Annotated in this window: 50 protein-coding genes, 1 tRNA gene, 1 pseudogene and 1 other annotated feature (1 of these 53 only partly in view); of the genes and pseudogenes, 40 read left to right on the top strand and 12 right to left on the bottom strand. The window is 62.1% G+C overall.

Going from position 1 to position 57,063, the window contains the following annotated elements; all coding sequences use genetic code 11:
- From I6E42_RS04145 to I6E42_RS04205, 12 genes are all read left to right on the top strand, one after another.
- On the top strand, positions 1-270 hold a 270-nt coding region (locus I6E42_RS04145; RefSeq protein ID WP_235370669.1), incomplete at its 5' end, for a biotin/lipoyl-containing protein.
- 14 nt (positions 271-284) lie between these two features.
- Entirely contained in the window at positions 285-944 is a 660-nt protein-coding gene (locus tag I6E42_RS12895; protein WP_412761283.1) for an OadG family protein, read from the top strand.
- A 16-nt stretch (positions 945-960) separates the two neighbouring features.
- On the top strand, positions 961-2,157 hold the full coding sequence (locus tag I6E42_RS04160) for a sodium ion-translocating decarboxylase subunit beta (protein ID WP_235370670.1): 1,197 nt from the start codon (positions 961-963) through the stop codon (positions 2,155-2,157).
- Between the two features lie 193 nt (positions 2,158-2,350).
- Positions 2,351-2,427 (top strand) — tRNA-Arg (locus I6E42_RS04165).
- Between the two features lie 78 nt (positions 2,428-2,505).
- Positions 2,506-3,357 (top strand): radical SAM/SPASM domain-containing protein, encoded by an 852-nt coding sequence (locus I6E42_RS04170; protein ID WP_235370671.1) that lies wholly within the window; start codon positions 2,506-2,508, stop codon positions 3,355-3,357.
- Between the two features lie 154 nt (positions 3,358-3,511).
- Positions 3,512-4,651 carry a galactose ABC transporter substrate-binding protein gene (locus tag I6E42_RS04175; RefSeq protein WP_235370672.1) on the top strand — a complete coding sequence of 380 codons (1,140 nt, stop codon included), beginning with the start codon at positions 3,512-3,514 and terminating at the stop codon, positions 4,649-4,651.
- A gap of 162 nt (positions 4,652-4,813) precedes the next feature.
- Positions 4,814-6,313 carry a sugar ABC transporter ATP-binding protein gene (locus tag I6E42_RS04180; RefSeq protein ID WP_235370673.1) on the top strand — a complete coding sequence of 500 codons (1,500 nt, stop codon included), beginning with the start codon at positions 4,814-4,816 and terminating at the stop codon, positions 6,311-6,313.
- A gap of 15 nt (positions 6,314-6,328) precedes the next feature.
- Positions 6,329-7,387: a galactose/methyl galactoside ABC transporter permease MglC gene (locus I6E42_RS04185; protein ID WP_235370674.1), complete on the top strand. Its 1,059-nt coding sequence runs from the start codon at positions 6,329-6,331 to the stop codon at positions 7,385-7,387.
- A gap of 111 nt (positions 7,388-7,498) precedes the next feature.
- Positions 7,499-9,106 (top strand): helix-turn-helix domain-containing protein, encoded by a 1,608-nt coding sequence (locus I6E42_RS04190; protein WP_235370675.1) that lies wholly within the window; start codon positions 7,499-7,501, stop codon positions 9,104-9,106.
- A 128-nt stretch (positions 9,107-9,234) separates the two neighbouring features.
- Entirely contained in the window at positions 9,235-10,998 is a 1,764-nt protein-coding gene (locus I6E42_RS04195) for a sensor histidine kinase (protein ID WP_235370817.1), read from the top strand.
- Positions 10,995-11,951 (top strand): sugar ABC transporter substrate-binding protein, encoded by a 957-nt coding sequence (locus tag I6E42_RS04200; RefSeq protein ID WP_235370676.1) that lies wholly within the window; start codon positions 10,995-10,997, stop codon positions 11,949-11,951. The genes I6E42_RS04195 and I6E42_RS04200 overlap by 4 nt, the downstream gene beginning before the upstream one ends.
- Positions 11,908-12,975 carry a galactose ABC transporter substrate-binding protein gene (locus I6E42_RS04205; protein WP_235370677.1) on the top strand — a complete coding sequence of 356 codons (1,068 nt, stop codon included), beginning with the start codon at positions 11,908-11,910 and terminating at the stop codon, positions 12,973-12,975. The genes I6E42_RS04200 and I6E42_RS04205 overlap by 44 nt, the downstream gene beginning before the upstream one ends.
- A 193-nt stretch (positions 12,976-13,168) precedes the next feature.
- Here I6E42_RS04205 and I6E42_RS04210 read toward each other — a convergent pair whose 3' ends face one another.
- Entirely contained in the window at positions 13,169-14,218 is a 1,050-nt protein-coding gene (locus I6E42_RS04210; protein ID WP_235370678.1) for an aldose epimerase family protein, read from the bottom strand.
- A 161-nt stretch (positions 14,219-14,379) separates the two neighbouring features.
- Here I6E42_RS04210 and I6E42_RS04215 point away from each other — a divergent pair, with 161 nt between their 5' ends.
- The 18 genes and pseudogenes from I6E42_RS04215 (at position 14,380) to I6E42_RS04300 (ending at position 36,244) form a co-directional block, all read left to right on the top strand.
- A complete protein-coding gene (locus I6E42_RS04215) occupies positions 14,380-15,423 on the top strand; it encodes a LacI family DNA-binding transcriptional regulator (protein ID WP_235370679.1) in 1,044 nt (347 codons plus the stop codon).
- 122 nt (positions 15,424-15,545) lie between these two features.
- Positions 15,546-16,847: a galactokinase gene (locus tag I6E42_RS04220; RefSeq protein WP_235370680.1), complete on the top strand. Its 1,302-nt coding sequence runs from the start codon at positions 15,546-15,548 to the stop codon at positions 16,845-16,847.
- A 29-nt stretch (positions 16,848-16,876) separates the two neighbouring features.
- Positions 16,877-17,866, top strand: a complete 990-nt coding sequence (gene galE, locus I6E42_RS04225; protein WP_235370681.1) for a UDP-glucose 4-epimerase GalE — start codon at positions 16,877-16,879, stop codon at positions 17,864-17,866.
- 24 nt (positions 17,867-17,890) lie between these two features.
- A complete protein-coding gene (gene galT / locus I6E42_RS04230) occupies positions 17,891-19,381 on the top strand; it encodes a UDP-glucose--hexose-1-phosphate uridylyltransferase (protein ID WP_235370682.1) in 1,491 nt (496 codons plus the stop codon).
- Positions 19,382-19,914: 533 nt separating this feature from the next.
- Entirely contained in the window at positions 19,915-20,934 is a 1,020-nt protein-coding gene (gene aroF, locus I6E42_RS04235) for a 3-deoxy-7-phosphoheptulonate synthase (protein WP_235370683.1), read from the top strand.
- Positions 20,935-20,972: 38 nt separating this feature from the next.
- Positions 20,973-22,031 (top strand): 3-dehydroquinate synthase, encoded by a 1,059-nt coding sequence (gene aroB, locus I6E42_RS04240; RefSeq protein ID WP_235370684.1) that lies wholly within the window; start codon positions 20,973-20,975, stop codon positions 22,029-22,031.
- Positions 22,028-23,281, top strand: a complete 1,254-nt coding sequence (locus tag I6E42_RS04245) for a 3-phosphoshikimate 1-carboxyvinyltransferase (protein ID WP_235370685.1) — start codon at positions 22,028-22,030, stop codon at positions 23,279-23,281. The genes aroB and I6E42_RS04245 overlap by 4 nt, the downstream gene beginning before the upstream one ends.
- Positions 23,262-24,359 carry a chorismate synthase gene (gene aroC / locus I6E42_RS04250; RefSeq protein WP_235370686.1) on the top strand — a complete coding sequence of 366 codons (1,098 nt, stop codon included), beginning with the start codon at positions 23,262-23,264 and terminating at the stop codon, positions 24,357-24,359. The genes I6E42_RS04245 and aroC overlap by 20 nt, the downstream gene beginning before the upstream one ends.
- 117 nt (positions 24,360-24,476) lie before the next feature.
- Entirely contained in the window at positions 24,477-25,628 is a 1,152-nt protein-coding gene (locus I6E42_RS04255) for a bifunctional chorismate mutase/prephenate dehydratase (protein ID WP_235370687.1), read from the top strand.
- A gap of 1 nt (position 25,629) precedes the next feature.
- Positions 25,630-26,862 (top strand): shikimate kinase, encoded by a 1,233-nt coding sequence (locus I6E42_RS04260; RefSeq protein ID WP_235370688.1) that lies wholly within the window; start codon positions 25,630-25,632, stop codon positions 26,860-26,862.
- A pseudogene (gene aroQ / locus I6E42_RS04265) lies at positions 26,859-27,272 on the top strand (type II 3-dehydroquinate dehydratase); the annotation flags it as partial. The gene I6E42_RS04260 and the pseudogene aroQ, both read left to right, overlap by 4 nt.
- Before the next feature lie 317 nt (positions 27,273-27,589).
- On the top strand, positions 27,590-28,900 hold the full coding sequence (locus I6E42_RS04270) for an MATE family efflux transporter (protein ID WP_235370689.1): 1,311 nt from the start codon (positions 27,590-27,592) through the stop codon (positions 28,898-28,900).
- Positions 28,901-29,242: 342 nt separating this feature from the next.
- The gene (locus I6E42_RS04275; RefSeq protein ID WP_235370690.1) at positions 29,243-31,612 is read left to right on the top strand and encodes an endonuclease MutS2; all 2,370 of its coding nucleotides are present in this window, start codon (positions 29,243-29,245) and stop codon (positions 31,610-31,612) included.
- Between the two features lie 285 nt (positions 31,613-31,897).
- Positions 31,898-32,161, top strand: a complete 264-nt coding sequence (locus tag I6E42_RS04280; RefSeq protein WP_023347782.1) for an HPr family phosphocarrier protein — start codon at positions 31,898-31,900, stop codon at positions 32,159-32,161.
- Between the two features lie 77 nt (positions 32,162-32,238).
- The gene (uvrC, locus tag I6E42_RS04285) at positions 32,239-34,059 is read left to right on the top strand and encodes an excinuclease ABC subunit UvrC (RefSeq protein ID WP_235370691.1); all 1,821 of its coding nucleotides are present in this window, start codon (positions 32,239-32,241) and stop codon (positions 34,057-34,059) included.
- A gap of 563 nt (positions 34,060-34,622) precedes the next feature.
- Entirely contained in the window at positions 34,623-35,216 is a 594-nt protein-coding gene (rsmD, locus tag I6E42_RS04290) for a 16S rRNA (guanine(966)-N(2))-methyltransferase RsmD (protein ID WP_328284078.1), read from the top strand.
- Complete coding sequence (gene coaD / locus I6E42_RS04295) at positions 35,213-35,710, top strand: pantetheine-phosphate adenylyltransferase (RefSeq protein WP_235370693.1); 498 nt, start codon at positions 35,213-35,215, stop codon at positions 35,708-35,710. The genes rsmD and coaD overlap by 4 nt, the downstream gene beginning before the upstream one ends.
- A gap of 3 nt (positions 35,711-35,713) precedes the next feature.
- The gene (locus I6E42_RS04300; RefSeq protein ID WP_235370694.1) at positions 35,714-36,244 is read left to right on the top strand and encodes a hypothetical protein; all 531 of its coding nucleotides are present in this window, start codon (positions 35,714-35,716) and stop codon (positions 36,242-36,244) included.
- A gap of 63 nt (positions 36,245-36,307) precedes the next feature.
- On the opposite strand, the gene I6E42_RS04305 is transcribed toward I6E42_RS04300, so the two are convergent.
- From I6E42_RS04305 to cysK, 3 genes are all read right to left on the bottom strand, one after another.
- A complete protein-coding gene (locus I6E42_RS04305; protein WP_235370695.1) occupies positions 36,308-37,627 on the bottom strand; it encodes an Ig-like domain-containing protein in 1,320 nt (439 codons plus the stop codon).
- Positions 37,628-37,697: 70 nt separating this feature from the next.
- Complete coding sequence (locus I6E42_RS04310) at positions 37,698-38,186, bottom strand: GNAT family N-acetyltransferase (protein WP_412761284.1); 489 nt, start codon at positions 38,184-38,186, stop codon at positions 37,698-37,700.
- A 5-nt stretch (positions 38,187-38,191) separates the two neighbouring features.
- Entirely contained in the window at positions 38,192-39,124 is a 933-nt protein-coding gene (cysK, locus tag I6E42_RS04315) for a cysteine synthase A (RefSeq protein WP_235370696.1), read from the bottom strand.
- 147 nt (positions 39,125-39,271) lie between these two features.
- Here cysK and I6E42_RS04320 point away from each other — a divergent pair, with 147 nt between their 5' ends.
- On the top strand, positions 39,272-40,123 hold the full coding sequence (locus tag I6E42_RS04320; protein WP_235370697.1) for a patatin-like phospholipase family protein: 852 nt from the start codon (positions 39,272-39,274) through the stop codon (positions 40,121-40,123).
- On the opposite strand, the gene I6E42_RS04325 is transcribed toward I6E42_RS04320, so the two are convergent.
- Positions 40,101-40,367 carry a hypothetical protein gene (locus I6E42_RS04325; protein ID WP_235370698.1) on the bottom strand — a complete coding sequence of 89 codons (267 nt, stop codon included), beginning with the start codon at positions 40,365-40,367 and terminating at the stop codon, positions 40,101-40,103. The two genes, I6E42_RS04320 and I6E42_RS04325, sit on opposite strands and share 23 nt — an antisense overlap.
- Before the next feature lie 104 nt (positions 40,368-40,471).
- Between I6E42_RS04325 and I6E42_RS04330 the strand changes: the two genes are divergently transcribed.
- Both I6E42_RS04330 and I6E42_RS04335 read left to right on the top strand, forming a co-directional pair.
- Positions 40,472-40,885: a DUF3842 family protein gene (locus tag I6E42_RS04330; protein WP_235370699.1), complete on the top strand. Its 414-nt coding sequence runs from the start codon at positions 40,472-40,474 to the stop codon at positions 40,883-40,885.
- A 3-nt stretch (positions 40,886-40,888) separates the two neighbouring features.
- Entirely contained in the window at positions 40,889-42,019 is a 1,131-nt protein-coding gene (locus I6E42_RS04335) for an aldo/keto reductase (RefSeq protein WP_235370700.1), read from the top strand.
- 102 nt (positions 42,020-42,121) lie between these two features.
- Here I6E42_RS04335 and I6E42_RS04340 read toward each other — a convergent pair whose 3' ends face one another.
- The 4 genes from I6E42_RS04340 to leuA form a co-directional block, all read right to left on the bottom strand.
- Positions 42,122-43,162: a uridine kinase family protein gene (locus I6E42_RS04340; protein WP_235370701.1), complete on the bottom strand. Its 1,041-nt coding sequence runs from the start codon at positions 43,160-43,162 to the stop codon at positions 42,122-42,124.
- Positions 43,163-43,165: 3 nt separating this feature from the next.
- Positions 43,166-43,708 carry an ECF transporter S component gene (locus tag I6E42_RS04345; protein ID WP_235370702.1) on the bottom strand — a complete coding sequence of 181 codons (543 nt, stop codon included), beginning with the start codon at positions 43,706-43,708 and terminating at the stop codon, positions 43,166-43,168.
- Positions 43,709-44,053: 345 nt separating this feature from the next.
- Positions 44,054-46,438 (bottom strand): phosphoketolase family protein, encoded by a 2,385-nt coding sequence (locus I6E42_RS04350; RefSeq protein WP_235370819.1) that lies wholly within the window; start codon positions 46,436-46,438, stop codon positions 44,054-44,056.
- A gap of 321 nt (positions 46,439-46,759) precedes the next feature.
- A complete protein-coding gene (gene leuA, locus I6E42_RS04355) occupies positions 46,760-48,448 on the bottom strand; it encodes a 2-isopropylmalate synthase (RefSeq protein ID WP_235370703.1) in 1,689 nt (562 codons plus the stop codon).
- Between the two features lie 89 nt (positions 48,449-48,537).
- Positions 48,538-48,777, bottom strand: a binding site (T-box leader).
- A gap of 140 nt (positions 48,778-48,917) precedes the next feature.
- Here leuA and I6E42_RS04360 point away from each other — a divergent pair.
- The 5 genes from I6E42_RS04360 to I6E42_RS04375 all read left to right on the top strand — a co-directional run bounded on the left by I6E42_RS04360 (position 48,918) and on the right by I6E42_RS04375 (position 52,772).
- Positions 48,918-49,466, top strand: coding sequence for a hypothetical protein (locus tag I6E42_RS04360; RefSeq protein WP_235370704.1), 549 nt, complete (start codon positions 48,918-48,920; stop codon positions 49,464-49,466).
- A 40-nt stretch (positions 49,467-49,506) separates the two neighbouring features.
- Positions 49,507-49,692 (top strand): spore coat protein, encoded by a 186-nt coding sequence (locus I6E42_RS04365; protein WP_235370705.1) that lies wholly within the window; start codon positions 49,507-49,509, stop codon positions 49,690-49,692.
- A 13-nt stretch (positions 49,693-49,705) separates the two neighbouring features.
- Positions 49,706-49,963 (top strand): spore coat protein, encoded by a 258-nt coding sequence (locus I6E42_RS04370; protein ID WP_235370706.1) that lies wholly within the window; start codon positions 49,706-49,708, stop codon positions 49,961-49,963.
- 394 nt (positions 49,964-50,357) lie between these two features.
- Positions 50,358-50,486 carry a hypothetical protein gene (locus tag I6E42_RS12705; protein WP_268841878.1) on the top strand — a complete coding sequence of 43 codons (129 nt, stop codon included), beginning with the start codon at positions 50,358-50,360 and terminating at the stop codon, positions 50,484-50,486.
- Between the two features lie 309 nt (positions 50,487-50,795).
- The gene (locus I6E42_RS04375) at positions 50,796-52,772 is read left to right on the top strand and encodes a pyruvate carboxylase subunit B (protein WP_235370707.1); all 1,977 of its coding nucleotides are present in this window, start codon (positions 50,796-50,798) and stop codon (positions 52,770-52,772) included.
- Between the two features lie 151 nt (positions 52,773-52,923).
- On the opposite strand, the gene ptsP is transcribed toward I6E42_RS04375, so the two are convergent.
- Genes ptsP through I6E42_RS04390 form a run of 3 tightly spaced genes read right to left on the bottom strand, consistent with a single transcriptional unit; the run spans position 52,924 to position 55,764 of the window.
- Positions 52,924-54,519: a phosphoenolpyruvate--protein phosphotransferase gene (gene ptsP, locus I6E42_RS04380; RefSeq protein ID WP_235370708.1), complete on the bottom strand. Its 1,596-nt coding sequence runs from the start codon at positions 54,517-54,519 to the stop codon at positions 52,924-52,926.
- Between the two features lie 22 nt (positions 54,520-54,541).
- Positions 54,542-54,799: an HPr family phosphocarrier protein gene (locus tag I6E42_RS04385; RefSeq protein ID WP_235370709.1), complete on the bottom strand. Its 258-nt coding sequence runs from the start codon at positions 54,797-54,799 to the stop codon at positions 54,542-54,544.
- 5 nt (positions 54,800-54,804) lie between these two features.
- Entirely contained in the window at positions 54,805-55,764 is a 960-nt protein-coding gene (locus I6E42_RS04390) for a carbohydrate kinase family protein (RefSeq protein WP_235370710.1), read from the bottom strand.
- 388 nt (positions 55,765-56,152) lie between these two features.
- Between I6E42_RS04390 and I6E42_RS04395 the strand changes: the two genes are divergently transcribed.
- The gene (locus I6E42_RS04395) at positions 56,153-57,022 is read left to right on the top strand and encodes a sigma-E processing peptidase SpoIIGA (RefSeq protein WP_235370711.1); all 870 of its coding nucleotides are present in this window, start codon (positions 56,153-56,155) and stop codon (positions 57,020-57,022) included.
- 22 nt (positions 57,023-57,044) lie between these two features.
- On the top strand, positions 57,045-57,063 hold the start of the coding sequence (gene sigE, locus I6E42_RS04400) for an RNA polymerase sporulation sigma factor SigE (RefSeq protein WP_235370712.1). 704 nt of this gene lie beyond the right edge of the window; only the first 19 of its 723 coding nucleotides appear in the window; it begins with the start codon at positions 57,045-57,047; the stop codon falls past the right edge of the window.

Here is a 57,063-nt window from a genome sequence, read left to right on the forward strand (position 1 = left end):
CCTGCTGTTGCTCCCGCTCCCGCCCCCGCCGCCGCTCCCGCCGCTGTGGCTGCCGGTGAGACCGCTGTTAACAGCCCCATGCCCGGCAACGTATTTAAGGTAGAGTGCAAGGTTGGCCAGCAGGTCAACGCCGGCGATGTGCTGGTGGTCCTGGAGGCCATGAAGATGGAGATCGAAGTCTCCGCTCCCGTGGCAGGCACCGTTAAGGCCATTTCTGCTACTGTGGGTGGTACTGTCAATACCGACGATCTGCTGGTCACCCTGGGCTAAGGGGGTTATGACCAATGCCGAGTATTGAAAAAGCAATCCTGAATCCCTTTGAACCCCTGGGCGTGAGCGAGGCCCTGCTGGTGGCTGTCTGCGGCATGCTGGTCGTCTTCATGATGCTGGCTGCCCTGTGGGCCGTCATCGTGGTCATCTCCAAGGTGGTTGCCACTTTGGAGGGGAAGAAGAAGCCCGCCGCCGCGCCTGCCGCCAAAAAGGCTGCTCCTGCGGCTACTCCCGCTGCCGCTCCCGCCGCTCCCGCTGTGGACGAGGGAGAGATGGTGGCTGTGATGATGGCTGCCATCGCCGAGGAGTCCGGCATGCCCGTCAGTTCCTTCCGCATCACCAATGTGAGTTCCGCCCCCGCCGCTCCGGCTCCTGTGGCTGCGGCACCCGTGGCCGCTCCTGCCCCTGCCGCCGCCCCCGCTCCCGCTCCTGCCGCCGCTCCCGCTGCTGTAGCTGCCGGTGAGACTGCCGTGAACAGCCCCATGCCCGGCAACGTGTTCAAGGTGGAGTGCAAGCCCGGCCAGGCCGTCAAGGCCGGCGACGTGCTGGTGGTGCTGGAGGCCATGAAGATGGAGATCGAGGTCTCCGCACCCGTGGACGGCACTGTCAAGGCCGTGGCCGCCACTGTGGGCAGCACTGTCAATACCGACGACCTGCTGGTCACACTGGGCTGATAGGAGGGCGAGAGATATGACTTTCTTTACAGATGTTTTAACCGCTATTTTGGGTAGTTCCGGTTTTGCCAACCTGGACATTAAGACCATCATCATGCTGTTCATTGCCTGTGTCCTGCTGTATATGGGCATTGGCAAGAAGTTCGAGCCCCTGCTGCTGGTCCCCATCGCTTTTGGTATGCTGCTGGCCAATCTGCCTGTTACCGGACTGTTCAACGCGCCGGTATATGATGCCGCTACTCACAGCGGTACCGTAGGCTTCATGTGGGTGCTGTACCAGGGCGTCCAGTACGCCATCTACCCCTCCATCATCTTTATGGGTATCGGGGCGATGACTGACTTTGGTCCCCTGCTCGCCAACCCCATGTCCCTGCTGTTGGGCGCCGCCGCCCAGTTGGGCATTTTCGCAGCCTTCCTGATGGCTCTGTGTATCGGGCCCATCACCAGCGCTATCCCCTTCCTGCCCACCATTGAGTTTACTCCTGCGGATGCCGCTGCCATCGGTGTAATTGGCGGCGCTGACGGACCGACCGCTATTTTGACAGCCTCTAAGCTGTCGGTAGAGCTTCTGCCCGCCATCGCCATTGCGGCATACTCCTACATGGCTCTGATCCCCATGATTCAGCCTCCGCTGATGAAGGCGCTGACCTCCAAGGAGGCCCGCAAGGTGAAGATGAGCCAGCTGCGCACCGTCTCCAAGACGGAGAAGATCATCTTCCCCATCGCCGTGGCGATCTTTGTCATCCTGCTGATTCCTGATACCGCTCCTCTGATCGGTATGCTCATGCTGGGCAACCTGTTCCGTGAGTGCGGCGTCACCGAGCGTCTGTCTGACACCGCTCAGAACGCTCTGATCAACATTGTGACCATTCCTCTGGGCCTGTCCGTGGGCTTCAAGGCCACTGCGGAGCAGTTCCTCACTGGTCAGACGCTGTTCATCATCGTCCTGGGCCTGACCGCCTTCATGCTGTCCACTGCCGGCGGCCTGATTTTCGGCAATGTGATGTATGTGCTGACCAAGGGCAAGGTCAATCCTCTGATCGGCTCCGCCGGCGTGTCCGCCGTGCCTATGGCTGCCCGTGTGGCCCAGACCGTCGGCCAGAAGGAGAACCCCTCCAACTTCCTGCTCATGCACGCCATGGGTCCCAACGTGGCCGGCGTGATCGGCTCCGCTTGTGCGGCGGGCTTCATGATCAAGGTGTTCGGCGGCTGATCTCCGTCTCTGTCTCTGAAAATAAGGCGTGCCGGCCTTGGGCCGGTACGCCTTATTGCCGCCTTGACCGGGCAGAAGTCCCCCTGTCGGTCGGCACCAAAAAAATTCAAAAAATTTGAAATTACCTCTTGCTTTTTCCGAAAGAGCATGCTATACTAATCAAGCTGTTAAGAGGAACGCCTCTTTTCGGTATGCGGCTGTAGCTCAGTTGGATAGAGTGACTGGCTACGAACCAGTAGGTCGGGGGTTCGAATCCCTTCAGCCGTACCAGCTCGTCGCAAGCGAAACAACGCTTGCGACGAGCTTTTTTATTGCACGAATATTTCGATGAGTAGGCAGGCGGCAAGAATGCGTACTTTAAAAAAGGTATATCTTGAGATCACCAACCTCTGCAATCTGGACTGTTCTTTTTGTGTGGGAACCAAGCGGCCCGGCGGTTTTATGACGCCGGACCAGTTCCGCACTCTGACGGAGAAGATCCGGCCCCATACGGAATATCTCTATCTCCACCTGATGGGGGAGCCGCTGCTCCATCCGCAGTTGGAGGAACTGCTGGACTGCGCCGCGCAGCTGGGCTTCCGGGTGATGATCACCACCAACGGGACCCTGTTGTCCCGGCGAAAAGAGCTGCTCTGTGCCAGTCCGGCAGTCCACCGGATCAGCATCTCCGTCCACTCCTTTGAGGGCAACCGGGGGGGCTGTCTGGAGGAGTATCTGGACCAGTGTGTTTCCTTTGCCCGGGAGGTAGCCGGGGCGGGGAAGCGGTGCGTCCTCCGGCTGTGGAATCTGGACGGGGAGCAGACCAGGGGGGAGAACCGGCAGAACCAGATAATCCTGGAACGCTTGGCTTTGGAGTTTCCCCAGCCCTGGCTCGTCAGGCCACAGGGCACCACCTTGGCGGACCGGATCTATCTGGAGTGGGGGGAACGGTTCGATTGGCCTGACCTGAGCGCGGCTGACGGGGGAGACCAAGGCTTCTGCATGGGGTTGCGGGACCAGGTGGGCGTCCTGGTGGATGGAACGGTGGTACCCTGCTGCCTGGATCATGAGGGGGACATCCCCCTGGGGAACCTGTACCGTCAGAATCTGGAGGAGATCCTGAACGGTCCCCGGGCCCGGGCCATTTACGAGGGTTTCTCCTGCCGGAAGGCGGTGGAACCTCTGTGCCGTCGGTGCGGCTATGCCCGGCGCTTCCGGTAACCGGGGAAGATTTGGAAACATATTCCATAGTTTTTTCCGGGTAGTCCGAAGAATTTTCTATCGTTTTTTCCGGTTTGAACGGCTACAATGATAATCGCCGGGGCCAAGCCCCGGTGAGAAGCAAAGGAAAGCATTTGAATTAGGAGGAACGATAATGAAGAAGAAACTTGCTCTTGCTCTGGCGGCCGTTATGATGATCGGCCTGTTCGCCGGCTGCGGCGGCAACAAGACCGCCTCTTCCAGCAACGCTGCCGGGTCCCAGGCCAGCAGCGGCTCCGCCGCTCAGGCTGAGGAGCTGAATGTGGGCGTGTTCTACTACGACTTCTCTGACGTGTACATCTCCAGTGTCCGTGCCAGCATGGACGAGCAGCTGACCGCCATGGGCGTGAAGTTCACCAACTACGACGCCGCCGGCAGCCAGCCCTCCCAGACCGAGCAGGTCAACACCGCCATCACCGGCGGCACTAACCTGCTGATCGTCAACATCGTGGAGACCGCCACCTCCGACCCCGCCAAGGACATTGTGGACGCCGCCAAGGCCGCCGGCATCCCCGTGATCTTCTTTAACCGCGAGGTCGCTGACAACGACGTCATCAACAGCTATGACAAGTGCGCTTTCGTGGGCACCAACGCCCCCGACGCCGGCCACATGCAGGGCGAGATGATCGGCAACTACCTGATGGAGCACTATGACGAAGTGGATCTGAACGGCGACGGCGTCATCTCCTACGTCATGTTCAAGGGCCAGGAGGGCAACGCCGAGGCCGAGGCCCGCACCCAGTACGGCGTTGAGGACGCCGACGCCATCCTGACTGCCGCCGGCAAGCCCGCCCTGTCCTACTACGACGCTTCCGCCTCCACCAAGTACCTGGTGGATACCGCCGGCAAGTGGTCCGCTCAGGCCGCCAACGACTACATGGTTTCCCTGCTGGGCTCCTACAACGAGGACAACGGCAACATGGTCGAGCTGATCATCTGCAACAACGACGGCATGGCCGAGGGCGCCATTTCCGCCCTCCAGAACGTGGGCTACAACAACGGTGAAGGCACCACCATCATCCCCGTCTTCGGCGTGGACGCCACCGACTCCGCCAAGGCTCTGATCAAGGCTGGCAACATGACCGGCTCCATTAAGCAGGACGCCGTGGGTATGGCTACCACCATCATGACTCTGGTCCAGAACGCGAAGGACGGCGCTGAGCTGATGGCCAACACCGGCAGCTTCACCGTGGACGCCGACGTGGCCAAGATCCGTGTGCCTTACGCCATGTATGACGCAAACACTCAGGACTGAGCCTGACAGACAAAGCTGAAAAGGCCCCCTGACATACGAAACAACAGTCAAGCGGGGCTGCCCTGTGGCAGCTCCGCTTGACCCTATGTGAAACCTCCGCTTTTGTTTTGCCCGCCGGGCAGCATGAAAGCGGTGGTTTCACCGAGCGAGAGGAGGAAGTATATGGAACAGCCGGCTCTGTTGGAAATGCGCGGCATCAGCAAGGAATTCCCCGGCGTGAAGGCCCTGGACAACGTAAACCTGACGGTCCGGGCCGGCACCGTCCACGCCCTGATGGGAGAAAACGGCGCGGGCAAGTCCACTTTGATGAAGTGCCTCTTCGGCATCTATAACAAGGATGGCGGCACCATCACTCTGGACGGCCAAGAGATCAATTTCAAAAGCTCCAAGGAGGCCCTGGAAAACGGTGTGGCCATGGTGCATCAGGAACTGAATCAGGCCCTGACCCGTACGGTCAAGGACAATCTGTGGCTGGGCCGCTACCCCAAGGTGGGCGGTTTCATCGTCAGTGAGCGGATCATGGACCAGAAGACCCGTGAGATCTTCGAAACGCTGGAGGTCAACGTCAACCCCAAGGCCATCATGTCCACCCTGCCTGTCTCCCAGCGGCAGATGGTGGAGATCGCAAAGGCCGTCAGCTACGACGCCAAGATCGTGGTATTTGACGAGCCCACCTCCTCCCTCACCGAGGCGGAGGTGGAGCACCTGTTCCGCATCATCAACATGCTGAAGGCCAAGGGCTGCGGCATCATCTACATATCCCATAAAATGGAGGAGATCCTCCGCATCAGCGACGACGTGACCATCATGCGGGACGGCCAGTGGGTGGCTACCCGGCCGGCCAGCGAGCTGACCATGGAGGAGATCATCAAGCTGATGGTGGGCCGGGAGCTGACCAACCGCTTCCCCGAGAAAACCAACGAGCCTGGGGATGTCATCCTGGACGTTCAGCACATGAGGGGAAAATATACCCGCCTGCAGGAGGCAACCTTCCAGCTCCGCAAGGGCGAGGTACTGGGCATCGCCGGCCTGGATGGTTCCGGCCGTACCGAGGTGCTGGAGAACCTCTTTGGCGTCATGACCCGGGGCGGCGGTACCATCACCCTCCATGGCAGGGAGATCCAGAACCGCACCCCCCAGGAGTCCATCAAGAACGGTTTCGCCCTCCTGACGGAGGAGCGCCGGGCCACCGGTATTTTCGGGATCCGGGACATCCGGGAGAACACGGTGATCTCCAACCTGAAGGATTACCTGATTGGCGGGATCTGTCTCAACGACATAAAGATGAAAGAGGACACCGACTGGGCGATCCAGGCCATGCACATCAAGACGCCCAGCCAGAAGACCCAGATCCGCTCCCTGTCCGGCGGCAACCAGCAGAAGGTCATCATCGGCCGCTGGCTGCTCACCAAGCCGGAGGTCCTGCTGTTGGACGAGCCCACCCGCGGCATCGACGTGGGCGCCAAATATGAGATCTATCAGCTGATCAACGACCTGGCCAAGGAGGGCAAGGGCGTGATCATGGTCTCCTCCGAAATGCCGGAGCTGCTGGGCGTGTGTGACCGGATCCTGGTCATGTCCGGCGGCCAAGTGGCCGGTGAGGTAGACGCCAAAAATACCAGCCAGGAGGAGATCCTCACCCTGGCGGCCAAGTATGTGTAAAGAGGAGGAACTTCCATGAGTAATGAATCCAAGGCCCTTGCCGCCAAGTCCAAAAGTCTGGACGCCAAGCAGGTGGGCAATGTTCTGCTGAACAACGCGCTGATCATCATCATGCTGCTGGTGGCTGCCTATGTGGCGGTTACCCAGCCTTCCTTCCTGAGCCCCCGGTCCCTGGTGAACCTGCTGTCCCTGACGGCGGCTTACCTGCCTGTGGCCCTGGGCATCGGCGGCTGTATCGTCCTTACCGGCACTGACCTGAGCGCCGGCCGCGCCGTGGGCATCACCGCCTGCGTCTCCGCCTCCCTGCTCCAGGCCAGCGACGCCGCCAACAAGATGTGGCCCAATATCGGCACTCTCCCCATCCCCGTGGTCATTCTGATCTCTGTGGGCCTGGGCGCCCTCATCGGCGCCTTCAACGGCTTCTTTGTGGCCAAGTTCAAGCTGCATCCCTTTATCGTCACCCTGGCCACCCAGCTGATCCTGTACACCACTCTGCTGCTCTACGTCCAGCAGGGCAACAACAAGGGCATGGCCATCTCCTCCCTGGCCCCCGACTACCGTAACTTCGTGGTGGGCAATCCCCCGCTGCTCAACTTCGGTAAGATCCAGATCCCCAACTATGTGATCTACGCCCTGCTCCTCACCGCTTTGATGTGGTTCATCTGGAACAAGACCACCTTCGGCAAGAACATGTTCGCTCTGGGCGCCAATGAGGAGGCGGCCCGGGTGTCCGGCGTCAACGTGCTCAAGACCACCATCATGGTCTTCGCTCTGGCCGGCGCCATGTACGGTTGGGCCGGCTTTGTGGAGTCCGCCCGTATTGCCTCCAACACTGCCAACACCGGCGTCAACTATGAGTTGGACGCCATCGCGGCCTGCGTCATCGGCGGCGTGTCCTTCGTCGGCGGCATCGGTAAGATCAGCGGAATCGTCATCGGCGTGCTGATGCTCCGCCTGATCTTCGTGGCGCTGCCTCTGGTGGGCATGGACCAGAACCTCCAGTACCTGATCAAGGGCGGCATCATCCTCTTTGCCTGCGCCCTGGATATGCGCAAGTACCTGGTCAAGAAGTAAGAGAATATAAGGAACTGTCTTGGGCGTCCGCCCGCCGTCTGGCGGGCGGACGCCTTTTCCTATTCAAGCGGGCTAAAATATGTTATACTGAAAGGCAAAGGAGGGATCACCTTGGAACCGTACCGGGTTTTGCTGGCCGATGACGAGGAGGAGATCCGGGTGGGCATCAGCCGGAAGATCGACTGGGCCGGCCTGGGTTTTGTCCTGGTGGGCGAGGCGGAGAATGGGGCGGAGGCGCTGGAACTGGCGGAGCAGCTGCGCCCCGATGTGGTGCTCACCGACATCAAGATGCCCTTTATGGATGGCCTGGAGCTGTGCCGCAGGCTGAAGCAGTCTCTCCCCGCGGCCAAGCTGGTGGTCTTCTCCGGCTTTGATGATTTTGAGTATGCCCGCCAGGCCATCGGGATGAATGTCTTCGAGTATATTCTCAAGCCCATTAACGCCCCTGAGCTGAATCAGGTGCTGAACAAGCTGAAGGTACAGCTGGACCAGCAGCGGATGGAGCGCCGGGACATGGAGACCTTGCGCCGCCGGTATGAGGAGAGTCTGCCCATCCTGCGGGAGATGTTTTATACCCGGCTGCTGGACGGGCGCATCCGGCCGGACCAGATCCGGGACCGGGCGGCGCGCTATGAGATCCAACTGCCGGAAGGGCACTGGGTGGCGGCTCTGGTCCAGGTAGACGCACCCAAGGGCGGGGAGGAGGCGGAACGGGACGAGCTGCTGCTGCTGTCCGTCCGGGCCTTCATCCAGGAAAACTTTGACCTGCCGGGCTGCGGCCTCCGGGTGATCCTCTACAATGACGCGGTGGCTTTGCTGGCTAACCTTCCGGAGCGGGAGGCGATCTACCCTCTGCTGGAGGAACTGGAACGGCTGTGTGTCTTGTCCCACAGCTACCTGGGTATGACGCTGACCGTGGGCATTGGCCTACCCTGTGACGGACCGGCCGGCCTGCATGATTCGGTGGAAGGCGCCGGGTCGGCCCTGGATTACCGGGTGCTCATGGGGGGAGACCGGGTCATTTACATCGGCGATCTGGAACCTGACCGCTCCGCCCGCCTCTCTTTTGAGGAAGAAGACCAGCGGGACCTGGCCACGGCGGTAAAGTTGGGCAGCCGGGAGCAGGTGGAGCAGGTGGTCCGGAGTCTGACGGGGCGGGTCCGGGAGACACGCTTGGCTTTGCCCCAGTGCCACCTCTTCTTTCAGGAGGTGGTGACCAGCCTGGTCAAGCTGGCCCGTGCCGGCGGAGCGGAGCTGGAGGAGGTCTTCGGCCCCGGCTTTACAGGGGTGGTGACGCTGACGGATTTCTCCTCTCTGGAGGAGCTGGAGGGGTGGCTGACGGAGGGCTGCCTGAAGCTGCGGGAGGTCTTGGGCCGCCAGCGTACCGATTCCGCCTGGAAGACGGTGGAAAAAGCCAAGGACTTTATCAATGAAAACTACCGAAACAGCGAATTGAGCGTGGAATCCCTCTGCTCTCACCTCCACCTGTCGCCCACCTATTTCTCCACGCTGTTCAAGCGGGAGACTGGAATGAGCTTTACCGCCTATGTGACCGAGGTGCGGATGGACCAGGCGGCCCGTCTGCTCCGGGACACGGGGGAGAAGACCTACCTCATTGCGGAGCAGACAGGGTATACGGATCCCAATTATTTCAGCTATGTGTTTAAGCGCCGTTTCGGCGTGACCCCGTCCAAGTTCCGGGCGGGACAGAGCCGCTAAGGCCTGGAACGTCCATGACCGGTTCCGCCTATCCGGAGAGCGGTGGGGCGGAAGCGCAGAAGGGAGGGACAGAAGTGCGGATATTTTTCAAAGGTTTTGTGGGTAAGGTGGCCGACCGTTACCGGAAGATGAGTATTCAGATGGTGATCTCCCTTTCCTTCACAGCCGTTGCGGTGGTGGGAATGGTTTTCATGGGGATGAGCATGTATCTGCGCTTTTCCACCACCACCCACAGCATGGCGGAGGACAACAGCCAGCGGGTCCTGGCCCAAGTGAACGCCAATCTGGAGAGCTATCTCCACCGGATGATGCGGGTCTCTGACACCATGTACTACCGGGTCATCAAGCATACCGACCTGGCGGAGGGCGGCTTTCAGGAGGGCATGGACCTGCTTTATGAGGAGAACCGGGACAGCCTGGTGTCCATCGCGGTGTTTGACCGTTCCGGCGGCCTGGTGTCGGCGGTGCCCCTGTCCAACATGAAATCCTCCGCCGTCCCCTCGGCCAGCGGTTGGTTCCAGTCGGCCATGGCGAAAATGGAGAACCTGCATTTTTCCACGCCCCATATTCAGAACCTCTTTGAAGATCCGGATTACCGCTACCGCTGGGTGGTCTCCCTCAGCCGGTATGTCCAGCTCACCCGGGACGGCGTGACGGAGAGCGGCGTGCTTCTGGTGGATATGAGCTTTGCCGGCATTGAGCAGGTCTGCCAGGGGGTGGAACTGACCAACGGAGGCTACCTCTACCTGATGGACAGCGACGGGGAACTGATCTACCATCCCCGGCAGCAGCTGATCTACGCCGGGTTGCTGGAAGAAAACAATCTGGCGGCGGCGGGCTACCGGGACGGGACCCGCCGGGAAACGTTTCAGGGACAGGCCCGCCAAATCACGGTAAAGACCGTGGGGTACACCGGCTGGAAGCTGGTGGGTGTGGTGCCCGCTCAACAGATGGGCGCGGATACATGGCAGACCCTCCTCTTTGGATTGGCGCTGCTGCTGTTCTCTGTCTTTTTGATGGCCTTTCTGAATTTCCGCATCTCCGCCCATATCACCGATCCGATCCTCAGGCTGGAGCAGGCTGTGAAGGAACTGGAGGCGGGAACAGAGAACGTGGAAATCGAGGAGGGGGGCTGCTATGAGGTCCAGCGCCTGGGCCACTCCATCCGCTCCATGGTGTCCACCATGCACCACCTGATGGACGACATTATCCAGCAGGAGAGCCAGAAACGGCGCTCTGAGCTGGAGGTCCTCCAATCCCAGATCAATCCGCACTTCTTGTACAACACCCTGGACTCGGTGATCTGGATGACCGAGGCGGGACGCTATGAGGAGGCCATTCAGATGGTCACCTCCCTGGCCCGCTTGTTCCGCATCTCCCTGAGCCGGGGCAAGCGCATCATTCCCTTGGCCGACGAACTGGAGCACGCCCGCCATTACATGACCATTCAGCAGATTCGCTTCAAAAACAAATTCACCTCGCAAATATCGGCGGGGCCGGGCACAGAGGGGCTGTACACGCTGAAGCTGATCGTCCAGCCCATTCTGGAGAACGCCATTTACCACGGCATGGCCTCCGCCGAGGAGGACGGCTTCATCACGGTGGCCGCCCGGAGGGACGGGGAGGACCTGGTCATCGAGGTGGCGGACAACGGCATGGGGATGCGGCCTGAGGTAGCGGCTTCGCTGCTGGACGAGGACCGGCCCGACGTCCGGACCACCGGCTCCGGCATCGGCGTGCGCAATGTTCACCGGCGCATCCAACTGACCTTCGGAAAGCAATATGGGCTGATGATCTTCAGCGAGCCGGATGAGGGAACCACGGTTCAAATCCGTCTGCCCGCCCTTGACCGGGAGGGCCTGGCCGCCTATGAGAGGGAGGTCATGGAATGAGTAAACGAAGCAGAAACGCCTGGATACAGCTGGCGGTCCTGGCCCTCCTGGGCGGCGCGGTGATCCTGACGCTGGTTTTGCCGCAGCTGTCCGACCACCGGACGCCGGACCCTCCGCTGGAGCTGTCGGTGATCATCCGGGAATCGGACAGTTCCCTCTGGGGAAACGCCCGCCTGGGCATGGAGCAGGCGGCGGCGGAGCTGCGGGCGGAGACCCGCTTTTTGGTGCTGTCTGCGGACAATGACGGGCAGGAGCAGGAGGATCTGCTGCGCCGGGAGTACGAAGGTGGGGCGGGCGCCCTGGTGGTCGTCCCGGCCGAGCCTGAGAAGCTGGCACAGGACCTGCGGGAGCTGACGGGGAAATGCCCGGTGGTGGCGCTGGAATCGGCGCTGGAGGGGGTGGAGGACACGGTCTTCCCCGATAACCGGGCTTTGGGTCAGGCGTTGGCCCGGGCTCTGTTAGAGGACTGGACGGGGGGCGCGGTACTCCTGCTGGATACGGCCCCCGGCAGCTTCGGCGTGCGGGACCGGCTGGAAGGCGCCCGGGAGGTTCTGGAGGAGGCCGGGGTCCCGGTCCAGCGCCGGGCCGCCCGGGCGGGCGGCTTGCCTGTAGTGCTGGATGGGCTGGCAAGAGAGGCTGGGACAGACTGGATCATGGCCTTTGAACCGGCTGCCACCCAGGGGGCGGCGGCGGCCAAGGAGAGCCGTGGACTGGAGCAGCCCCTGTACGGGGTCGGAGTGACCACTGACGTGGCGGCTTGGCTGGAGCGGGGGACCGTGACCGCTGTGGCGGTCTGGAGTGATTACGCCGCCGGCTATCTGGCCGTGGAGAGCGCCGTGAAAGCCGCCCGGGGCGAGAAGAACAAATCGGAGCCGCTGCCCTTTTCTGTGGTGCGGGGGGAGGAGATCTATGATCCGGACAATGAAAAACTGCTGTTCCCGGTGGCGTCTTAAGCACCGGTGTGCGGCGCTGGGTCTGGCGGTCCTGATGCTGACGGCGCTGGGGGGCTGCGGCGCCAGAGCGCGGGACAAGAATACCACTCTCCGGGTAGGGGTGGCGCTCTACACCCAGGACGATACCTTTATCTCCACCATTGTTCAACATTTGGAACGGATGGCGCAGGAGGCGGAGAGCGGGGGAACGCTGAAGATCAACCTGTCCACTGCCGACGGGCGGAGCAACCAGACCGCCCAGCTGGAACAGGTGGACCGGTTTCTGGACAAGGGCTGCGATGTGCTGTGCGTCAACATCGTGGACCGGACGGCGGCGGCGGTGATCGTGGACAAGGCGGAGGCGGCGGGAGTGCCCCTGATCTTCTTCAACCGCCAGCCGGTGGCGGAGGATATTCAGCGCTGGGAGGAGGTCTACTATGTAGGGGCCAGCGCGCCCGAGGGAGGCACGCTTCAGGGACAGATCGTTCTGGACGCCTGGCTGTCTGACCGGGAAACCATGGACCGGAATGGAGACGGCGTGCTTCAGTATGTGATGCTGGAAGGGGAACCCGGGCACCAGGATACTCTGCTTCGGACCGAATACTCCATCAAGACGCTGACCGACGCGGGGGTGGAGGTGGAGAAGCTGGCCAGCGACACCGCCAACTGGAACCGGGGACAGGCCTCCGCGAAAATGGCCCAGTGGCTGGCGGAGTTCGGCGGCCAGATCGAGGTGGTGTTCGCCAACAATGACGATATGGCCCTGGGCGCCATCGATACCTTCCGGGAGGCGGGGGTGGAGCAGCCTATGGTGGTGGGCGTGGACGCCACGGCGCCGGCCCTGGAGGCCATCAAGTCCGGGGAGCTGTCGGGCACCGTCCTGAACGACGCCAAAGGCATCGCCCGGGCCATGCTGGACCTGGTGCTGGAACTCACCGCGGGCAACGACCCGGCGGACACCATGGACATTGTGGACGGCCACTATATCTGGCTGCCCTATCAGCGGGTGACCCAGGAAAACTGGGAGGAGTTCCGGGAGCCGTAGCAGGAGAGAAGCCGTGCCACCGAAGTCTGTGCTTTGAGCCGGCATGTAAAAACGAAAAACGGGCGGCAGACCGGAGGAACTACCGGTATACCGGTAAATCTGGACTGGTGGGCCGTATATCCACGCTCCATGGATGAAGAAGGCGCATAGAGACAAAGGTCCCCGGCTCGTCCTGAGCCGGGGACTATTTTGCTTATTCGGCAATGGAAAAACGGTAGCAGGTGGTGTGGTCGTACCGGCCGCCTGCCCGGAGAATGCAGGAGGGGAAGCCGGGCTGGTTGGGGGAGTCGGGGAAGAACTGTGTCTCCAGACAGAAGGCGTGGCGCGGGCCGTAGACAGCGTCCCCTTTGCCTTTCCGGCCAGGTTCCAGGAAATTGGCGGTGTAGAACTGGACACCGGGGAGGGTGGTCTCTGTCTCCATGACAATCCCGGTGGCGGCGCAGCGGGCCCAGGCGGCGGGACGCAGCTGTCCTATAGGGCCGTCGATCACAAAGTTATGGTCGTAGCCGTGGCCCAGCTCCAGCTGAGGGAACGGCTCGTCGAGATGCGCGCCAATGGGGGTGGGACGGGTCAGGTCCATGGGAGTGCCGCTCACTGGCTCCAGAACGCCCAGCGGGATACTGGTCCCGTCCGCGGGAGTGTACTGGGAGGCGTGCAGGGCAATCTCCTGGTCCAGCACGGGGCCGGAGCCCTGTCCCGCCAGGTTGAAGTAGCTGTGGTTGGTGAGATTGCAGGGGGTGTCCCGGTCTGTCTCTGCCTCATACCGGATGGACAGGGCGCTGCCCTCCAGACGGTACGTGACCCGGACCCGCAGGGTACCTGGGTAGCCCTCCTGGCCGTCCGGGCTGACCAGCGAGAGGACAGCCCGGTCCGCTGTCAGCTCCTCCACGGCCCAAACCTGATAGGAGAAGCCAACCAGCCCGCCGTGGAGATGGTTGGGGCCGTTGTTGACCGCCAGCGTATATTCCCGCCCGTTGAGGGTGAAGCGCCCACCCGCGATGCGGTTGGCAAACCGGCCCACCACGGCGCCCAGGTAGCCGTCCTGGGTCCGGTACTCCTCCAGGGTGTCGTAACCCAGTATCACGTCCACCGGCCGGCCGTCCTTGTCCGGCACCACCAGAGAACGGAGGGTGGCCCCGAAGGTGAGGAGACGGCAGGTGAGGATGCCGTTGGACAGGGTGAGCTGCTCCACCTGTTCCCCGGAGGGGGTGGTCCCGAAGGGACAGCGGATGGATTCATTCATGGGAGGTCCTCCTTTTTGGCAATGCGCCGGGGCAGTTCTGACTATGTTGCTTCCACTATACCAGACCGGGAAAGAAAAGGCAAAGAAAACCGGTTCTGCCCCTTGTCAAAAATTCCGCTGTGTGCTATTCTTTTTTTAGTAAAAATTATGGAGGAAGGACCATGGCGACTTTGAAGGAACTGGCCGACCGGACCGGCTATTCCCCTGCCACCATCTCCCGCATCCTCAGCGGGGACCCCGCCCTGTCGGTGACACCGGAGGCCCGGCGGAAGGTGCTGGAGGAGGCGGGGCGGCTGAACTACACGGCCACCCGCAGTCGGCGGGGCAGGACCCCAAAGGGGGTGCTCCGGGTGGGGGTGGCGGAGATGCTCACGCCGGTCCAGCAGCTGGAGGACCCCTACTACCTCTATCTCAGCGGTTTTGTCCGGCAGGGCTGTCTGGACAAGAAGTACACCTGCCTGACCTTGGAGAGCCGGGGCGAGGTGTTTCTTCCCCCGGAGGGGGAGGGTCTGGACGGCATTGTAGCCATCGGGCTGTTCACTCCTGCCCAGATCGAATCCCTGTCCGCCCTTACGCCCAACGTGGTCTTTCTGGATTCCTCCCCCTTTGAGAGCCGTTTCGATTCAGTGGTTCTGGGATATGAACTGGGGATCTCGCTGGCGTTGGAGCATCTGACCCAGTTGGGGCACCGGCGCATTGGGTTCATCGGTCCGGCTTACAAGCTGGATGACCGCCGCCAGCGGGCACCCGAGGTCCGCCGCCAGCTGTTCCTGCGCCTTATGGACGGACATGGGCTGCTGGACCGGGGCCTGATGGTGGACTGCCCCATGGAGGCGGAGGCCGCCGCCCAGGCGGTGGAAGCTTTTCTGGGGTCCGGCTCTCTGCCGCCCACGGCCTTCCTATGCGCCAATGAGGAGGTGGCCATCGGCGCCCTGCGGGCGCTACGGGAGGCGGGATTGTCCGTGCCCGGCGACTTGTCGGTGGTTTCCTTCAATGACACGCCACGGTCCGCCCTGGTGGACCCGCCCCTCACCTCTGTCTCCACCCATGTGGAGGAGATGGCCCGGACTGCCCTGCGCCTGTTGGGGGAGCGGGCCTGTCCCCAGGGGAGGGAGCCGGTGCGGACCCTGCCCCTGAAGGTGGTGGTCCCGCCCGCTCTGGTGGTCCGACGGAGCAGCGGCCCGGCGGAAGAACAGTCAAAATAGACAGTGCGGGATACGGGTTTCTGTGCATTGCGACAAAGTTTTGGTTCCGAGAAAAATGGGATTGAATTTTTACTAAAAATTCAATATACTGTGACCAAGAAATGAAAATGAGGTGACGCGATATGAGCTCCTGCGAATTGCTGCTGCGGACCTTGCGTGCCGGGGAACACGACCGGACGCTGGCCGGACTGTACGCCTTGGACGGTACACAGTCCAGTCTGGAGGCCGCCCGGGCGCGGGCTGTCCATGTGGTGGAACGCTTTCAGGAATCCTTTGCGCCGGAGGAGACGGTCCAGGCGGCCCTGTTTACCGGCCCCGGCCGCACGGAGATCGGCGGCAACCACACCGACCACCAGCACGGCCATGTGCTGTGCGGCAGCGTGGACCTGGACATGCTGGCCTGTGCCTCGGCCAATGGCCTGCGGATGATCCGCATCGTCTCCGAGGGCTATCCCGCGCTGAAGGTGGATCTGGACCGGCTTTTCCCCCAGGACGGAGAGAAAAATACCTCTGCCGCCCTGGTGCGGGGGGTGGCCGCCAAGATTCAGGAATTGGGTTATCCCGTCTCCGGGTTTGACGCCTATGTGACCTCCACCGTCCTGTCCGGTTCCGGCCTGTCCTCCTCCGCCGCTTACGAAGTGCTGGTGGGGAACATCCTGAACTATTTTTGCTGCGGCGGTGCGCTGGACCCCGTCCAGATCGCCAAGATCGGCCAGTACGCCGAAAACGTGTTTTTCGGCAAGCCCTGCGGCCTGATGGACCAGATGGGCTCCTCCGTGGGCGGGGCCGTGGCCATCGATTTTGCCGACCCCGCGGCCCCGGTGGTGAAGAAGGTGGACTTTGATTTCTCAAAGTCGGGCCACGCCCTGTGTATCGTGGATACCGGCTCCTGCCACGCCGACCTCACCGACGATTACGCTGACATTCCCGGGGAAATGGGTGCGGTAGCCGCCCACTTTGGGAAGAAACACCTGCGGGAGGTACCTGAGGAGGAGTTCCGTGCCAGTCTGCCCTCCCTGCGGGTGCGGTGCGGCGACCGGGCGGTGCTCCGGGCCATGCACTATTACGACGATGACCGCCGGGCGATCCAGGAGGCGCAGGCCCTGGAGGCGGGGGACTTTGCACAGTTCCTGGCCCTGGTCAACGCCTCCGGCGTCTCCTCCGCCCTCCACCTCCAGAACACCTGGGCCATCGCCGATCCCAGACAGCAGGCCATCCCTGTGGCCCTGGCGGTGGGCCAGGAGCTGCTGGAGGGGACCGGGGCCATCCGGGTCCACGGCGGCGGCTTTGCCGGCACCATCCAGGCCTTTGTCCCCAATGAGAAGTTGGACCACTTCAAGACCGGCATAGAGGCCCTGCTGGGCCCTGGCAAGTGCCATATCCTCCACATCCGTCCTCAGGGCGGCTGCGTGGTCATCGCGTAATCGAGTATTTGGAAAGGAAGGGTATTATTATGGCGATTCTTGTGTTGGGCGGAGCCGGTTACATCGGCTCCCACACTGTGTATGAACTGATCGGTGCCGGCCGGGACGTGGTAGTGGCCGACAACCTGCTCACCGGCTTCCAGGAGGCCGTCCACCCCAAGGCCCGGTTCTACCGGGCGGACATCCGGGACCGGCAGGCCATGGACCAGCTGTTTGAGCGGGAGCAGATCGAGGGCGTCATCCACTTTGCCGCCTCCTCCCAGGTGGGGGAGTCCATGTCTGACCCGCTGAAGTATTATGACAACAACCTGGGCGGCACCACCGTCCTCCTCCAGTCCATGGTGGCCCACGGGGTGGACAAGATCGTGTTCTCCTCCACCGCCGCCACCTACGGGGAGCCCGAGCGGGTGCCCATCCTGGAGACGGACAAGACCGTCCCCACCAACTGCTACGGCGAGACCAAGCTGGCCATGGAGAAGATGATGGCCTGGACCAGCCGGGCCCACGGCCTGCGCTATGTGGCCCTGCGGTACTTCAACGCCTGTGGCGCCCATCCCTCCGGCCTGATCGGCGAGGCCCATGATCCCGAGACCCATCTGATCCCCGTCATCCTCCAGGTGCCCAACGGCAAGCGGGCGAAGATCTCCATCTTCGGCGACGACTACCCAACCAAGGACGGCACCTGCGTCCGGGACTACATCCATGTCTCCGACCTGGCCCAGGCCCATATCCTGGCCCTGGACTACCTGCTGGCCGGCGGGGAGAACAACGTGTTCAACCTGGGCAACGGCGTAGGCTTTACGGTGAAGGAGGTCATTGACGTGGCCCGGTCTGTCACCGGCCACCCCATTCCCGCCGAGACCTGCCCCCGCCGGGCCGGGGATCCCGCCCAGCTGGTGGCTTCCTCCGACAAGGCCAGGACCGTCCTGGGCTGGCAGCCCAAGTACGCCGACCTGGAGACCATCGTCTCCTCCGCCTGGGCCTGGCACAAGAGCCACCCCAACGGCTACCACGCCTGAGAAGGACAATGAGGTGATTGAAACATGATCGACGCCGCTGTTTCCAAGCTGGCCACCTACGCCCTGCGCACCGGGCTGATCGAAGAAAATGAGTACACCTGGGCGGTCAACACCATCCTGGACGTTTTGAAGCTGGACGGCTATACCGACCCCGGCCAGGAGTGGGGGGACATTGAACTGGCTCCCGTCTTGGAAGAGTTGCTGGACGATGCCCACGCCCGGGGCGTGCTGGCGGAGAACTCCGTGGTCTACCGGGACCTGTTTGATACCGAGCTCATGGGCCGGCTGACGCCCCGTCCGGCTCAGGTGATCGGAAAATTCCAGGCCCTGTACCGGGAGGATCCCCAAAAGGCCACAGACTGGTATTACAAATTTTCCCAGGACACCAACTATATCCGCCGGGACCGAATCGCCAAGGACATGCAGTGGAAGGCGGAGACGGAGTACGGGGAGCTGGACATCACCATCAACCTGTCCAAGCCGGAAAAGGACCCCAAGGCCATTGCCGCTGCCCGGAACCTGCCCGCCTCCAGCTATCCCCGGTGCCAGCTGTGCGCCGAGAACGAGGGCTACGCCGGCCGGGTGAACCACCCCGCCCGTCAGAACCACCGCATCGTCCCCATCACCATCAACGGCTCCCCCTGGTTTTTGCAGTATTCCCCCTATGTGTACTACAACGAGCACTGCATCTGCCTGAACAGCGTCCATACCCCTATGAAGATCGACCGGGCCTGCTTCGGTAAGCTGCTGGACTTTGTCCGCCAGTTCCCCCATTATTTTGTGGGCTCCAATGCCGACCTGCCCATCGTGGGCGGTTCCATCCTGGCACACGACCACTTCCAGGGCGGACGGTACACCTTCGCCATGGAGAAGGCCCCCGTGGAGACCCCCTTCACCTTCCCCGGATTTGAGGACGTGGAGGCGGGGATCGTCAAGTGGCCCATGTCGGTGGTGCGGATCGCCGGACAGGACCCGGAGCGGATGATCGAGCTGGCCGACCGCATCCTGAACGCCTGGCGGGGCTACACCGACGAGGCTGCCGTCATCTATGCCGAGACCGACGGAACCCCTCATAACACCATCACCCCCATCGCCCGCCGGAGAGGGGAGAAGTATGAGCTGGACTTGGTGCTGCGCAATAATCTGACCACGGAGGAGCACCCCCTGGGCCTGTACCATCCCCACGCTGAGCTCCACCACATCAAGAAGGAGAACATCGGCCTCATTGAGGTCATGGGTCTGGCTGTCCTCCCCGCCCGGCTGAAGGAGGAGCTGGCGGCGGTGGCCGGCGCCCTGGTGTCCGGGGCCGACCTGCGCGCCCATGAACTGACAGAGAAGCACGCCGACTGGGCCGAGGGCTTCCGGGGCAAATACCACATCACCCGGGAAAACGCCCTGGAGGTGGTCCAGAAGGAGACGGGCCTGGTCTTTGCCAAGGTGCTGGAGCACGCCGGCGTCTACAAACGGGACCCGGAGGGCAAAGAGGCGTTTCTGCGGTTTCTGCATACGGTCTGAATTTTTCGGTCCCCGCTCGGTGAGCGGGGACCGGTTTCTTTGTCCGGATGCCGGAAACCGAAGGGACGGCGGCCCCGGAACTTGCGGGCTTCTGCGGGGAAAAATGCCGGTGTGCCGCGGGAGCGGCAGAAAAATTTTCCCCGTCAAAAAGAATGAAAAACTTTGCTTTAAAGCGTTAAATTTTAAGATAAATGCAATAAAAACAAACAAAAGGTTATGATAACAGAGGAAAACAGCCGGAAAAAATAGTTGACATGCGAAAAACATAGTGCTATGATTGCCCTAGATTTTGAAGCGCGAAGGAGTCCCTGACCATGCTGAATCTGTTTGCGGCTTACTTTTTTAGCTACTTTTACTTTTTTAGCTTTAGTGCTGACAAGGTAAAAGTGCTTTTTGCTGCAAATAATGGCGTGACCACCTTTGCGTGACAGAAAAGGGATCATTTCAGGGCCTGCGGTGAAAAACACTTCACCGCAGGCCTTTTTTCAAGCCTGTGGGTACCGTGAGGCCAACTTGGAAAGGAAGAGAATCATATGGTCATCATTGTAAAACCAGAGGCGAAGGAAGAACAGATCCAGGATCTGATGCACTGGATCGAGGCCCAGGGCCTTCGGACCCATGTCTCCACCGGAGATTACACCACCATCATCGGCGTCATTGGCGACACCAGCCGGCTGGACGACGACCTGATCAACGGTCTGGGAATCGTCCAGGGCATCAAGCACGTCTCCGAACCTTATAAGAGTGCCAACCGGAAGTTCCACCCCATGGATTCCATCATCGAGGTGGGAGAACAGAAGCTGAAGGTGGGACATGGCAATTTCGCCCTCATTGCCGGGCCCTGCTCTGTGGAGAGCGAGGAGCAGATCATCTCCGTGGCCAAAAGCGTCAAGGCCGCCGGAGCCACCATGCTCCGGGGCGGCGCTTTCAAGCCCCGCACGTCCCCTTACGACTTCCAGGGGCTGAAGGCAGACGGCATCGAGCTGCTGTTGGAGGCCAAGCGGGAGACCGGCCTGCCCATCGTCACCGAGATCATGAACGCCAACCACCTGCCCCTGTTCGAGGAGGTGGACGTGATCCAGGTGGGAGCCCGGAACATGCAGAATTTCGAACTATTGAAGGAGCTGGGCCACATCAAAAAGCCCATTCTCATCAAGCGGGGCCTGGCCAATACCATCAAGGAACTGCTGATGAGCGCCGAGTACGTCATGTCCGGGGGCAATGAGAACATCATCCTCTGTGAGCGCGGCGTGCGCACCTTCGAAACGGCCACCCGGAACACCCTGGACCTGTCCGCCGTTTCCGTCCTCCATGAGCTGACCCACCTGCCCGTCATCGTGGACCCCAGCCACGCCACCGGCGTGGCCCGGTATGTCAAGCCCATGGCCATGGCTGCCGCTGCCTGCGGAGCCGACGGCCTCATTATCGAGGTCCACAACGACCCGCCCCACGCCAAATGCGACGGGGCCCAGTCCCTCCGCCCGGAACAGTTCGAGGATGTAGCCAGGGCTGTCCGCGCCATCCGTTCCACCGTTCAGGAATTGGAAGGCTGATTTCATAATTTACCGCTTTCAACAAGAGGATCAGAACCATGACAACCATCACAGTAAAAGCCTCCCGGGCTTACGAAGTGAAGATCGCCCCCGGCCTGCTGGCCCGGGCCGGAGAACTGTCCGCTCCCCTCATCCAGGGCAGAGACGCGGTCATCGTCTCTGACAGCAACGTCTGGCCCCTCTACGGTCAGACGGTCCGCGACAGCTTGGAACAGGCGGGCTTTCGGGTGGATGCCTTCGTGTTCCCAGCGGGGGAGAGTTCCAAGACCCCCCAGACCCTGGTGGAGCTGCTCACCTTCCTGGCCCGGAAGGGGCTGACCCGCTCCGACGCCCTGTTTGCCCTGGGGGGCGGAGTCACCGGGGATATGGCGGGACTGGCCGCCTCCCTGTACCTGCGGGGCGTGCCCTGTGTCCAGCTGCCTACCTCGCTACTGGCCATGGTAGATTCCTCTGTGGGAGGTAAGACCGCCGTGGACCTGCCGGAGGGAAAGAATCTGGTGGGTACCTTTACCCAGCCGCATCTGGTCCTGTGCGACACCGATGCCCTCAAAACCTTGTCCCCCGCCGTGGAGGCGGAGGGCTGGGCGGAGATCATCAAGTACGGCATGATCCGCAGCCGGAGGCTGCTGGATGTTCTGAGCGCCAACCCCGCCGGCAGCGAGATCGAGTGGGTCATCGCCCACTGTCTGGAGATCAAGCGGGACGTGGTGGCCTCCGACGAGCGGGACAACGCCGTCCGTCAGGTGCTGAACTTCGGCCACACCATTGGCCACGCGATCGAGCGCTGCGGAGGCTATTCCATTTATCATGGGGAGGGGGTGGCCATGGGCATGGCCATCATGACCCGGGCCTGTGTCCGTATGGGCCTGTGTCCGGAGGAGTGCCGGACGGTGCTGGAAGATCTGCTGGACCGGTACCACCTGCCCAAGACCTGCGGGATGAAGCGGGAGGACCTGCTGGCGGCCGCCCGGGCGGACAAGAAGCGACGGGGCGAGACCATCACCCTGATCCAGCCCGAAGCACTGGGCAGCTGCATCCTGAACAAAACCGATTTTTCCCGGCTGGACCGGGTACTGGAAGTGGGGATGGACCTATGAGTACCGTGATCATTCGCCCCAAAACCCTGGCGGGGACGGTGGCCCCGCCCCCCAGCAAAAGCCAGGCTCACCGCCTGATCATTTCCGCCGCCCTGGCCCGGGGGACCAGCACCATTCGGAACGTGGCCTTCTCCCAGGACATCGAGGCCACCCTCCGGTGTATGGAGGCCCTGGGGGCCTCATGGGAGCAGCCGGAGGAGGGCGTGATCCGGGTCACCGGGATCGGGGGAACAGTCCCCCGTGGTCCTGCCGGAGAGGAGCTTCCCGCCTTTGATTGCGGGGAGTCCGGTTCCACCCTCCGGTTCCTCATCCCCATCGCCCTGGCGGCGGCGGGGGGCGGACGGTTTACCGGCCGGGGACGGCTGATGGAACGGCCTCAAAAGCCCTACCTTGATCTGTTTGCGGAGAAGGGGATCTTTTACCGGCAAAAGGACGGCGTTCTCACCGTCCGGGGCCGGCTGGAGCCGGGGGAGTACCGCCTTCCGGGTAACGTGTCCAGCCAGTTTTTCACCGGCCTGCTCTTTGCATTGCCCCTGCTGGACGGCACGTCCACCATTGCCCCTACCACGGAGGTGGAGAGCTGGGATTACATCCTGATGACCATGGACGCGCTGATGGGGGCCGGGGTGGCGGTAATAGAGCCCCGGGAAAACCGGAATTGCTTTTCCATCACTCCGTCCGCCTATGCTCCCTTTGATCGGACAGTTGAGGCCGACTGGTCCCAGGCGGGCTTCTGGTACGGGGCGCGGGTCCTGGGAAATCCGGTGGAAGTGACCGGGCTGAATGAAGAGTCCGCCCAGGGGGACCGTGTGGTAGCCGCTTACAGCGCCCGGCTGGCCCAGCCGGGAGACGTGGACATCGACGTGTCCCAGTGTCCCGACCTGGTGCCTCCGCTGGCCGTCATGGCGGCGGTGCGGCAGGGTACCACCCGGATCCTCAACGCCGCCCGGCTGCGCATCAAGGAGAGCGACCGGCTGGCTTCCGTCACCGCCACCCTCAACGCCCTGGGGGCACAGGTGGAGGAGCACCCGGATAGCCTGACCATCCACGGCTTGGAACGTTTGGCTGGCGGCGCGGACATTGACTGTTGCAATGACCACCGGATCGCCATGATGGCAGCCATTGCCGCCACCCGCTGTGAACAGCCGGTCACCCTGCTGGGCGCCCACTGTGTAAAAAAATCCTATCCCAACTTTTGGGAACATTACCGTATGTTAGGAGGGGACCTGGATGTCCTCGTATCTGGGTAAAAATCTCCATGTCGCAATTTTCGGCCAGTCCCACTCGGAAGCCATCGGCGTCACGGTGGACGGCCTTCCCGCCGGAGAGGCGGTGGACTTGGAGGAGCTGGACCGCTTCCTTCAGCGCCGGGCCCCCGGCAGGACCGATACCTCCACGCCCAGGAAAGAGGCGGACAAGCCCCGTATCCTCTGCGGGCTGGCGGATGGCGTGACCTGCGGCGCGCCTTTGGCCGCTGTCATTGAGAACACCAACACCCGCTCCCGGGACTATGACAAGCTCAAGGATGTGCCCCGGCCCGGCCACGCCGACTACACCGCACAGGTGCGGTACGGCGGCTTCCAGGACGTGCGGGGGGGAGGCCATTTCTCCGGACGGCTCACCGCTCCCCTGTGTGTGGCCGGAGGGATCGCCCTCCAGATCCTGGCCCGGCGGGGCATCCAGGTGGCCGCCCACATCCTGAGGGTGGGAGAGGTGACTGACCGGCCCTTTGATCCCATGGGTGAGCAGGGAGAAACACTGGACCGGGTGCGCCGCGCCCCCTTCCCGGTTTTGGACCAGCAGGCGGGAGAACGGATGCGCAAGACCATCCTGGAGGCCCGGGAACAGCGGGACTCTGTGGGCGGTGTGGTGGAGTGTATGATCACCGGCCTGCCCGCCGGAGTGGGAGACCCCATGTTCGGCGGCATGGAGAGCAGAATGGCCTCGGTTCTTTTCGGCATCCCCGCCGTCAAAGGCGTGGAGTTCGGCTCCGGCTTCGGCGCGGCCCGGATGCGGGGCTCGGAGCACAACGACCCCTTCGGTATCGAGGGGGGACAGGTGGTGGCCCGGAGCAACCACGCCGGCGGAATCCTGGGCGGCATCACCAGCGGAATGCCCATCCTGTTCCGCTGTGCCTTTAAGCCCACCCCCTCCATCTCTAAGGAGCAGGACAGCGTGTCCCTGTCCCGGATGGAGCCGGAGAAGCTGGTGGTGGAGGGGCGTCACGACCCCTGCATCGTCCCCCGGGCGGTCCCGGTGGTGGAGGCCGCCGCCGCGCTGGTGGTGCTGGACGCCCTGCTGGACGGCCCGGCGAAAGTGGAATGGTAGATCACCGCGGCCATCGGCCGCCCCTTGGAACAGAATTTCCCGGGGGCGGCGGAACCCGGAACTTTAACAATACAAATCGGAAAAGCAGCCTGCCAATGTTTTAGGAGGAGATCAAATATGAGTCAGAGTCTGGAAGAGATTCGCGGACAGATCGATCAGATCGACCGCCAGATGGTGGACCTGTTCAAGGCCCGGATGGAGGCGGCCGCCCAGGTGGCGGAGTACAAGATGGAGAACGGGCTTCCGGTGCTGGACGCCGGACGGGAGCGGGCCCTGCTGGGCAAGATCGGGGACCAGGCCGGAGAGGAACTGGCCGATTACGCCCAGTCCATGTACCGGACCATTTTAGCCGCCAGCCGTTCCTACCAAAACGGGAAGATGGGCCGGGGCTCCCAGGTCTACGACGGGATCAAGAAAGCCATGGACACCACCCCCAAGCTGTTTCCCCAGCGGCCCACCGTGGCCTGCCAGGGCATCGAAGGGGCTTACTCCCAGATCGCCTGCGACCGGCTGTTCAAGTCCCCCAACATCGTCTATGTCCAGACCTTTGACCATGTGTTCAAAGCCGTGGAGAGCGGCATGTGCCAGTATGGCCTGCTGCCCATTGAAAACAGTACCGCCGGCTCCGTCAAGGCGGTATATGATCTGATGATCCGGCACAATTTTTATATTGTCCGCTCCGCCCGGCTGAAGATTAGCCACAACCTGCTGGCCAAGCACGGCACCCGGCTGGAGGATGTGCGGGAGGTCTTCTCCCATGAGCAGGCCATCAGCCAGTGTGCGGGCTACCTGGCGGGGCTGAAGGATGTGAAGGTCAACATCGTGGAGAACACCGCCGTGGCCTCCCGGCTGGTGTCCCAGTCCGAACGCAAGGATGTGGCAGCCCTGTCCTCCCGGTTCTGCGCCGAGCTGTACGGCCTCCAGACCCTCCAAGAGAACGTGCAGGACCAGGACAACAACTACACCCGGTTCATCTGCATCTCCAAGAAGCCGGAGATCTACCCCGGAGCCGACCGCACCTCCCTGATGATGACCCTGCCCCACAAGCCTGGCTCCCTCTATCACGTGCTGGCCAAGTTCTACGCCCTGAATATCAACCTCCAGAAGCTGGAGAGCCGTCCCCTGCCCGGTCGGGAATTTGAGTTTATGTTCTACTTTGACATCGAGGCCTCGGTATACGCCCCCGAGATGGAGCAGCTGTTCCGGGACCTGGAGGTGGACAGCGAGCGGATGCGGTATCTGGGGACCTACAATGAGGTGATCTGCTGACATGGCTGGAAAGAGATTCTACGGACTGATCGGCGAGAAGCTGGGCCACAGCTTTTCTCCCGCCATCCACGGGAAGCTGGCCGACTATGAGTACCGCCTGATCGAGCTGACGCCGGAGGAACTGGGGCCCTTTCTCCAGATGGGGCAGTTCCAGGGGCTGAACGTGACCATCCCCTATAAAAAAGCGGTGATCCCCTACTGCGCGGAGCTGACCCCCCAGGCCCGCCATATCGGCAGCGTGAATACCATCCTCCGCCGGCCGGACGGGACCCTGCTGGGACATAACACCGACTACTACGGCTTTGCCTACCTGCTGCGCTCCGCCGGGGCGGAAGTGGCCAAGAAAAAGGCCCTGGTGCTGGGCACCGGCGGCGCCTCCCTCACGGTCCACGCGGTGCTCCGGGACCTGGGGACCCGGGAGCGGGTGACCATTTCCCGGACCGGGCCGGATAACTACGGCAATCTGGAGCGCCACGCCGACGCCCAGATCATCGTCAACACCACCCCCGTGGGCATGTATCCCAACACCGGGAAGGCCCCGCTGGACCTGTCCCGGTTCCCCAAGCTGGAGGGTGCCTTCGACCTGATCTACAATCCCGCCAAGACCCAGTTCCTGCTGGATGCGGAAAAGCTGGGGGTGCGGAACGCCAACGGCCTCGGGATGCTGGTGGCCCAGGCCAAGGCGGCGGCTGAGATGTTCCTGGACCGCCCCATTCCCGACGAGCGGGTGGATGAGATCATCCGGGAAATGGAGCGGAACACCCGTAACCTGATGTTGATCGGAATGCCGGGCTGCGGCAAGACCACGGTGGGACAGGCTTTGGCCCAACGTCTGGGCCGAAAGCTGGTGGACACCGACGTGCTGATCGAAGAAGAGGCGGGGCGCACCATCCCGGAGATCTTCGCCCAAGACGGGGAAGAGGCTTTCCGCCGCCTGGAGCATGAGATTCTGTGCCGGGTGAGCCGGGAGTCGGGATTGGTCATCGCCACCGGCGGCGGAGTTGTCACTCGTCCAGAGAACCTGGATCCCCTGCGTCAGAACTCCACGGTGATCTTCCTGCGCAGACCCCTGGACCAGCTGCCTGTGGATGGGCGGCCCGTCTCCCAGGCCAATAATTTGGAGACATTGTACCAGCGCCGGCTCCCCCTGTATCAGCAGGCGTCGGACTGGGCGGTAGACAATATTGTTTTGGATGATACCATTACGGAAATTATGAGGAGGTTTTCAAAATGAAACTGCTGGTGATGAATGGACCGAATTTAAATATGCTGGGCATCCGGGAACCGGATATTTACGGCAAGCAGGATTATCAGGCGCTGATGGAGCTGGTGCAGGAGACCTGTGACAATCTGGGTGTGGAGCTGGAGACCTATCAGTCCAACCACGAGGGCGACCTGGTGGACCGTATTCAGATGGCCTATGGCGACGTGGACGGCATCGTCATCAACCCCGGCGCCTACACCCACACCAGCGTGGCGCTGCTGGACGCCGTCAAGGGCGTGGGTATCCCCACGGTGGAGGTCCACATCTCCGACGTCAAGAGCCGTGAACCCTTCCGTCAGGTTTCCTACGTTGGTCAGGCCGCTGAGAAGCGGATCATGGGCATGGGCCTTCAGGGCTATGTGGAAGGCATCCACTACCTCTACGGCAAGTACGCCCGTGTCCGGAACAAGGAGGAGAAGGCCGAGCAGCGCCGCCGAGCCGAAAAGTCCCTGCTGATCAACGGAAAGCGGATCAGCGAGCTGAAAGCCCAATAAAAGAGGCTTTTCATCCCGGAAAAAATGTGCTAAAATTAAAAAACCGTGTTACGATTGAACGGGCCGGATGACGGCCCTGCAAAACCGCTGGCGGCGCCTCGCCAGCGGTTTTCTGCGCAGAGGAGGCGGGTCCGACGGCTGAGAAAAAGAATGATTTTTCCAAAGGGAGTATCTCTCGTAATATTCTGTCTCTGGCGGTGCCCATGACGGCGGCCCAGCTGGTCAATGTGCTGTACAGCGTGGTGGACCGGGTCTACCTGGGCCGGCTGCCCGACAGCAGCCACCTGGCCCTCACCGGACTGGGGGTCGCCATGCCCATCGTGTCCATCATCATGGGACTGGCCAACCTGTGCGGCACCGGGGGCGCCCCCTTGTGCTCCATCTGCCGGGGACAGGGGGACGAGGACGAGGCAGAGCGTGTCATGGGAAATTCCTTTACCCTCCTGATGGTCCTTGGCCTGGCGGCAACCGCCTTTTTCATGGTGTTGAAGCGGCCCATCCTCTATCTGTTCGGCGCCAGCGACGCCACCTTTCCCTATGCCGACGATTATATGACCATCTACCTCTGTGGGACCCTGTTTGTGATGGTCAGCCTGGGGATGAATCCCTTCATCAGCTCCCAGGGGTTTGGACGCATCGGAATGTGGACGGTGGTCATTGGGGCGGTCATCAACATTGTTCTGGACCCCATTTTCATCTTTGCGCTGGGTATGGGCGTGAAGGGCGCGGCGCTGGCCACGGTCATCTCCCAGGGATTGTCCGCAGTCTGGGTGCTCCGGTTCCTGACGGGGCGGCAGGCCATTTTGAAGCTGCGGCGGAGCTGCCTGCGGCTGGACGCCCGCCGGACCAAGCGGATCGTGGGCTTGGGCCTGTCCGGTTTCTGCATGAACATGACCAACAGCCTGGTCCAGGTGGTGTGCAACGCCACCCTCCAGGCCTACGGCGGCGACCTGTATGTGGGTATCATGACCATTATCAACTCCCTGCGGGAGGTGTTCTTCATGCCCGTCCACGGTCTGGCCAACGGCTCCCAGCCGGTGACCGGGTACAACTACGGGGCAGGGAAGTACAGCCGGGTCCGGGAGTCCATCCGGTTCAGCTGCGGCCTGACGGTGGCCTACGCCCTTCTGTTCTGGGCGGTGGCCATGGCCTTCCCCGGACTGCTGATCCGGATCTTCAGCGACGAGGCGGAGGTCATTGCGGCGGGGATCCCGGCGCTGCGCATCTACTTCGGCCTGTTTATCCCCATGTCCCTCCAGTCGGCGGGGCAGGCGGTCTTTGTGGGCCTGGGCCGTTCCAAACAGGCGGTGTTTTTCTCCCTGCTGCGCAAAGCCATCATCAACGCCCCGCTCACAGTGATCCTTCCCATTTGGCTGGGGACCACGGGAGTCTTCGTGGCGGAGTCCGTGTCCCAGTTAGTGGGGGGGATGGCCTGTTTCCTCACCATGTATTTCACCGTCTACCGCCCATTGGGTGGGATGAAAGATGGAACGCCCCTCTCCGGGCGGGTGTGATCCCATAAAAATTGCGGACGCCGGCAGGTGCAGGCGTCCGCTTTTGCGTGTCAGGGAGAGGGAAAATGAAAAAGAGGTGCACTGGCCCCGGAGGACCTCTATATGGAACAGAGGAGGGGGTCTGTGCCGGAGAACCGGTCACAGCCGCCGTCCCCCGGAATTTGGAGGACGTTCCGTCCCTTCTGTCTGAACTTATTCTATGCGGGCCCTGCGTTCTTTTCCACCATGCTCCGGTCAAATTCAGGTTAAATGCAGATGATAGCCCAGCCTCTTGTCAAAACCGCCGCTTTGTGCGACAATAGGGACATAATAAGACCAAGCATCTCAATAGGAGTTTTTAATATGAGTGAACTGTTTGAAAAATCCATTCAGGTCCTGGAGCTGCCCCGGGTGCTGGAGCGGCTGGCCGGCTGCGCCGTCACCGACGAGGGACGGGAGCGCTGCCTGGCTCTGCGGCCGCTGACCGACCTGGACGATGTGGAGCGGGCCCAGAAGGAGACCTCCGCCGCCGTGAACATGCTGATCCTCCGGGGGACGCCCGGCTTTTCTGGCATCCGTCCGGTGGTGGCCAGCCTCCAGCGGGCGGACATGGGGGGCAGCCTGAACACCCGGGAGCTGCTGGACATCGCCGCCGTCCTCCGGGCGGCCCGCACCGCCGGAGACTACGGGGCGGGGGAGGAGAAAAACGCCATCTCCCACCTGTTTCGCGCCCTGACGCCCAATAAATTCCTGGAGGAGACCATCACCAGCTCCATCCTCGGAGAGGATGAAATCGCCGACTCCGCCAGCGGGGAGCTGGCCTCCATCCGCCGCCACATGCGGGCCACCGAGGCCAAGGTGCGGGACATTCTGCAAAAGATCATCTCCTCCAACCAGTCCAAATACCTGCAGGAGTCCATCATTACCATCCGCTCGGACCGGTATGTGGTGCCGGTGAAGTCGGAGCATAAGAACGACATTCCCGGCCTGGTCCACGACGTGTCCTCCTCCGGCTCCACCTTCTTCATCGAGCCCATGGGGGTGGTGAAGGCCAACAACGAGCTGCGGGAGCTACTGGCCAAGGAGAAAAAGGAGATCGAGCGCATCCTGGCCCAGATGTCCGCTGACTGCGCCGCCCACAAGGAGGACATTCTGGAGGACTACCGCCTGCTGGTCTGGCTGGATGAGATCTTCGCCCGGGCCAAGCTGTCCTTGAAGCTGGAGTGTACCGAGCCCAGGCTCTCTGACAAGTATTTACACCTGCGGGGGGCGCGGCACCCCCTGCTGGACCAGAAGAAGGCGGTGGCCAACGACCTGGAGCTGGGGGAGCGGTTTGACACTCTGGTCATCACCGGCCCCAACACCGGCGGCAAGACGGTGACCCTGAAAACCATGGGCCTCATCACGCTGATGGCCCAGTGCGGCCTGCACATCCCGGCCAAGGATGACTCCACCGTCCGGGTCTTTGAGCGGGTATTGGCCGACATCGGCGACGAGCAGTCCATCGCCCAGTCCCTGTCCACCTTCTCCTCCCACATGACCAACATTGTGGGCATCCTGGAGGAGGCGGACCGGGATACCCTTATCCTCTTCGATGAGCTAGGGGCGGGCACCGATCCGGTGGAGGGCGCCGCCCTGGCCGCCGCCATCATCGAGTCGGCCCGGGGCCTGGGGGCCCAGGTGGCCGCCACCACCCATTACGCCGAGCTCAAGGTATACGCCATGACCACCCCAGGGGTGGAGAACGCCTCCTGCGAGTTCAATGTGGACACCCTGGCCCCCACCTACCGGCTGGTGCTGGGCATCCCGGGCAAGTCCAACGCCTTTGCCATTTCCCGCCGCCTGGGTCTGCCCGAATATATCATTGACAAGGCCGCCGCCCGGCTGGACGCGGAGAACGTCCGCTTTGAGGATGTGCTCACCCGCCTGGACCAGCAGCGCCAGGAGATGGAGCGGGAGCGGGCCGAGGCCAAGCGGCTCAAACTGGAGATGGAGCAGTCGGCCTCCAAGGCCCGGGAGTACCGGAAGAAGCTGGAGGAGGAGCGGTCCAAGGTGGTGGAGAAGGCCCAGGCCGAGGCCAGGGCCATCATTCAGGAGGCCCGGGCGGCCAGCGACCTGGCTTTGGCCGAGCTGAAGGACATGAAAAAACGCCAGGACAAGCTGGACTGGCAGCGGGTCAACGACAGCCGCGCGGAGGCCCGGCGGCTGCTCAACGAGGCGGAGCGGAACATTGGTGGTTCCGCCCAGGAGGTGGAGGCGCCGCCCCCCACCCGGCCCGCGGTGGCCGGAGACACGGTGGAGCTGGTGTCCATGGGCACCAAGGCCACGGTTTTGTCGGTAAACAAGGACGGGGTGCTCCAGCTCCAGGCCGGCATTTTGAAGATCACCGCCAAGCAGGAGGAGGTCCGGGTGGTGGAGGGGGCCGGCAAGGCTCAGAAGGAAGCCAAACGCATCATCACCCAGGCCCAGCACACCCTGCGCACCGCCGCCGTGCCCAGCCAAATCGACCTGCGGGGCATGGAGACCTTGGAGGCCATCGCGGTGCTGGAGCGGTTCCTGGATACCGCCATGATGGGCAAGCTGGAGACAGTGACCATCATCCACGGCAAGGGCACCGGGGCCGTCCGCAAGGCGGTCCGGGACTATTGCAAGCGCAGCCGGTATGTCAAGTCTTTCCGGCCCGGCCGCTACGGCGAAGGCGAGGACGGCGTCACCGTGGCGGAGCTGCGGTAAGTGTCGCAATCACGCGTAGGCGCAGCCCATAGCCTCCGGAGGGAAACGGAACGAGAAAATTTGCGCAGACGCCTAAAATAAAACAAGAAAAGTTTTAAAGCCCTTTCGGCGGGGAAAAAATGCCCAAATTTTATCACTTCACAAAAAAATGCTGAAAATCCCGTCCAGCTCCCGTAATTTTTCGGTGAAAACCAGAGTAATATTTGTGAAAAATGTCATTGACGTAGACGGGATAAATCTGGTATGCTAGTGTCACACCAAAACGACGAGGCGGAGGTACAGCTTATGTATAGTCAGGAAGCAGTCGTGAACAACCAGGTCGGTCTGCACGCCAGACCCGCTACTTTCTTCATTCAGAAGGCCAACGAGTTCAAGAGCTCCATCTGGGTGGAAAAGGAGGAGCGCAAGGTGAATGCCAAGAGCCTGCTTGGCGTTCTGTCCCTGGGGATTGTAAAGGGCACCCCCATCAAGCTCATTGCGGATGGTCCTGATGAGAAGGAAGCGGTCGAGGCCCTGTACAAGATGATTTCTTCTGATTTTTCCGAGTAAGCCGATTACCAGCAAAAGGCGCCGCAACGCGGCGCCTTTTTTGACGTTGCGCAAAAAATGGGGAGAGGAGGGAGCACATGACCTTTGACGAGCTGAAGGAGAAGGCCCACAGCCTGCCCTTGAAGCCGGGTGTCTATATTATGCAGGACGCCAAGAACACGGTGATCTATGTGGGCAAGGCCAAGGCGCTGAAAAACCGGGTGTCTCAGTATTTTCAGGACTCCTCCTCCCACACGGAAAAGACCCGGGCTATGGTGTCCCAGATCGACCACTTTGACGTGATCATCGCCGACAGCGAGTTTGAGGCCCTGGTGCTGGAGTGCTCTCTGATCAAGCGGCACCAGCCCCGGTACAACATTCTGCTGAAGGATGACAAGGGCTACCCCTATATCCGCCTGTCCAACGAGGCCTATCCCCGGTTTTCCCTGGCCTCCAAGGCGGCGGAGGACGGGGCGCGGTACTTTGGTCCCTATGCCAGCCGCCACAACACCCAGGCTATCATCGATGCCCTGCGCACCGCCCTGCGGCTGCCCTCCTGTCATAAAAAGTTTCCCCGGGACATCGGCAAGGAGAGGCCCTGCCTCAACTTCCACATGGGCAAGTGTGACGGCTACTGCCGGAGCGATGAGTGGAAGGAGCAGCACGACCGGGCCATGGCCCAGGCGGTCTCTCTGCTGGAGGGTCACTTCAAGGAGGTCCAGGCCGACCTGACCGCCGAGATGGAGCGGGCAGCGGAGGAACTGCGCTTTGAACAGGCCGCCGAGCTCCGGGACCGCCTGCGGGCCATCGAGCTGCTGGGCAAGCGGCAGAAGGTCATTGCCGGTTCCCTGGCCGACACAGACGTCACCGGCTTTTTCCGGGGGACGGCCAAGAGCTGCTTTGTGGTGCTTCACTATGTGGAGGGAGAGCTAGCCGCCAAGGACTTTGACCTGTTTGAATCTCCGGTGGAGGAGGACGAGGGCAGCGTTCTGTCCTCCCTCATGCGGGAATACTATGTGGGCCGGACCCGCCTGCCCAAGCAGATCTTGCTGCCCTGCGAGCTGACGGACCAGGTGTCCCTGACCCGGATGCTGTCCGAGCAGGTGGGCAGCCGGGTGGAGCTGGTCACCCCCCAGCGGGGCGCGAAGATGGACCTGATCCGCCTGGCCAACCAGAACGCCCGGGAGGAGGTGGAGCGGGCCACCACCCGGGAAGAACGGCAAAATAAGCTGCTGGAGGCGCTGGGACGGATGCTGGGACTGGACGGTCCGCCCCGCCGCATGGAGTCCTACGACATCTCCAACCAGGGAGCCAGCGACATCGTGGCCTCCATGGTGGTCTACGTGGATGGAAAGCCCCTGAAACGGGACTACCGGCGGTTCAAGCTGAAGGACATGGACGGCCCTGACGATTACGCTTCCATGGAACAGGTGCTCACCCGGCGGTTCCGCCGCTATCTGGACGGAGACGAAAAATTCTCCGACAAGCCCGACCTGCTCCTCATCGACGGTGGACACGAGCACGTGAAGGTGGCCGCCCGGGTGCTGGCAGCCATGAATCTGGACATCCCGGCCTACGGAATGGTAAAGGATGACCGGCACCGGACCCGTGCCCTGGTCCACCCGGACGGCCGGGAAATTGGCATCCAGGCCATCCCGGCGGTGTTCGCCCTCATCGGCCAGATCCAGGAGGAGACCCACCGCTTTGCCATCGAGTACCACCGGCAGCTCCAGGCGGGACACGTAAAAACCTCTGTTCTGGACAAAATACCCGGGGTGGGGGAGGTGCGCCGCACCCAGTTGCTGAAGCATTTCAAAAGCGTCAAGACCATCAAAGCCGCCTCGCTGGAGCAGCTTCAGGAGGTCGTGCCGAAGAATGCCGCCCAGGCGGTGTACCAATACTTTCATGGGGAAGAATAAATTTTAGTTTAGCTGTCCATGGAAGCGGAAACTCATGTAATGTAGGGCAAGGGCTCTGCCCTTACCTTCGAGGGATGTATCAGCATGAGGGCCAGTTTACGAGGCAGAGGCTATGGTTTGTGGTGACTGTTGTTCAACGTATGGTAGGGCGGCCCCTTGGGGCCGCCGCGGCAAAGAACCACGAACATTGAGCATCGCCTGCGGGCGGGACGGGAGATGGGGATATTTCGCCCCCGGGCGAGGTACTTTTGTAGAGATACAAAAGTACCCAAAAAATCTCCGGGCCCGCGGGCCCGGACCCGATGAGAGTTCGATTGGGAAAGTATTCCTTGCGTCCGGCGCGCAAAATTCGGTTCTGTTGCCTCTCTTTCCGGGCCTTCGGCCCTGGGTCGGGGAAACTTGGATTCAACAGCCGCTGAATCCTGCGCCTGGGTTTCACAATTGTGCGGCGTGGTCCTTGACCGCGTTGGTCCGTCTATTGCATGCAGCTTGATTCATCGGCAGTCCGCATAGGTCAGTCCTACAGAGCGTAAAACTGCTGCCCCATAAACCAAAATTTTTCAGTGCATACAACAAACGAAAAGAAAGGAACAAAACTTATGCGTGTGATTTCCGGAGCGGCCCGGGGCCGTCGGTTAAAGGAACTCCAGGGGATGGACACCCGTCCCACCACCGATAAGGTGAAGGAATCCCTGTTCAATATCATCCAGTTTGAGATCGAGGGCCGCAAGGTGCTGGACCTGTTCGGCGGCACCGGGCAGCTGGGGATTGAGGCCCTTTCCCGGGGGGCAGACCGCTGCACCTTTGTAGACCAGCGCCGGGAGGCGACAGCGCTGATCCGGGAGAATTTGAAGACCTGCGGTTTTTCCGAGCGGTCCCATGTGGTCCAGGGAGACGCGCTGTCCTTTTTGGCCTCCTGCCGGGAGAAGTTTGACGTGATCCTGTTGGACCCCCCTTATCACACGGAGCTGCTGGAAAAAAGCATGGAAGCCATCACAAGGTTTGACATTCTTGCGGAACATGGTATAATGATTTGCGAAAGTGCCGCGGATCGGGAACTTCCTCCGCTGGCGCCCCCCTATGAGCAAGGGAGAGAGTACCGGTACGGTAAGATCAAATTGACCATTTGCCGCCGGGCGGGGAGTGAGAGAACATGAGCGTCGCCATCTATCCCGGCAGCTTTGACCCGGTCACCCTGGGCCATTTGAACATCATCAAGCGGGCGGCCGCCTGTTTTGATAAGCTGATCGTCTGCGTGATGGTCAACTCCAAAAAGCAGGGGATGTTTACGCCGGAGGAGCGAGTGGACCTGCTGCGCCGTTCCACCGAGCGGTTCCACAATGTGGAAGTGGATTTTTCCGACGAGCTGTTGGCTGACTATGCCAAGCGCCGCCGGGCCCATGTGGTGGTCAAGGGCCTGCGAGCAGTGTCAGATTTCGAGCAGGAGGTCCAGATGGCGGTCATCAATCGGAAGCTGAATCCCCGGCTGGAGACCATGTTCCTGGCCTCCAGTGAAAAGTATACGTATCTCAGCTCCACGATCGTCAAGGAGATGGCGCGCTACGGAGCGGACCTGGCGGATTTTGTGCCCCGGGAGATCGTGGACGATGTGAACCGCCGTATGAGCGAGCTGCAGGGAAAGGAAGGATAACCAATGGCAAGCGGTGTGGAAGAACTGCTGGACATGCTTTTTGAAATGATCGACGAGGCGAAAAACGCCCCCTTCTCCAACGACAAGTGCATTGTGGAGCGGGACCGGGCTCTGGATCTCATCGACGACATCCGCAGCCAGTTCCCCATGGAACTGGGGGAGGCCCGGAAGATGATGGCCAACCGGGCTGAGCTGGTGGCCTCCGCCAAGCGGGAGGCCGAGTCCATCCGCAAAGCCGCGGAGGATAAGGCACGGCAGCTGCTGGCGGAGGACGTGATCACCCTCCAGGCCAAGCAGCGGGCCAACGAGATGATGCAGACGGCGGAGGAGCGCAGCCGGGAGCTGAAGCGCTCGGCCAACGAGTACTGCGAGGACGCCCTGCGCCGCACCGAGGAGGCGGTGGCCGAGGCCTACGACGAGATCAAGAAGTCCCGCGCCCGGTTCCGGGCTGCCGCCGGGGTGTCTGCCGCCCCCGCTGCCGGGGCCAATGGAGGCTCCCGGCCCATCTATGACGCCGCCGCGGACGAAGATTAACAAAACAGCCCTTGGAGCAAAGGCTCCAAGGGCTGTTTTCATTGTCATCGACTTGGAAATGAATCACCAGGGCAGCCAGCTGCCCTCCTCCCGGGCAGCCATGACGTCCAGAGCGCCGTCCAGCATCTCCGCGACCTCGCCCCGGGTCAGGGAACAGGACAGGGCGGCGGAGTTGGCGGCTCCGGTGTTCAGAATACCGGAAGCGGTCAGATTGGCGGCGGATTGGGCGGCCCAGTGGGCGTCGCTGTCGGAGAAGAAGACCTCGGCGGGGACGTCGGTGATGTTCAGCAGGCGGTCCAGCATCACCGTGGCCTCGCCAAGGGTGACAGTCTGGTCCGCGCCGAAGACGGGGGCGCCCTCTTCATCCCGGGAGCCCTGGATGGTCCCGGCCTTGAGGGCTGCGGAGACAGAGCCCTTGGCCCAGGTGGGGATGGCGCTGTCGTCGGCAAACCCGGTGAGGGTGACGTCCTCCATGGGCTCCAGACCGGATACCGCCATGGCCATGGTCAGGAACTGGGCGCGGCTCACAGGCTCGTCGGGCTCAAAGAAGTACTGCCCGTTCATATACTCGCCCACATAGACGCCCTCCTCCGCCAGACGGATGGCGGCCTTGTGAGCGCTGCTGCCCTCCATGTCGGCGTAGGTCACCTTGGTGTCCGGCTTCTCGATGCGGACGGTGACTTTGGCCTCGGAGGAGGTGTTGCCGGCGGGGTCCACGGCCACGTAGGTGAAGGAGTCGCTACCCGTTTTATTTTCATAGGGGGTGTAAACAAACTGGCTGGAGCCGTCTTCCGCCATGGTGACAGCGCCCCGGGCGGGGTTGGAGGTCAGCTCAAAGGAGAGCAGGTCCCCTTCGCTGTCCACCGCGTCGAAATAGCCGGTGATGGCGATGTTCTTATAGGTGGACAGGTCCATGTTCCGGGCGATGGGGGCCTGGTTCTCCTGAGTGAGCAGGTACAGGGTGACGGTGGTGGTCCTGCTGTCCTGACCGGAGGAGAAAGAGGGGGTGAAGGTGAAGGCGGTGGTGGTGACGATGGGATTCTGGGAGGACTGGAAGCGCAGTCCGCCCAGGGCGGTGCTGTCCACCACGGCGCCCGCCGCCAGGGGCTGTCCGCCGATGACCAGGATGCCGGCCCCCGGGTCGGGGAGGGTGTCGATGGTGATGCTGTTCAGGGTGGCCTTGTTGTCCGTTTTGACCACAAAGTCCTCCGGCTCGAAGGCGATGATGGAGCCAATCAGTCCGTTTTTGGAGAAGTCGCTCACGTAGGGCGCGTCTTCCTTTTTGTTCCAGAAAAAGGCGGAGGCGGGGGAGGACAGGGTACACACCAGGGCCAGTGCCATCAGAGCCGCCAGCCTCCGGGAAAGAGAGAAGGAACGTTTCATGGGATACCTCCATTCGTTTCGTGATGTATCCCTATTGTTCTTTCTTTCCTGTGAAATTATGCGGCTCCGGTCAGAAACGCAGGCGCATCTGATACCACACAACGTCCCCGTGGGTGGAACCGGATACGCCCTCGCTGACAAAGCCCAAATTGCCGTAGTAGTGCAGCAGGGCCTCCTTGCAGGTGAGGACCAGTCCCTTGCGGCCCTGGGCCCGTGCGTCTTCGATGGCCCGGCGGAGCAGCAGCTGGGCATAGCCCCGGCGTCGTGCCTCCGGGAGGGTGTTGACCCCGAAGATCATCTGCCAGGCGCCGTCCTCCCGGTGGAGAGAGGCGTCCTGGTACATCTCGTCCCGGAGGTCGGCCTCGTCGGTGACCATGCCGTTGACAAAGCTGACCAGCTTGTCCCCCTCGTAAAGGAGCCAGAAATGGTCAGGATAGGCTGCCAGACGGCCCATAAAGTCCTCGCGGGTGGCCGCCTCGGCTGGCGGGAAGCAGGCAGCCTCCACCCGGGTCACTGCCTCCAAATCGGCTGGAGTGGCTGTACGGATCATCAATGCCATTTTGCTCACCTCCCGAACATGGGGGAGGACAGGTAGCGGTCCCCGGAGTCGGGCAGAAGGACCACGATGGTCTTGCCCCGGTTTTCTTCCAACTGGGCCAGCTGTCCCGCCGCCCACAGGGCCGCCCCGGAGGAGATGCCCACCAGGATGCCCTCAGTCCGGACCACGTCCCGGCCCGCCTGGAAGGCGTCCTCGTCCTTCACCCGGATCACCTGGTCGTAGACAGAGCGGTCCAGTGTGGCGGGAATAAAGTTGGCGCCGATGCCCTGGATCTGGTGGGGACCCGCCTGTCCGCCGGAGAGCAGGGGGGAGGCGTCGGGCTCCACCGCCACCACCCGGACCCGGGGGTTTTGTTCTTTCAGATAGCGTCCGGTGCCCGAGAGGGTGCCGCCGGTGCCCACGGTGGCCACAAAGATGTCCACCGTCCCGTCGGTGTCCCGCCAGATCTCGGGGCCGGTGGTGCGGTAGTGGGCCTCAGGGTTGGCGGGGTTGTCGAACTGGCCGGGGATGAAGCTGCCGGGAATGGAGGCGGCCAGCTCCCGGGACTTTTCCACCGCCCCCTGCATCCCCTGCGCTCCGGGGGTGAGGACCAGCTGGGCGCCGTAGGCCGCCAGCATGGCCCGGCGCTCGGCGCTCATGGTGTCGGGCATGGTGAGAATGACCTTGTATCCCCGGACGGCGGCCACACAGGCCAGACCGATGCCGGTGTTCCCGGAAGTGGGTTCGATGATGGTGGAGCCGGGTTTCAGCAGTCCCCGGGCCTCCGCGTCCTCGATGAGGTGCAATCCCACCCGGTCCTTGGCGGAACCGGCGGGATTGAGATACTCCAGCTTTGCCAGCACAGTCGATGTAAAGTGATGCTCCGCCCCGTAGCGGTCCAGCCGGAGCAGGGGGGTGCTGCCGATCAGTTCTTCCACACTGTTGCAGTAATGGACCATGGTCTATCATCCTTTCCGGAAAATAGTTTGGAAACAGATGGGACTATCATATCCCCCGGAGGTCGTTCTGTCAATTCGATTGCAAAAGCCGCAAAAAAGGGATATAATAAAAATGCTTAAAAATCCTGAACTAACGAGGTTTGCACTATGAAAACAGGACTGGTTCTGGAGGGCGGAGCCCTCCGCGCGATTTTTTCCAGCGGCGTGTGCGACGGTATGCTGGAGGGAAACATTATGCCCGACTACCTGGTGGGGGTCTCGGCGGGTATCGCCTATGGGGTGAGCTACCTCTCACGTCAACCCAGGCGGAACCTGGAAGTGGTCACCACCTATGCGCCGGACCGCCGGTATATGGGGATGAACAACCTGGCGGACAAGAATAACCGGAGCTATTTTGGGTTGAAATTTGCCTATGATACCATCCCCAACGAGCTGATCCCCTTTGATTATGATGCCTTCGCCGCCTATCCCGGCCAGGTGGAGGCGGTGGTCACCAACCTGAACACGGGAGAGGCGGACTATATGGAGGTGGCCCGGAGGGAACGGAACTCCCCGCTGCTTCAGGCCACCTGCGCCATGCCTCTGATGTTTCCCATTTACCACATCAACGGCCAGCCCTACCTGGACGGAGGCGTGGCCGACTCCATCCCCTGGAAGCACGCCATGGAGCAGGGCTGCGACCGGGTGATGGTGGTCATGACCCATCCACGGGACTATGTGCGGAAAGGGGAGAAGCTGATGCCCCTGATCCGCAAGACTTACCGGGAATACCCCAACTTTGTGGCAGCCATGGAGAGCCGGGCCCAGCGGTATAACGAGGACCGGGAGCGGATCTTTGAGCTGGAGCGCCAGGGAAAGCTGCTTGTCATCGCCCCGGAGTCCACCATGGGGGTGTCCCGCACGGAGCGGGACCCGGACAAGCTGCGGCTGCTGTGGGGCCATGGGTACCAGGCGGCGGTGGACCGGCTGGAGGAGATCAGGGCGTTTTTTGGCTGTTGAGGTCTTCTTCTGTATCCGCCTCTTGTCCCGTTTCGGACTCAGGAGGGCACAGGGAGCGGCAGTCCCGGAACAGGTTGGGCTGGAGGGCAAAGAGGGCCAGGGTGTCGCCCACGATGGTGAAAAAGGCGGCCATTTTGCCCACGGTGTCCTCGTCCTGGTCCTGGGCCAGCAGGACAGACAGGGCCACCGCCAGCACCAGCAGCTCCCGGCTGTCGCGGTCAAATAAGGAACACAGGGATACCACCCCCGGGCCATCTTATGCGCGGCTCCGGCGGGTGGTTTTCTCTTTTCAAAGCGCGTCCCATATGGTATGATTGACTCATCTGAAATAAAGCGGGGAATTTTACCATGAAAATCGTCGTTGTAGACGGCCAGGGCGGCCGTTTGGGAAAGCTGCTGGTGGAGGGGGTCAAGGCCCGCCTGCCCCAGGCTCAGGTCTATGCCCTGGGCACCAACAGCATCGCCACCGCCACCATGCTCAAGGCGGGCGCCGACTTTGGCGCCACGGGAGAGAATCCGGTGATCCGGGGCGTCATGGACGCGGACGCGGTGCTGGGTCCGGTGGGCATTGTGGTGGCCCACGCCATCCTGGGGGAAGTGACCCCCGCCATGGCTGAGGCGGTGGGTGGCTGCCGGGCCAGAAAGTTTCTGGTGCCCATGAACAGCTGCGGCGTGGTGGTGGCCGGTGTGAAGGAGCAGCCCTTGCCGGCCTATGTGGCCCAGGCGGTGGAGCAGATGGCGGAAGCCTTGAAGGAGGATTAGAGCGTGGAGTACCGGAAGATGGAGCGGACGGGGGCGAATCCCTCGCTGCTGGGCTACGGATGCATGCGGTTTCCTATGGACCCGGAGACAAAGCACATAGACGAGGCGCGGGCGGCGGCATTGATCCGCCGGGCCATGGAGGGCGGGATCACCTATTACGACACCGCCTGGCCCTACCACGACGGAGAGAGCGAGCCCTTTCTGGGCAGGACTCTGTCCCAGTACCCCAGGGACAGCTACTACCTGGCTACCAAGCTGCCCTGCTGGGAGATCAACAGCCGCCAGCAGGCGGCGGAGCTCTTTGAGCGCCAGTTGGAGCGGCTCCAGACCGGCTATGTGGACTTCTATCTCCTCCACAGCCTCAGCCGGAAGACCTGGCAGCGGATGCTGGAGCTGGACGTCCTCTCTTTGCTGGAGGAGTACCGGAGGCAGGGGAAAATCTGCCGCCTGGGCTTTTCCTTCCACGACTCCTACGAGGCTTTTGAGGAGATCCTGAACTACCGGGAGTGGGATTTTTGTCAGATCCAGCTCAATTACATGGACGTGAACCATCAGGCGGGACTACGGGGTCTGGAGCTTGCCAGAAGCCGCGGAGTCCCTGTGGTGGTCATGGAGCCGGTGAAGGGCGGTTCCCTGGCCCAGCTGCCCCAGGAGGTTACGGAACCTTTGAAGGGGCTGGACCCGGCGGCCTCCGACGCTTCCTGGGCCCTGCGCTGGGTGGCCAGCCAGCCGGGAGTGGCGGTGGTCCTCAGTGGTATGTCCACCCCGGAGCAGCTGGAGGAAAATCTGGACACCTTTTCCCGCTTCCGCCCCCTGGACGAGGGAGAGAAACAAGCGGTGGAGAAGACTGCGGACCGGCTTCGGAGCCGGCTGAAAAATGGCTGTACCGGCTGCCGCTACTGCCTTCCCTGTCCCAAGGGAGTGGACATCCCCAAGAATTTCCAGATCTGGAACAACATGGCCATGTACGGGAACCGGACCCTGACCGGGCGGGCCTGGCGGGACCTGGAACCCGGGGCCAGAGGGGACCAGTGCGTGGGCTGCGGCCGCTGTGAGACGCTGTGCCCCCAGCATATTCCCATTCGCGAGCACCTGTCCCGCCTTGCCGGAGAGGTGGAGGCGTTTCTGGAATAAAACGCCGGAAAACTGACAGGAACAGCCCCAAGCAGGGCTGACACAACCCAATAGAATTAACCAGCCCTGCGTCCGATCCATGGACGCGGGGCTGGTTTTTCATCAGGGATAGGTGAGCTGGCAGCATTCTTTTACCCGGCATACTTGGAAGTAGCGGTCCTCCATGGGGATCCACTGGGTTTGAAAGCGGTTCAGACAGCCGGGGCCGCCCCGCTGAGCCAGCCGGCTGAGCCGGACCTCCCAGGGGGCCTCCACCCAGATGCGCAGGTGGTAGCGGTCCCGCAGGTCGGGACGCAGGGCGTAGCTGCCCTCCACCACGGTCAGGGGGGAGGGCTCCAGCGTGATCTCCGGACCGAAGTCCGCCGCGCGGCACTGCCAAGGGCGGTACCGGACCGTTTCACCCCGGCACAGGGGAGAGAGGACCTCCCGGTCAAACCGCTCGTAGTCCACGTTGCCCCCGGGCTGGGCCAGCCGCTCCGCGGTCCGCTGGTCGGGGCGAAGGAAAAAGTCGTCCATATGGACCAGGGGGCAGCGGTAGACCTTTGCCAAAGACGCACCCAGGGTGGATTTGCCCGAGGCACAGGGACCGTCGATGGCCACCCGAAACCGGGGTTCCGCCGCCATGCCGCGGTCAATAGCGGACAGTATGGGGAGCAGATTTACATAAGATTCGGATACCACGCGGTAGGCGGGCCGGTAGGCACGGCGGTAACGTTCGCTGTGCCCCAACGCTAGACAGCCGTCGGAGCGGTATTGGGTCAAAAAAGCCGCGGCTGTTTCCCGGGGAAAGGGCAGCTCATATACCAAGTCGAGATCCCGTTCCAGGGCGGAGCGGTCTGACATCGCTTCCCGGGCCGTCAAAACAAAGAGGCGGCATACTGTTTTGGGGGATAGGTGTTTTGCTTTACAAGCACTGAGGTTCAACCTATGCAGACCGTTGCCGAGGGCTTCAGCCAGAGGGAAGGTGGAGTCGGCCTCTACCTGCTCCCACTCCGCCTCCAGCCGGCTCAGAGCGGCTTCCTCATTGTCGATCAGGTGCCCCGGCCCCATATGGTGCTGGTAGAGAAATTTTACAGCGTCCCGGACCTCCATGTCCGGGTGGTTGTCATAATGCTTCTTCAGAAGCTCCGTCAGTTTCTCCATGGGTCACACCGCCTGGGGGACCAGTTTGGCCTTCTGGAGGGCCAGGACCAGGGCGGGGATGACTGCCAGCTGGAGGATAATGCCGGGAATGGCGGTGGTGAAGGCGCCGGCAATGAAGGCGGCGAAGGAGAAGGTGTTGTTGCCGGCCAGGGTCATCAGCGCCCGGACCACGCCCCAGACCACCCGGCCGCACACCATGGCGCTGATGAGGGAGGCATAGATGCCGCCCAGATTTTTCGGCAGCCGCTGATAGAGAAAACCGGTCACGAAGCCGTAAGCGGCCAACTCAAAGGCCATGGAGACGGCGGTGGGGAACATGGGGGGCATCCCCAGAACGGCGGAGCGCATCAGCGGAGCGATGAAGCCCACCGCGGCCCCCCACGGGCCTCCGCACAGAAAGCCGCACAGCAGGATGGGCAGGTGCATGGGCAGCAGCATGGAACCGAACTGGGGAATGTTTCCGGTGAAGTTGGGCAGGATGTAGGCCAGCGCCAGCATCAGGGCAGCCATCACCATATTTTTCAGGCTTTGATTGGATCTTGTCATAAACTCTACTCCTTGCTTACAAAAAATACCGCGCAGGCAGGCTCCGCCCTTCTGGGCGAGACATACCTTCGCGGTATCTTGTTTCGTGATAAGGGGAATCTGCTGTGGTGAGATGTCGGCTTCATGCCGGCGATTGTCATCATTATAGCATGGAGCATGGAGGCGGTCAAGGGCTTTTGACCGTCCCGGCGGGACAGGCGAGTTTCATTTCATTGACCATAAGAAGTCGAACCCAAGGTAGGGCAAGGGCTCTGACCTAGCCTCTGCTGCATGCATAGGGTTCAGGTCCCACGGGCCGGAAACGAAAATTCTGCTGGTATCAGATGTGCAGCGGAAAGCGGGCGTTTAGTAGATCCCCTTGCCGTCGTTCCATTTCCATTCCCGGACTTCGGGCAGGTCCTGACCGTGGGTGGTGATATACTGCCGGTGTTCCACCAGCTTGTCCTTCATCTCCTGGATCAGGTAGGAGGCGCTGTTGCCCAGCTGGGGCAGCCGCTTCACCGTGTCCATGACCAGGTGGAAGCGGTCGATGTCGTTGCGTACCCGCATGTCGAAGGGGGTGGTGATGGTGCCCTCCTCCTTATAGCCCCGGACATGGAGCTTTTTGTTGTGGCGGCGGTAGGTCAGCTCGTGGACCAGGGTGGGGTAACCGTGGAAGGCGAAAATGATGGGGGCGTCGGTGGTGAACAGGGCGTCGTAGTCCTCGTCGGTGAGGCCGTGAGGGTGTTCGGTGTGGGGCTGGAGCTTCATCAGGTCCACCACGTTGATCACGCGGATCTTCAAATCGGGCAGATAGTGGTGCAGGATGGTGACGGCGGCCAGGGTTTCCAGAGTGGGGGTATCGCCGCAGCAGGCCAGCACCGCGTCGGGTTCGTAGCCCTGGTCGTTGGAGGCCCACTGCCAGATCCCGATGCCGTGGGTGCAGTGTTTGATGGCCTGGTCCATGCTGAGCCACTGGGGCCGGGGGAGCTTGGAGGCCACGATCACGTTGATGTAGTTGCGGCTCTTGATGCAGTGGTCAAAACAGCTGACCAGGCAGTTGGCGTCGGGGGGCAGGTAGAGGCGTACCACGTCCGCCTTCTTGTTGGCCACATGGTCCAGGAAGCCGGGGTCCTGGTGGGTGAAGCCGTTGTTGTCCTGCTGCCACACATTGGAGGCCAGCACGTAGTTCAGGGAGGCGATGGAGGGCCGCCAGGGGAGCTGGCTGCACACCTTCAGCCACTTGGCGTGCTGGGACACCATGGAGTCCACGGTGCGGATAAAGGCCTCGTAGCTGTTGAGAAAGCCGTGGCGGCCGGTGAGGAGGTAGCCCTCCAGCCAACCCTGGCACAGGTGTTCAGACAGGGCGGCATCCATGACGCGGCCATCGTGGGAGAGGCTGGAATCGGAGCGGGGGTCGATGCCGTCGGACCAGCGGCGGCCCGTCACCTCGAAAACCTGGGACAGGCGGTTGGAGGCGGCCTCATCCGGCGCGAAGATGCGGAAGTTCCGGCCCTTGAGATTGCGCTCCATCAGGTCCCGGACGTAATGGCCCAGGACCGCCATGTCCTCGGCCTCCACCGCGCCGGGCTGTGGGACCTCCAGGGCATACTCCTGAAAGTCGGGGGTGCGCAGGTCACGGAGGAGCTGGCCGCCGTTGGCGTGGGGGTTGGCGCCCATGCGCTGGCTACCCTTGGGCGCAATCTCCTGGAGCAGGGGCACGGGAGCGCCGTGCTCGTCAAAGAGCTCCTCGGGTTTGTAGCTGCGCAGCCACCGCTCCAGCTCCTGGACCCGGCCGGGCTTGCCGTCCCGGACGGGGATGGGGGCGGTGTGGGACCGCCAGCTTCCCTCCACCTGCTGGCCGTCCACCTCCTTGGGACCGGTCCAGCCCTTGGGAGTGCGCAGGACGATCATGGGCCAGCGGGGCCGGGCGGAGTCCCCGGTGGTGCGGGCGTACTCCTGAATACGCTGGATCTCCCGGACCGCCCAGTCCAGGGCGGCAGCCATTTTCTGGTGCATGGTCTTGGGCTCGCTGCCCTCCACGAACCGGGGTTCCCAGCCGCAGCCTTTGAAAAACATCTCCAGCTCCTCATGGGAGATCCGGGAGAAGATGGTGGGATTGGATACCTTGAAGCCGTTCAGATTAAGAATGGGCAGGACTGCTCCGTCGGTGATAGGATTGAGGAACTTGTTGGAGTGCCAGGCAGCGGCCAAGGGGGCGGTCTCCGCCTCTCCGTCTCCCACTACGCAGGCGGCGATGAGGCCGGGGTTGTCCATCACCGCGCCGAAGGCGTGGGCCAGGGAGTAGCCCAGTTCCCCGCCCTCGTTGATGGAACCGGGGGTGGCCGGTCCTGTGTGGCAGGGGATGCCTCCGGGGAAGGAGAACTGGCGGAACAGCCGTTTCATGCCGGCGGTGTCCTGGCTGATGTTGGGGTATACCTCGCTGTAGGAGCCGTCCAGATAGTCCTGGGCCACAATGGCGTTGCCGCCGTGGCCGGGGCCGCAGATGTAGATCATGTCCAGGTCATATTTGACAATGGCCCGGTTCAGGTGGGTGTAGATAAAGTTCTGGCCCGGGCAGGTGCCCCAGTGGCCCACGATATTCTGCTTGATGTGGGAGAGCTGGAGGGGCTCCCGGAGCAGAGGATTGTCCAGCAGGTAGAGCTGGCAGGCGGACAGGTAGTTGGCAGCCCGCCACCATGCGTCTATGGCGTGGAGCTGCTCACGGGTGAGGGGGTCCTTTTTGGACATGCGGGCCGGGGCCTTGGCGGATGCCTTGGCGGCGGCGTCAGCGGTCTTTGGCATGGGGCTGCCTCCTTGATCTCAGAAATGACCGGCATAAGCCGGAGAACGACAAATATATCAAGGTAAGTATACCTTAAACAAAATAAAAGTCAAATAAAAAAGGCGTATTAAAGAAAATGACGACAGGAGAAGAAAATAAAGCGGAGAATAACTGAAATTTTTGAAGGCTAAGAAAAAACTAACGGCGACTTGAAGACGGGAAAGAGGCATAAAAAATCTCCGGTCCCGTAAAGGGGGACCGGAGATCGAGAGGGAAAGAGAACCGGGTCACCGGTCGTTCTTGGCGCGGTTGATGGCGGAGAGAATGGCGCGGAGGGGGGCCAGGTTAATGTTGTGGGACAGGCCCACGCCCCAGTATTTCTTGCCGCTGCGCTGGTCCTGGAGCAGGATGTAAGCCACGCCCTGGGAGTCGGAACCGTCGGTGATGGCGTGGGAGGAATAGTCCAGGAAGGTGAAGCGGGCCATTTTCTCGTCCTTGATGGCGTTGAAGAAGGCGTCGATGGGGCCGTTACCCTCGCCGGAGACCTTGAAGATGGTGTCGGTGTGCTGGAGGGTGCCCCAGAAGGTGACATGGGAGTGGCCCTCGGCGTCCACGCTCTCCTGGAAGGCGTGCTTGAGCAGCTTGTAGGGCTCCTTGGCCTCGATGTACTCCTGATGGAACAGCTCGTTGATGCGCTCGGGGGAGATCTCCTTGCCCACCCGGTCAGTCTCGGCCTGGACGATGGCGCCAAATTCGGGGTGCATGGTCTTGGGCAGGTCAAAGCCGAAGTTGTGCTCCATGATATAGGCGGCGCCGCCCTTGCCGGACTGGGAATTGATGCGGATGATGGGCTCGTACTCCCGGCCCACGTCAGCGGGGTCGATGGGGAGGTAGGGGATCTCCCAGTAGTCAGAATTGGACTCCTTCATGTACTGGGTGCCCTTGTTGATGGCGTCCTGGTGGCTGCCGGAGAAGGCGGTAAAGACCAGCTTGCCGGCGTAGGGCTGGCGGTCGCCTACGGGCATCTTGGTGCACCGCTCAAACATCTCCTTGATCTTATTGATGTTGGAGAAGTCCAGCTTGGGGTCCACGCCCTGGGTGAACATATTCATAGCCAGGGTGACGATGTCCACGTTGCCGGTGCGCTCGCCGTTGCCGAAGAGGGTGGCCTCCACCCGGTCGGCTCCGGCCAGCAGGCCCATCTCAGCGGTGGCCACGCCGCAGCCCCGGTCGTTGTGGGGGTGGAGGGAGATGATAGCGCTGTTCCGGTCGGGGATCTTCTTGCAGAAGTATTCCAGCATGTCAGCGAACTGGTTGGGCATGCAGTTCTCCACCGTGGTGGGCAGGTTCAGGATGACCTTGTTGTCGGGGGTGGCGTGGAGGTGGTCCAGCACTGCCTGGCAGATCTCCACGGCATAGTCCATCTCGGTGCCCATAAAGGACTCGGGGGAGTACTCAAAGCGGAGATTCATGCCCTCTTCGATGAGGGGGCGGGACATCTCGTAAATGAGGTCGGCGGCGTCGGTGGCGATCTTGGTGATGCCGTCGGTGTCCATGTGGAACACCACCTTGCGCTGGAGGGTGGAGGTGGAGTTGTAGAAGTGGAGAATCACGTTTTTAGCGCCCTTGATGGCCTCAAAGGTCTTTTTGATCAGATGCTCCCGGGCCTGGACCAGCACCTGGATGGTCACGTCGTCGGGGATGTGGCCCCCCTCAATCAGTTCCCGGCAGATCTCATACTCGGTCTCGCTGGCGGAGGGGAAACCGATCTCGATCTCCTTGATGCCGATGTCCACCAGGGTGTGGAAATACTCCAGCTTCTCCTGGAGGTTCATGGGGTCCACCAGTGCCTGGTTGCCGTCCCGCAGGTCGACGGAGCACCAGATGGGGGCCTTGGCGATGACCTTGTCGGGCCAGGTGCGGCCCACGATCTTCTGGGGCTGGAAGGGAATGTACTTTTTGTAACCTGGATTCATGATAATGTCCTCCTTACGTGGTTCCCGCCTGGTTGGAGCGGGACGGTTGGGAGCCGGGGAGCATAGAAAAACGCCCCTGACTCGGTAAAGTCAGGGGCGTGAATGTCACGCGGTACCACCCTGGTTCAGCCGCCGGTCACCCGAACGGCCCTCAAAGCCTCCAACAAGGCCGCGGCCGGTAACGGGGCCAGACGTCCTGTTCTACTGAAACCTTCAAACAGGCTGCTCGGGGACCAGTCATACACAGCGGCGCCACACACCGGTTCGCACCAACCACCGGCTCTCTGAGAGGGACATTCCGCCGTCTTTATTCCCGTCATCGCATTTGCTTGTTGTAGATTTTAGCTGAAAGGGAAGGGTTTGTCAAGGGAAAATTTTCTTCTGCGGCCAATGGAAACGGGTGGCCGGGGAAGCGGTGTGGAATTCCCAATCCCGCGGCATAGAATAAGGGGAGAAGGGGTGGGGAGCGATGGAGCAGAAACTGGAGATGAGGGGCGGCGGGACCCTGACCCTGCGCCGGGACGGGCCGCGGGTACTGCTGGAGGCTGTGCGCCCCAGGGACGACCGGGGGCTGTATAAGGTGTGGCTGCTGGGACAGCGGGGCGGCCGCCTGCTGCTGGGGACCATGGCGCCCGAGGGAAATGTGCTCCGGCTCTGGCGGACCATCTCCCAGGGAGAGCTGGAGCGGGCGGGCTGCTGGCCGGCGTCGGGGGCGGAGGCCGTCATGGCCTTCTCCTTCTCCGGCGGGGAGCGGTGGTACCGGGAGGCCCATCCCGAGCGGATGATCCGGGATCCGCTGCTCCGTAGTATGATCCGTGGCCCTATGTTGTGCCGGAAGGAGGGGGACGGCTTCCGCCTGGCGGCCCCATTCCGGACGGACGGTCCGGTGGCGCTGGAGCCCCTGTTTTGCCTGGCGCGGCCGGAGCGGCTGGAGGGGAAGGTCCACCTGGTCTGGACCTTTGACCGGGAGGGAAGGCCAAAAGTCCCGCATAAAACCGGAGCCGCTGGGCAAGACTGACCTTTAGTACGGGCCCGACCCGCCAAAAGGAGGAACGTCTATGTCCAATCTGACCACCAAGGAACTGGATGGCCTGTCCGACCAGCTGGACTTTGAGAAGGTGCTCCACTGCAAGTACTTGTCCGCCGTCCAGGAGTGCCAGGACCAGGAGCTGAAAAGCAAATTCCAGAGCTGCGCCGACCAACACATGCAGAACTACAAGACCCTGCTGAACTATCTGCGCTGAGGAGGGAGTACCAATGAACGACCAGGAGAGATTGACCGATTTTCTTTGCAGCGAGAAGAAGATGTCCGCCAATTATGACAGCTATGCCTCCGAATGCGTCAGCACGAGTTTGCGGGACGACTTTCTGAAGCTCTTCAACCAGAGCCACATGACCCAGACCGACCTGTTCAAGCTGGCCCAGGCCAAGGGGTGGTATCAGGTGGAACAGGCGCCCCAAAACAAGGTGAGCCAGGCCTATACCAAGTTCTCCAACCAGCAGCCCACCAACTGAGCGGACACGCCGGGACCGGAGAGGTGCGGTTGGCTGCATCTCTCCGGTTTTGCACTAAACAGGGAAAATTCTTGCATAAAAAAGAAAAATTTACTTGACAGAAAGTGAAGAAAGGTTTACAATAATTGAAAGGACCGAAGCTGAGAGGCAGGTTCTGAAAAACTAATCATTATTAAAGGATTAGAGAGGAAAGAGGCGGCACAGGATGCGGAGCTTTCGTTATGTAACCCAGGGCGGCTGGCCGGGCTGCAAGCGGTGGGAGCAAAGTGTGCGCGAACGCGGGGCCTGAATGAGGGCCGGCGAATTCTGAACACGGTCTTTTTCCTCCATCGTTTGCGGCGCAGACGATGGTATTTTTATACCCATTTCGATGGGCGGAAAGGAGTTGAACAGCATGACGATGATGAAGCGCGAGGTCAATAATATTTGGTCCCGGGTCCGGTCCGACGTGGACGTGGACGATCTGATCTTCAACTATGAAGACACCCACCCCCGCGAGGAGGAGCCGTGCAGCGAGCGGTAATGAAAAGACCGCAGCCGGCCGGTGAAAGGGACGATTGAACGCCGCAGCAGGATTTCGTTGATTCTGCTGCGGCGGTTTTTGTCATTTGGGGATGGCAGACGGAAAGCCGCGGAAGATAGGGCAAGAAAAGACAAGATAGGGCAGAAAAAAGCATCGATTCTTCCGAGGGAGGTACTTGCTTTATGAGGAAAGATATACTAAAATGATAACAAGTGACTTCGCGGCTATTCTGACGATGCCGCTGCCCTGTGGGCAATTCCTTATGCGTGAAAAATGCTCCCGTGTGGAGCAATACGGAGGTCGATTGACATGAGAAAAGTACAGTTTACGGAGACCGTGCTGCGTGACGCCAACCAGTCGCTGATCGCTACCCGGCTGCCGTACAGCAAGTTCGAGCCCATTCTGGAGACCATGGACAAGGCCGGCTTCTACTCCGCCGAGGTCTGGGGCGGCGCCACCTTCGACGTCTGCCTGCGCTACCTGCAGGAGGACCCCTGGGACCGTCTGCGCAAGATCCGCGCCAAGATGCCCAACACCAAGCTGCAGATGCTGCTGCGCGGCCAGAATATCCTGGGCTATAAGCACTACCCCGACGACGTGGTCCGCAAGTTCGTGGAGTACTCTGTAAAGAACGGCATCGACATCATCCGTATTTTCGACGCCCTGAACGACGTGCGCAACCTGGAAGTGGCCATCGACGAGACCAACAAGCAGGGCGCCCACGCTTCCGGCACCATCTGCTTCACCACCAGCCCTGTTCACACTCTGGAGAAGAACGTCCAGATGGTCAAGGACCTGAAGAGCATGGGCGTGCAGTCCATCTGCATCAAGGATATGGCCGGTATCATGGGCCCCAAGGAGGCCTATGACCTGTCCGCCGCCATCAAGGACGCGGTGCCTGAGCTGCCCCTGGTCATCCACACCCACTGCACCACCGGCCTGGCTTTCATGACCTGCCTGAAGGCGGTAGAGGCCGGCGCCGACGTGCTGGACACCGCCATCTCCCCCATGTCCGGCGGCACCGCCCAGCCCGCCACCGAGACGCTGGCCTATGCCCTGCGCCACCTGGGCTATGAGGTGGACCTGGACGACAAGGTGCTTATCAAGATGGCCGATTTCTTCAAGGGCGTCCGCGCCGACTTCCTGAAGGACGGCACCCTGGATCCCATCTCCATGGCCACCGACACCCAGTGCCTGAACTACCAGATCCCCGGCGGCATGCTGTCCAACCTGATCTCCCAGCTGAAGATGATGAACGCCATCGACAAGCTGGACGAGGCCCTGGCCGAGACCCCCAAGGTCCGCGCCGACCTGGGCTATCCTCCCCTGGTCACCCCCACCAGTCAGATGGTGGGCTCCCAGGCCGTGCAGAACGTGCTGGCCGGTGAGCGCTACAAGGTGGTGGGCAAGGAGATCAAGGCCTACTGCCGCGGTGAATACGGCCGTACTCCCGCCCCCATCGATCCCGACATCCAGAAGAAGATCCTGGGCGACACCCCCCTGGTGGAGGGCCGCTTTGCCGATTCTCTGGAGCCCGAGTTTGAGAAGACCAAGAAGGAACTGGCCGGCGTGGCCAAGAGCGACGAGGACGTCCTGTCCTACATCGCCTTCCCCCAGGTGGCCATGGCCTTCTTCAAGGACCGCGAGGCCGGCTTCCCCAAGAAGGAGGCTCCCAAGGCCGCTGCTCCCGCCCCCAAGAAGGCGGAGCCCGCACCTCTGCCCACCTGGCAGGGCCATGTCTACTACGCCAACGTGCCCGCTCCCGTGATCAGCGGCTATACCGCCCGTCCCATCGAGCCCTTCGCCGCCACCTATCAGCCGCCTCACCTGGTGATGGGCAACCGTGAGGACTGCACCGGCACCTTCACCGTCACCATCGACGGCAAGCCCTACCAGGTGTCCGTGGAGAAGGCCGACGGCCCCGCCGCCCCCGTGGCTGCTGCTCCCGTGGCCGCCGCTCCTGTGGCTGCCGCGCCCGTAGCCGCCCCTGTGGCCGCTCCTGCGCCTGCCGCTGCCCCCGCCCCTGCGGCTGCTCCTGCTCACGCCGCCGCTCCCGCTGCGGTGTCCGCCGGTGAGACCGCGGTGAACAGCCCCATGCCCGGCAACGTGTTCAAGGTGGAGTGCAAGGTTGGCCAGCAGGTCAACGCCGGCGATGTGCTGGTGGTCCTGGAGGCCATGAAGATGGAAATCGAGGTCTCCGCTCCCGTGGCCGGCACCGTCAAGTCCGTCTCTGCCACCGTGGGCAGCACCGTCAACACCGACGATCTGCTGGTGGTCCTGGGCTGAACCGGCTCTAAAACACAATGATGTAAAAACCGAAGGACGGCATTTGCCGTCCTTCGGTTTTTGTGTCCTAACAGATGAAATGAGGCGACTGATGGAAATCAGCCGCCTCATTTTTATGTAGCGGTTATGAGCGGAATGTGCCCCGGGACAGTCAGCGCAGGTCCAATTCCCGGATATGCCGCCGCAGTCCGGGGAGGGCAGAGGGCGAGGCGGACAGCTCGTCTACGCCCAGACGCAGCAGTTGTTCGGTCATCTCCAAATCGGCCCCCAATTCGCCGCAGAGGGCGACCCGGCATCCGTGGCGGTGGGCGGCCTCCACGGCCATCCCGATCAGAGTCAGGACCGCCGGATGGTGGGGATCATAGGCGGCAGCTTCCTGGCGGTCGGCGGCCAGAGCGTATTGGGTCAGGTCGTTGGTGCCGATGGAGAAGAAGGATACCTCCCGGGCCAGCTCGCCGGCAATCAAGGCGGCGGCCGGGGTCTCGATCATAATGCCCACTTCCACAGGCCCCATGGGGACTCCTTCAGCCTCCAACTCCCGGCGGCATTCTTCCAGCAGGGCTTTGCCCCGAATGACCTCGTCCAGAGCGGAAACCATGGGAAACATGAGGGAGACGGGGCCGAAGGCGGCGGCGCGGAGAATGGCCCGCAGCTGGGGGCGAAACAGGCCGGGACGGGTCAGGGACAGGCGGATGCCCCGGCGGCCCAGGGCGGGATTCTCCTCCCGGGGCAGGTCCAGATAGGGGAGGGGCTTGTCCGCCCCCGCGTCCAGGGTCCGAATAACCACCCGGCGTCCCTCCATGGCCTGAACCACCTGGCGGTAGAGAAGAAACTGCTCCTCCTCGGTGGGGCAGCAATCCCGGTCCAGAAAGAGGAATTCGCTGCGGAACAGGCCGATCCCTTCCGCCCCCCGGGCCAGCGCCCGGCCGGCCTCCTCCGGGTGGCCGATATTGGCGAGCAGAGCGACTTTGCGGCCGTCTGAAGTGACAGCGGGAAACTGGCTGGGCTGCCGCGCTTCCTGGGTGTTGTCTTCGAAGGTTTGGACCTGAGAGAGAAGAGCGGCGTCCGGGTCCAGCCGGAGCTGGCCGGCAGTCCCGTCCAAAACTGCCTGACGCCCCTGCCAGTGCTTCTCCAGGGCGGAGACCTGCACTGTGGGCAGTTCCATGGCCCGGGCGAGAATGGCGGTGTGGCTGGAGGGGGCGCAGTGGGTGAGGACCAGCCCCAGGAGCCGTTCCCGGCCCCAGCCCAGAAGCTGAGCGGGGGAGAGGGATTCCGCCGCCAGTAGAACGGGAACGGCGGGCAGCGGGGCGTCGCGGCGTCCGGTGATCCGGTCGGACACATGCTGGGCCAGTCCGGTGATGTCGGCAGCCCGGGCCTGGAGGTAGGGGTCATCCATGGCGGAAAAGGCGTCGGCGAAGCGCTGGCCGGCTTCCATGACCCCCTCCTGGGCGGTTGCGCCGTTGCGGATCAGTTCCTCAGACGTCTCCAAAAAATCCGGGTCCTCCAGTAGCATGGCGTGGATGTGGAGCAGGTCGGTCCCGGTTTGGCCTGCTTGTGTTTGCGCGGCCGATTCCATGCCTGCCAGCTCCTCCGCAGCCTGGCGGCAGGCCAGGTGAAAACGGTCCAGTTCCCGCTGGGGCGTTGTTGGACAGGAACCGGAGTCGGGACGCGGTGTATCTTGCCGCAGAATGTGGATGGGGCCGGCGGCAACACCGGGTGCAATGGGACGGCCGGTGATAAGCTCCATGGTGACACCTCCCGGAATATGGTCACAAATTCGCCCGGAAAAAATTCTCCAGAAGAACGGCGTCCTGTTCCTCCTCCGGTCCCTCCAGCGTGACGGTGATCTGATCCCCCTGGGCCACACCCAGGAGCATCAGGGCCATCATCCGGTTTGCGGCGGCGGTTTGATCGCCCTTCCGAATGGTGACGGAGCTGGACAGCCGGCGGACCGTCTCCACCAGAAGTGCGGCCGGGCGTGCGTGTATTCCTACGGAATTGGTGATGGTATAGGAAAATTCTTTCATAGAATTCAACTCCCTTGTCCGGAACGGCCGAAGCCCTCCAGCTCCGCCAGGGTAGGCATGGCGGGGATGGCGCCGCTGCGGGAGCAGGTGAGGGCCGCGGCCCGGTTGGCGAAGGAGAGGATCTCCTCCAGCTCTGGGGAAGAAAGGGCCTCAAAGGGTCCGGCGGGCCGCCGGGCCAGCTTGCTGAGGACGGCCCCCAGGAAGGTGTCGCCCGCTCCGTTGGTGTCGGCCACCTGGACGGAGACGCCGGGGACCAGTCCGGTAGCCCCCTCCCAACGGTAAAAAACTCCACGGGGGCCCAGGGTGACCAGAACCATCCGGACCCCCTTGCGGGACAGGGCCAGCGCGCCCTGCTCCAGATCCTCCGTGCCGGTGAGCAGCTGCAATTCCTCATCGGACACTTTCAGTAGGTCCACCATGGGCAGGGGAATGGTCATCCACTGGATGGCCGACTCCCGGGAGGGCCAGAGGGCGGAGCGGTAGTTGGGGTCAAAGCTGATGAGGGAGCCGTTGGCCTTGGCCTGCCGGGCGGCAAAAATGGTGGCGGACCGGGATAAACCGGCGGTGAGGCTCACCGAACCGAAGTGGAGGAAGGTGGCGTTCCGGGGCAGGTGTTCCTCCACCTCGCGGGTGGTCAGTGTCTGGTCCGCGCCCCGAAGGAAGCGGAAGGACCGCTCTCCCTGGGGAGAAATGGTCACTGTGGCCAGTGTGGTGGGCAGGTCACCGCGGCAGACGCCGGAGGTGTCCACGCCGTTGTTTTGAAGGGTGCGGACCAGAGTGTCGCCAAAGCCGTCCTGTCCCACCTTGCCCAGAAAGGAACAGGAGGCCCCGAGGCGGGCGGCGGCAACTGCTACATTGGCGGGCGCGCCGCCGGGATAGGCGGCAAACATGCCGTTCCCCTGTGGATCGGTCCCGATCTGGGTCAGATCAATCAAAATTTCGCCGATGCTGGTAATGTCGTGCATGGGAGGGGCCCTCCTTTCGTTGAAGTTCCGATGCCGTTCAACCGGCCCGTATGGCCGGATTGTTTCGTTTGATTCATAATACCATATTCAGAGACGGGGAACAAGGGCAATCCGAAAACACCGCCAAAAAATCCTGCTTTTCCCGTGAAATCCCCACAAAGCGCCGGGGATCATCCGAAATTTGTAGGGGAAGAACCGCCTGCGTGCACCGGGCCGGCGTTTTCGGAGGGAACGGGGCGGAACATGGCGTCTCGGGACAAAGAGAGTTCCGCCGCCGAATTTGACTCCTTTCTCCCGGCCAAGCCCCTATAATAACCTCTGTTGAATCAAACGAAAAGCGGTTGCTCCGTGCGGTCGCGCCAACAGAGGACCGGGAGGGGGAGTGGCGGTGGTCATCTATGTGGATACCCTGTTTCTGCTCAACGCCCTGGTGGACTACCTGCTGCTGCTGGGTGCGGCCCGGCTGGCGGGGGAACCCCTGCGGCGGCTCCAGTTTGGAGCCGGAGCGGCGCTGGGCGGGCTGTATGCCGTGGCTCTGTTCCTGCCCGGCATGGGCTTTCTGAACCATCCCCTGTGCAGAGTGGCCGCGGGAGTGCTGATGGTGATGGCCGCCTATGGAGGCAGCAGAAGGCTTCTGCGGCAGGGACTGATTTTTCTGGCGCTGACCTGCGCCTTCGGGGGCGGAGTGGTGGCCATCGGTCTGCTGGGAGGCCAGGGATTGGCGTTGGGGCCACAGGGGGTTTTTTACTCCAAACTGGATCTGAACATGGTTTTGCTGTCAGCGGCCTTCTGTTATGGGATTCTGACAGTGGCCTTTCAGCGGCTGGGGAAGCATACGGCCCTGAACGGAGAGCTGGTGGAGGCGAAGCTGACCTTGGGAAAGCGGACGGTGAAGCTGACCGCCCTGGTGGATACGGGAAACACCCTGACCGATCCGGTTTCCGGGCGCCCTGTCATGGTGGCGGAAGGGGAAAGCCTGGGCCCCCTGTTCCCGGGGGACCGGTGCCCCGGCCCGGAGGACCTGCGGGAACCGGCGGGGGCGCTGGACCGGCTGAGCAGGGGAGAATGGAGAGGCCGGTTTCGGCTGCTGCCCTACCGGGCGGTGGGGGTGGACCGGGGGCTGCTGCTGGCCCTGCGGGTGGATCGGTTGGAACTGAATGGTGTGGACCAGGGCGGGATCCTGGTGGCGCTGTCTCCCACGCCAGTGTCAGACGGGGGAGGGTACCGGGCGCTGGTGGGAGCCGTCCGGGGAGGATAGTGCGGAAAGGTCGGAGGAGTGCATGAAAGGAATATTCTGGA

Source organism: Pseudoflavonifractor phocaeensis (genome assembly GCF_021531815.1).
Lineage (GTDB): Bacteria > Bacillota > Clostridia > Oscillospirales > Oscillospiraceae > Lawsonibacter > Lawsonibacter phocaeensis_A.

What these genes read in the sequence shown, in the direction of transcription:
- I6E42_RS12895 (WP_412761283.1), top strand. Translation starts at nt 285, where the DNA reads ATGCCGAGTATTGAAAAAGCAATCCTGAATCCCTTTGAACCCCTGGGC.
- I6E42_RS04160 (WP_235370670.1), top strand. Translation starts at nt 961, where the DNA reads ATGACTTTCTTTACAGATGTTTTAACCGCTATTTTGGGTAGTTCCGGT.
- I6E42_RS04170 (WP_235370671.1), top strand. Translation starts at nt 2,506, where the DNA reads ATGCGTACTTTAAAAAAGGTATATCTTGAGATCACCAACCTCTGCAAT.
- I6E42_RS04175 (WP_235370672.1), top strand. Translation starts at nt 3,512, where the DNA reads ATGAAGAAGAAACTTGCTCTTGCTCTGGCGGCCGTTATGATGATCGGC.
- I6E42_RS04180 (WP_235370673.1), top strand. Translation starts at nt 4,814, where the DNA reads ATGGAACAGCCGGCTCTGTTGGAAATGCGCGGCATCAGCAAGGAATTC.
- I6E42_RS04185 (WP_235370674.1), top strand. Translation starts at nt 6,329, where the DNA reads ATGAGTAATGAATCCAAGGCCCTTGCCGCCAAGTCCAAAAGTCTGGAC.
- I6E42_RS04195 (WP_235370817.1), top strand. Translation starts at nt 9,235, where the DNA reads ATGAGTATTCAGATGGTGATCTCCCTTTCCTTCACAGCCGTTGCGGTG.
- I6E42_RS04200 (WP_235370676.1), top strand. Translation starts at nt 10,995, where the DNA reads ATGAGTAAACGAAGCAGAAACGCCTGGATACAGCTGGCGGTCCTGGCC.
- I6E42_RS04205 (WP_235370677.1), top strand. Translation starts at nt 11,908, where the DNA reads ATGATCCGGACAATGAAAAACTGCTGTTCCCGGTGGCGTCTTAAGCAC.
- I6E42_RS04210 (WP_235370678.1), bottom strand. Translation starts at nt 14,218, where the DNA reads ATGAATGAATCCATCCGCTGTCCCTTCGGGACCACCCCCTCCGGGGAA.
- I6E42_RS04215 (WP_235370679.1), top strand. Translation starts at nt 14,380, where the DNA reads ATGGCGACTTTGAAGGAACTGGCCGACCGGACCGGCTATTCCCCTGCC.
- I6E42_RS04220 (WP_235370680.1), top strand. Translation starts at nt 15,546, where the DNA reads ATGAGCTCCTGCGAATTGCTGCTGCGGACCTTGCGTGCCGGGGAACAC.
- galE (WP_235370681.1), top strand. Translation starts at nt 16,877, where the DNA reads ATGGCGATTCTTGTGTTGGGCGGAGCCGGTTACATCGGCTCCCACACT.
- galT (WP_235370682.1), top strand. Translation starts at nt 17,891, where the DNA reads ATGATCGACGCCGCTGTTTCCAAGCTGGCCACCTACGCCCTGCGCACC.
- aroF (WP_235370683.1), top strand. Translation starts at nt 19,915, where the DNA reads ATGGTCATCATTGTAAAACCAGAGGCGAAGGAAGAACAGATCCAGGAT.
- aroB (WP_235370684.1), top strand. Translation starts at nt 20,973, where the DNA reads ATGACAACCATCACAGTAAAAGCCTCCCGGGCTTACGAAGTGAAGATC.
- I6E42_RS04245 (WP_235370685.1), top strand. Translation starts at nt 22,028, where the DNA reads ATGAGTACCGTGATCATTCGCCCCAAAACCCTGGCGGGGACGGTGGCC.
- aroC (WP_235370686.1), top strand. Translation starts at nt 23,262, where the DNA reads ATGTCCTCGTATCTGGGTAAAAATCTCCATGTCGCAATTTTCGGCCAG.
- I6E42_RS04255 (WP_235370687.1), top strand. Translation starts at nt 24,477, where the DNA reads ATGAGTCAGAGTCTGGAAGAGATTCGCGGACAGATCGATCAGATCGAC.
- I6E42_RS04260 (WP_235370688.1), top strand. Translation starts at nt 25,630, where the DNA reads ATGGCTGGAAAGAGATTCTACGGACTGATCGGCGAGAAGCTGGGCCAC.
- I6E42_RS04270 (WP_235370689.1), top strand. Translation starts at nt 27,590, where the DNA reads ATGACGGCGGCCCAGCTGGTCAATGTGCTGTACAGCGTGGTGGACCGG.
- I6E42_RS04275 (WP_235370690.1), top strand. Translation starts at nt 29,243, where the DNA reads ATGAGTGAACTGTTTGAAAAATCCATTCAGGTCCTGGAGCTGCCCCGG.
- I6E42_RS04280 (WP_023347782.1), top strand. Translation starts at nt 31,898, where the DNA reads ATGTATAGTCAGGAAGCAGTCGTGAACAACCAGGTCGGTCTGCACGCC.
- uvrC (WP_235370691.1), top strand. Translation starts at nt 32,239, where the DNA reads ATGACCTTTGACGAGCTGAAGGAGAAGGCCCACAGCCTGCCCTTGAAG.
- coaD (WP_235370693.1), top strand. Translation starts at nt 35,213, where the DNA reads ATGAGCGTCGCCATCTATCCCGGCAGCTTTGACCCGGTCACCCTGGGC.
- I6E42_RS04300 (WP_235370694.1), top strand. Translation starts at nt 35,714, where the DNA reads ATGGCAAGCGGTGTGGAAGAACTGCTGGACATGCTTTTTGAAATGATC.
- I6E42_RS04305 (WP_235370695.1), bottom strand. Translation starts at nt 37,627, where the DNA reads ATGAAACGTTCCTTCTCTCTTTCCCGGAGGCTGGCGGCTCTGATGGCA.
- I6E42_RS04310 (WP_412761284.1), bottom strand. Translation starts at nt 38,186, where the DNA reads ATGGCATTGATGATCCGTACAGCCACTCCAGCCGATTTGGAGGCAGTG.
- cysK (WP_235370696.1), bottom strand. Translation starts at nt 39,124, where the DNA reads ATGGTCCATTACTGCAACAGTGTGGAAGAACTGATCGGCAGCACCCCC.
- I6E42_RS04320 (WP_235370697.1), top strand. Translation starts at nt 39,272, where the DNA reads ATGAAAACAGGACTGGTTCTGGAGGGCGGAGCCCTCCGCGCGATTTTT.
- I6E42_RS04330 (WP_235370699.1), top strand. Translation starts at nt 40,472, where the DNA reads ATGAAAATCGTCGTTGTAGACGGCCAGGGCGGCCGTTTGGGAAAGCTG.
- I6E42_RS04340 (WP_235370701.1), bottom strand. Translation starts at nt 43,162, where the DNA reads ATGGAGAAACTGACGGAGCTTCTGAAGAAGCATTATGACAACCACCCG.
- I6E42_RS04345 (WP_235370702.1), bottom strand. Translation starts at nt 43,708, where the DNA reads ATGACAAGATCCAATCAAAGCCTGAAAAATATGGTGATGGCTGCCCTG.
- I6E42_RS04350 (WP_235370819.1), bottom strand. Translation starts at nt 46,438, where the DNA reads ATGTCCAAAAAGGACCCCCTCACCCGTGAGCAGCTCCACGCCATAGAC.
- leuA (WP_235370703.1), bottom strand. Translation starts at nt 48,448, where the DNA reads ATGAATCCAGGTTACAAAAAGTACATTCCCTTCCAGCCCCAGAAGATC.
- I6E42_RS04360 (WP_235370704.1), top strand. Translation starts at nt 48,918, where the DNA reads ATGGAGCAGAAACTGGAGATGAGGGGCGGCGGGACCCTGACCCTGCGC.
- I6E42_RS04365 (WP_235370705.1), top strand. Translation starts at nt 49,507, where the DNA reads ATGTCCAATCTGACCACCAAGGAACTGGATGGCCTGTCCGACCAGCTG.
- I6E42_RS04370 (WP_235370706.1), top strand. Translation starts at nt 49,706, where the DNA reads ATGAACGACCAGGAGAGATTGACCGATTTTCTTTGCAGCGAGAAGAAG.
- I6E42_RS12705 (WP_268841878.1), top strand. Translation starts at nt 50,358, where the DNA reads ATGACGATGATGAAGCGCGAGGTCAATAATATTTGGTCCCGGGTCCGG.
- I6E42_RS04375 (WP_235370707.1), top strand. Translation starts at nt 50,796, where the DNA reads ATGAGAAAAGTACAGTTTACGGAGACCGTGCTGCGTGACGCCAACCAG.
- ptsP (WP_235370708.1), bottom strand. Translation starts at nt 54,519, where the DNA reads ATGGAGCTTATCACCGGCCGTCCCATTGCACCCGGTGTTGCCGCCGGC.
- I6E42_RS04385 (WP_235370709.1), bottom strand. Translation starts at nt 54,799, where the DNA reads ATGAAAGAATTTTCCTATACCATCACCAATTCCGTAGGAATACACGCA.
- I6E42_RS04390 (WP_235370710.1), bottom strand. Translation starts at nt 55,764, where the DNA reads ATGCACGACATTACCAGCATCGGCGAAATTTTGATTGATCTGACCCAG.